Source organism: Halobacillus salinarum (assembly GCF_022919095.1).
Classification (GTDB): Bacteria; Bacillota; Bacilli; order Bacillales; family Halobacillaceae; genus Halobacillus_B; species Halobacillus_B salinarum.
In genome coordinates this window covers 978,011-1,035,324 of the sequence record NZ_CP095073.1, presented here as the reverse complement: position 1 = coordinate 1,035,324, position 57,314 = coordinate 978,011, and the positions used below count along the sequence as shown (strand labels likewise).

Below are 57,314 nucleotides of genomic sequence, written 5' to 3'. Positions count from 1 at the left end.
CCTCGATTCAGAGACGTTCACAGCGGAAGGCCGCGTGATTTGGAAGCAGGAGGAGAACGGCCGGATGACGTGCGGCATGTATGTAAGCTGTTCTCCTGAACGTCTGCGTGAGCGGCTGCGGGGTCTCTATAAGGAAAGTAAACGGAAGGGTTCAGCCGAGGTGGTTGGATAAGGAAAAGCTTGAGCGATTGGTGCTCAAGCTTTTTTAGTGGGGTAAACATCCATGAATTATTTGTAAGACTTTCTAAGGGAATTATGAACTAACACACTAAACTCTAAAGCTTATAAAACCAATAACTATCCAAATTATCCGCCAGTCCTGTACAATAGAGTGAACTATTTCCAGGAGTGACCTAATGAAGTATTCTGTTGATTATTCTATTTCAGTCTTGTTCATTTTCGCTTTAACCATTTTTCCTAACCACAGTTATGTAGTAGCACAGCCAAATTTTCTACCATTTGCAGAGATATGGGAATTACTAACACAAAAACCCTTCGGTGATTTTTTGTACAACTTTTTTGGCAATATCATTCTATTTGTCCCTTTTGGATTTTTCTATCCTCTACGTTTTCCAAAGAGGAACCGAATGGCTCAGGTAGTGACTGCCGGGCTGCTATTATCAGTTACAGTAGAGTGCATTCAAACCATGCAGCCTGCAAGAATGACTGATATTGATGATGTGATATTGAATACAGCGGGAACGTGGGCTGGTTACAAGTTATCCTACTTTTACTCTACAATAATTAAAGGAAGGAACTGAAGAACTATTCCTTCCTTTTTATAATGCTGAATAGATTAAAGCAATTAGTGCTCAAGCTTTTTTGTGAAAGTTACTACTGACGACGTCTGTTACCCGTTCTTGCTTTTCCACACCTTACACATCTTTCAGTATAGTAATCAAATTTGTGATAACCTTTCACCCAACAAATCATCCTTTTTAATATCATTAGTAACACCACTCCGGAGTAATTAGAATTTCTTCAGATTAAAGAGAAGGTTATAGAGCAACTATAATCGCTTTCTTTAGTTAGAAGCTAACTACTTTACCTTTCCATTTCTTTTTTCTGCTGAAACAACCAATTTAAGGTAACTAATTTGTTATTTGGCTCATGTTTTCCATGAGCCTTTTTTATTTTGTATATGATTAATCAATCTTTATTTACTTCAACTTGAACATTACTTCTAGTAGGTTCATTAAATTTTACCCCTTGCGAAACTTGCGGTCTACCACTTCCACTTTTCAACAACTTTCTCCCCCTCCTATGCTACACTCCATTCACAAGGAGGGAGATTATATGAACTTTGAGCGCTTTCTCGACCTGACTCTCGGTCCACGCTACGTGCTTCATGTCATCGAATGCAGCGTCTGCAGCTTCGATGAAGTCTATTATTCTCATCCTGTTACCCACAAGACGATCGGCAGAGCCTGTTCCAACTGCCAATTTCTACAAGTCTTTGAGCCTAGTAATCCTGCTAAATTCCACGTGCCCCAGGCGTTTTCAATTCATAAACAAAACTCTGAGACCTGGGACGTAGTTTGATTCTCCCTTGAGAAAATCGAATATACCCGTTACACTATCGAAAAGTCTGGATCCACGCTGATCTAGGCTTTTTTCATTGGATTGCTATAGGAGTGGCTGCGATGGATTCGACAAAACGACAGGATTGGCTCGATATTGCCAAAGGGATCCTGATCATCTGTGTCATGATGGGACATTACGGTACGGTGGATGATCCGCCTGCTATTGATCAATATTTATACTGGTTTCATATGCCTGCTTTTTTTATTATCAGCGGGTACTTGCTGAAGAAGCCGGAGAATTGGGAGTCGTTTCTTCAATTTACGAAAAAACGTGCCTACCGCCTGCTCGTTCCCTATTTTTCCTTTTTGTTTGTGATTACAGGCGTGCGGTATATCATAGAAGCAGGGGAACACTCGCTTTTCTTTATGGCGAAGGATCTAGCGAAACTGCTGTACGGCGGCCAGTTGTTAAGTGGGCTGTATGCCCCGTTCTGGTTCATTACGTGCTTATTTTTTGCCCAGGTGTTTTTTGCGTTTTTAGTGATGAAAGTGAAAAAAGACCGCTACGTGATCGGTCTGCTGGCGATTTTTTACATCTTCTCTTTTGCAGAATCGGCGTGGTTTGGAAAGTCAGGTGTACCGATGCCGTTCAATGTCGATGTGAGCCTGATTGCGATGGCTTACGTCGGATTTGGCTACTACGGCCGCTCCTTCATTAATAAACTGCAGGCGAAGCACAGCATCGTTCTCGGCCTGATTTGCCTGGCGATGGTGCTGGATAACATTCACGGCAGGTTTAATTATGAGCTTGATTTAAAATACAACATCTATCATACGTTTGGCGCCGATTTAATCGTTCCGATCGTGTTTTCGCTGTTTGTCCTCACGCTAAGCAAAGCCATCAGCAAGCTCGATGACCACGGCATTCTCGTCACGCTCGGATCCGCTTCGCTGACGATAATGTACTTGCACGTGCCGCTCAATATAATCGCATATCACTACGTCCATTACGGCCTGCTGACGTTTGTCGTCATCGGTCTCGCCGCTTCCCTCCTCGTATCCAAAGGGCTGCTTAAGCCGTTTACGGTGACGGAGCGTGTGTTTATGGGCGTAAGAAAATAAGCACCTCTGGGCTTTTGCCGTTAGAGGTGCTCTTCATTATACGTAGAGGATTTATATTCCTTAATTTTGTAGGCTTCATAGGAAATCGCACTGAGAACCCAAATATTGACGACAAGAGTGAACAGCAGGAGAACCAGATGACTGGACTCCGGCCACCTAAAATAATCCCACACGGCTCCGAACAAGAAAGCTCCAATGATATTGATGACTCGGTTTGTCATTTCATTCTTAAAGATATTCTTATACATAGAACTCTCCTTTTCGTAAGGGGATACACTAATTTTAACATTCATTTCCATGATGAAAAGAGAACCTTCCACTGCTCAGGGAAGGTTCTCTTCATTTATTTCGCACTCACTTTTTTTGAAGGGTCTGATTCGCTGCCGTCTTGATCGACAGAGGTGACGTAATAGGTGTATTCCGATGCGTGGGGATCGGTGTAATTCTTGCGCTCGTAAGAAGAGACGCTGGCGACTTTTTCAAAATTCTCGCCGTCCTTGCTGCGGTAGACGCGGTAGCCGATGACCTGCTTGTCGCGAACCGCGTGCCAGGTGACGAACGTGCCGCTCACTTCTACGTGATCTGGTGCCTTCAGTTTCTCCGGCTGGTTTTGTTCATCTTTAATTTCGGCCTGCTGCTTGTCCTCTTTCGGTTCTTTGAGCTCCGTGAACACGACGAGGCGTTCGAGGTGGTTGTCGGTGTCATGGTCAAAGGTGCCGGTACAGGTAATCAAGTTCAGGCGTTTTTTATCGGTGTGGCCGAAGATGTCCTTGATGGGAGCGTTGTCGTACGGGTAGCTTTCCAGTGCCTTGACGACATACGTGAGCTTTTTGCCTTCTTTCCCGGTAACGTGGACTTCGTCGCCTTTTTTCAAGTTTTTCAAGTAAAAGAAGACGGCGGGCCCTTCGTAGCTGTCGACGTGGCCGGCAATGACCGCGTTGCCGGTGCTGCCAGGCTTCGTGCCCGGCTCGAACCATCCTACGTTAACGGTATCGTCCGGAACCCCCATCTGCCCGTTATCGAGGATGCCTACTTTATGAACATTCGTATCGACGTCGATCGCCGGGATCTTTATATGGGCAGGCACGATGCCGGTGTCCTTCTTCTGCTTCTCGACGTTGTCCGAGTTCATGTCTTCAGATTTATTAATGACCGTGAACTCTTTATCCAGCTTTTCTTCTTTCGTCTGCTTCTTTCTCGTTGCTTTAGAAGCATTTAAATAGCTGGACTGCTCCTTGCTCTCCAGGTGCTCCACTTCCGTGTCGCCCTGGGTGAGCTTCGCCCAGATGTCGGTTTGGTAGCCGATGAGCAGGAGCGCTACGATCCCCACGACCGTAAAATAAATTTTCCATTTCATCCCCTATCACCTTTTCCAGCGAAATTTTCCGTTTGTTCAGTGAGTGGTAGCTTTGTTCTCTTCTTATTCATGCAGCGGGTTTGCCGAGAATTCGAGCAGAAAGGCGTTTGATCCAGCGGGTTCTGGCGCGAATCCGGCGGTAATTTTGGTTCATTCAGCGACTTTTTCATTATTTCATCGAAATCGAGATTATTCCGGCGATTTCTGAGATAATTGAGCGAAATTGAGATTTTTTCAGCGATTTCTGCAATAATTCGGCGGAAACGCGGATAATTCAGCGATCTCAGCTAATTCAGCGGAAACGCAATTCATTCAGCGACTTTTGTGATAATTCAGCGAAAATGAGATTATATCAGCGATTCCTGCGATTATTCAGCGGAAATCAGATTATATCAGCGATTCCCATGATAATTCAGCGAAAGCTCAATAAATTCGGCGAGCCTGGCAAATCGGCGCACCGCAGCGTTACTGCTGTTTTCTTGTCGCCAGAGCTCCGCCGGACAATACGACTAGGGATCCGAAGACTACCCAGATCCAGGTGGACAGCTGGTGATCGGTGCCGCCGAGACCGGTATCGGGCATTTCGGAAGGCATCATTTCGAATTCGTTCGGCATTTGGTGGATGATCGCGTCGCTGAGCATCATGCCGACGCCGTACATATAAGCGAAGCCTTTGTCGAACGATTCATATGTGGCCTGGTAGTCGCCGTCTTTGTAATTGTCGAAGGTTTCGAGCACACTTGCTTCGTGTTTCCAGATGGCATTTTGCGCGCCACCTTCATCCAGTTTACCATCGGTTGCTTTCGATAAAAACATGCCCATTTCTTTGGAAAAGTCCTTCAGACGCATCTCGGCTTTGTCGCGGGCGTCCATGTTATCTTCAAGCCCGGCGATAAACACTTTGGACTGGGCATCGAGGTGGTCCTGCTGCCACAGTTTTTCAAATTGGTCGGCGGCTTTCTGGCCATAAAGGCTGTTGATCGCCGCTTTAAAGTCGGCAGTGTGCTGGTCTTCGGCCCACGTGACAAAGTCATAGTCGACGGCCTGGTCGAAGCCTTTTTGCATTTCTAGCGTTGCGAGCGCAAAGTGTTCAGAAAGAAGGCTGTTTAAGTTCGCACGCAGGTCGGCAGCTTTTGTATCAGCTTTCGTGTGATCAAATTTTTCCGGCATTTGCGTGACAATCGCGCTGGACAGGGCTTTGCTGATGTCTGACATGCGGTGGAAGCCTTCGCGGAACGATTGATACGCTTTTTTAAAGTCGCCGTTGGCATAGTTGTAAAATACATCCTGTACGTCCTGCTCATGCTGTCGGAGCACGGCTTCGGCTTTATCGGCTGGCATTTTTCCATCGGTTGCTTTACTTAAGAACGTGCCCAGCTCCTTAGGAAATTCCTGCAGCAGCTGCTGTTTCATTTTTTTCTCGGCCTGCTTGTCCCCGCTTTTTACGGCTTCCGCAAGACCCGGGCTTTCTTCATACTGGGAATTGAAGATTTTCTCAAACTGAGCGGCCCCTTCTTTTCCGTAGATCGATTCGATGGCTTTCGAGATGTCGTTGGCGTTACGCTCCAGGGCTTCGTTGACAGCGTCTGCGTCTTTCGCGCCGTCATACGTTTTGGTCATCGATAACACCTGGTAGACGAAGTGGTTGGAGAGCAGCTGGTTCAAGTTCGCTCTCAAGTCTGCGGCTGGCGTTTTACTCGTCGGGGCTCCTTCGTGGGCCATCGCCATCGACGGCACGAGCAGCATAAGGGTCATCAGTAAGGCAAATGCTTTTTTAATCATGGATCGGTTCCTCTCCTCTTTCGTGAATTTTTATTGTACGACTTGTATTCACTAAGCTATCGGGAGAAGAACGCGTTTGGATCACTTTTTTCTGGAAAAAATAAAGCGGGTGCCAGGAATGGGAAACCTGACGCCCGCTTCATTTCAACTTCTACCGATCGTTCGTATCGAAGCGAATGATCGACAGCGTGGAATTCGGATCCACTTTTTTCACGACTGGAGGGCCGTTCACATCGTCGTCGATCACGTGATCGCCGTTGAAGTTAAACGTAAGCACGTAATCATTGTAGTAATAAATGTATAAGACCCCTTTCCACAAGTCGTTGTTCTCGACTTTGTCCGGCTGACCGAGAGCCTGGGTAACATCGCCGGGATGCACGTCAACGCCGTTCGTATTTCTCCACTCGGCACCGGCAAACTTGCCGCCAGCCGGATTTGACTTCGAAGAATCAAGGAACATTTGGCCGTAGCGCTCGACCGGTCCTTCGATCCACGTCGACTCATCAGGCTCACCGTACTCCGCCGTTACTTCAGACCACGGCATGCCGATGGTCAGGTCAGTGGAATACAGCTTGCCTTGTCCGGCTTGCAGGGCGATCTGCTGACCGCCCTGCAGAAAGGCAGATGGCGTGAACTGCTGCAAGTCGTCGGACGTCTGCAGCTTCGGTTCTTCCTTCTTGACCGGCTTCTCTGTCTCCTCTTTTTTCACATCAGTCTTCGGCTTGTCAGACTTCGCTGGAACACCTTTTTTCTGCTGCACGGCATTTTCTTTTTTGTCGGCCGCTTCACTGGATTTCTTTAATTGTTCGCTGGACTGCTTATTTTTTGTTTTTGTTGCAGCCGGCTCTGCATTGGCATCGGCTTCTTTGTTATAGCTCATCGCTTCCACATCGATGTCGTCCGTCTTGAGTTCGATGTCTGCCGCTTTTTCCGCCTTGTCGCCAAGCTTCGTTTCCTGAGCCTTCACAGCCTGCTCCCCGTTCTGCATACTCGTGCCGCATGCAGAAAGAAGCAGGACGGAAGCTGAGAAAACGCCGAACAATAATCCTTTTTTGTTCATATAATTGACCCCCATTTTTAAAATTTTCTTACTACACTCATTAGACGTTATAGTTTTAAATAGGTTTCACATTTTTCCAATTTCTTACCACTCTTTTCTATTAATAAAATACCCGCTGCAGGTAGAGGCGAAACGGCGGGGTGCTCTGTGCGTCGGAACGTGGAAGAAGCTTGGGGATTGGTGGAACTTTTAGCGGGAATGGAGAGTATTCGTCGATAATGAGATTATTTCCTCGGAAATATAGATGATTCAGCGACAATCTGATTTTTTCACCGAAACGGAAATTAATTCAGCGAGAATCCGGAAAATTCAGCGATGATATAGCGAAGTGTAAGATGATCTATCGGGAATAAAATTTTTTCAGCGAAACGAGAAATAATTCAGCGGAAATGAGATTTTTTCAGCTAAAAATGAAATTTATCAGCGAGAATAAGATTAATTCAGCGGAACTGGAAATGTATCAGCGAAAAGCAGAATTATTCAGCGATCGCTGAATCCCCTCCGATTAGTTTTTGCCTAGAAACGAGTAATTATTTTTTTCAAATGAAAAAAGCCCTCACCAGCACGGGTGAGGGCTCATTTTAATCAACTCTTTTTCTAAAAAAAGAAGTAATCTTATTAGACAGGTCATCGAAATACGTGTAGACGACTGGAATTAAAAGCAGCGTGAAAAAGCTGGATACTGATAAGCCGAAGATGATCGTGATCGCGAGTGGCTGCTGGGCTTCTGCGCCGCGGCCGATGCCGATCGCAAGCGGCACCATGCCGAGTACGGTCGTGAGCGTTGTCATCAATATCGGCCGCAGGCGGCTCGGTCCCGCATCAAGGATCGCTTCGTAGCGGTCGTAGCCTTTGCGCCGCAGAATATTAATGTAATCAACGAGCACGATGGCGTTGTTGACGACAATACCCGCAAGCATAATAATCCCGACAAACGCGGGCAGGCTGAACGGCAGCCTAGTTACAAATAGGCCGCCGGTAATACCGACTACGGTCGCAGGGAGCGAGAACATAATAATGAATGGAAACAGAAAGTTCTCAAACTGGATCGCCATCACGGCATAGACAAGAAAGATCGAAAAAACGAGCGCAAGCGATAAATCGCTGAACGCATCGCGCATATCCTCGGCCTGGCCGCCGATATCATACGTATAGCCATCAGGAAAATTCAAGTGGTCGAGCTCGGCCTTCACGTCATCGGTGACGCTGCCGAGGTCACGCCCGACGACTTCCGCTTCAACGTTTACTTGCGGCTGCTGGTCTTCCCGGAGCAGCGTCTGCGGTCCCTGCACTTGATTGAGATCAGCGATCGTTGCGAGCGGGATCAGATTGCCAGTCGGCGTCTGTACCGACATGCCTTCGAGATCGGATATCGTCTGGCGATCTTCCTCGGGCAGGATCAGCCGGACGTCGATTTCGTCGCCGCCCTGCTTGTATCGGGTAGCGATTTGTCCGTTAAACGCGAGCTGCACCTGGCTGATCACCTGCTGGTAGCTGAGCCCGTACTGCGCTGCCTTTTCGCGGTTAACGTTGATGTTCATCTCCGGGCGTCCTTCATCGGTAGACGACGAAGGGTTGCTGATGCCGTCGACGTCTTTAATCATATACGATACTTGGCTTGACAGCTGCTCGAGCACTTCGTAATCCGGCCCGTTCAGCTTCACTTGAATCGGCGCCCCGGTTCCGAGCCCGGCGTCAAGCTCACTCACCTGGATATCGGCACCCGGTACGTCGCTCAGCGTATCGTCCAGTTTTTCGACGGCTTCCTGAGTCGATACGTCACGGTCGCCGGGATCGACGAGCTGAATCGTATAAGAGGCAAAATCAGACGAGCCGCTGCCGATATCAAACTGGCCGCCGCCTACCTTTAAATTGGTCACTTTAATGATCTTTTTGTATTCTTCGATTTTCTTCGTCACGCGGTTCGTGAATTCCTGTGTTTTTTCAATCGCCGTTCCTTCGGGCATATTGACGCTCACTTGAATCTGCCCTTGATCCGACGGCGGGATGAATTCCGTGCCGATCGTCGGAATCAGTGCACAGCTGCCAGCGATACAGGCGAGCGTCGCCGCTATCGCTGTTTTTCTAAATTTGAGCACCCAGCGTAGCGCCCGGCGATACGCATCATTCACCTTATCCATAAAGCGGTCAAACCAGTAGCGGCGGCCGCTGTTTGTAAATGCTTTTGTTAAGAGCTTTGAGGACAGCATCGGAATCAGCGTCACCGATACAGCAAGCGATGCGATCAGCGCAAACGATATGGTGAGCGCGAGCGGCGTGAACAGCTGTGAGGCGATCCCGTTTGTAAAAATGATTGGCAAAAATACAACGAGCGTCGTCGTCGCAGATGCAATCACGGCTGGCGCGAGTTCACTGGCACCGATTTTGGCCGATTCGACCATCGAGTAGCCCTGCTCGCGGTAGAGCACGATATTTTCTAAAATAACGATCGAGCTGTCGACCATCATCCCGATTCCGAGCGCAAGTCCGCCCATCGTCAGAACGTTCAGCGTTTCGCCGGTAAAATACATGAGCGTAAACGTAGAAATGATCGCAATCGGAATCGACAGTCCGATGACAAGCGTCGCGCGCACACTTCGTAAAAACAGCATAAGCACAAGAATGGAAAACACACCGCCGAGAATGATGTTCCAGAATACACTGCGGATCGAGATTTTAATAAACTCCGACGTATCGAGCACGGTTTCCATACTGACGCCGTTCGGCAGCTCATCAAAATCCTTCATCGCGCTGGAAATATTGTTAGCGGTCTGTACGGTGTTCGCATCGGTTTTTTTCAAAAATGACAGAACGACAGCCGGTTTCCCGTCAACTTCTGCAATCGAATTCGTCGTCCGGTACGTTTCTTTTACATTGGCGATTTGGTCAAGCGTAATCCGCGCGCCGTTTTCCGACTGCAGGATCGTCTTTTTAACGTCATCGACCGATTTGTACTCGCCGGTGACGCGGATTTGCAAATCCTTCTGGCCTTTGTTGATCTGGCCGGCGGAGGCGGACTGATTGGAGGAGCTTAACGCCTGGATGACGCTCTGTGAATTGAGGCCGTATTCCGCCATTTTTGCCCGGTTAACCTCGACCTGCACCTCACGCTTCTTGCCGCCTTCAATGCTGACGGATGCGACGCCTTCCTGCCGTTCAAAATAAGGCACGAGCCGGTTTTCAGCGATCTTCTGAAGCTCTTCCGGAGAATCGCCGGACAACCCTACCGTCATGATCGGCAGCTGCTGCGGATCAAAGCGCAGTACGCTCGGGTCCCCCGCCCCTTCCGGCAGAGCATCGCCGATCTGGTCGATGTTTTCCCGAACCTGCAGGAGCGTGCTATCGAGATCGACACCATTTTGAAACTGCATAAGTACGAGCGAAGAACCTGACTGGGACTGCGACTGCAGCACCTTCAGATTCTCGATTGTTGAAACGGACGATTCAATCGGCCGGCTGACGAGCTTTTCGACTTCCTGAGGAGCCGCTCCTTCATAGCTCGTCGACACAACCGCAATCGGCAGATCTATGTCTGGATACAAATCAAGCGTTAAGTTTTTCAGCGACACGAACCCGAGGGCAAGAATGGCGGCGACGACCATAATGACGCCGACGGGACGTTTCACTGATAAGTTGACGAGCTTCAATTATGCTTCCTCTTTCATAATGCTGACTTTCCCGCCATCGGTTAACGTCAGCTGCCCACTCGTAATGACTTGATCCTTCGTCGTAATATCGCCCGTCACAGCCGTCCGGTCCGTCTGTGATTCCTGCACGTCGACCGTCACCTTCACCGCTTTATCATCGACGACTTTATACACGTAAGGCTTCGCCCCGTCTTGAATGACGGCATCAGTTGGAACGATGAGCGTATCCTTCACGACTGTTTCCGGCAGCAAAAACTTCGCCATCATGCCCGGCTTAATTTTTTCCTTATCATTATTGACCGTTGCTTCCACGGGATAAAGGCCGGTATCGTTCGGCACGGATGATACATAGGTCACCTTCGACTTCCGGTTGTCCTTCAACGTATCGATATCGACGTCCATTTCTTTTCCTTTTGAAAACAAATGCAGTTGATCCGGCGTCAGCATCGCGGTAATCGTCATCGGATTTAAGCCGACAATCGTCGCAAACGGCTGCTGGTTCGTCACCATATCGCCTTCACCGGCTTCAAGTGTCGACACTTCTCCTGATGAAGGTGCGGTTACCGTTTGGTTCGCCGATTGGTCTTTGGCGGAATTAAGCTGCACTTGTGCCTGCTCGACCTGGATCTCGGCTTGGTCGACCCCGACCTCTGCCTGCTCCAGCTGCTGCTGGGCGGCGTCCACCTGAGCTTCAGCCTGTGCGACCGTTGAGGAGGGCGGGCTTTCCTGGCCTTTCAGCTTTTTATACTGGGCATAAGCTTGATCCGCGCGGCTTTGCGCCTGCTCGTACAACACTTTTGGCACCGTGCCTTCATCGACGAGTTTTTTCGTCTGCTCTGCAAGGTCCTTGGCCTGCTTGTACTGATCGTAAGCGGCTTTAGCGGCTGCTTCCGTCTGGCTCGCCTGCGCCTGGACGCCCTGCTCGGCTACTTCGACCTGCTTTTTGGCGTTATCGATGCCTTCCTGGGCCTGCTGTTTTGCAAGCTTCGCATTTTCCAGCTGCTTCTGGGCTTGTTCCAGCGAGAGCTGCTGCATCTCGACCTGGCTGTTTGTATCCCCCGGGTCGACGACAGCGATGACATCGCCTTTTTCCACACGGTCCCCTTTAGACACCTTCATCGATACAACCTCCCCAGGGACTTTGGAAACGACCGGGGACGAATCAGCAGTGGACGCGCGGCCGACAATTTCTCTATTCACAACAAAATCCCCTTTCGTGATCGGCGCGGTCTCGACAGGGGTAATGCGTTCCTCCGGCTCCTCTGCATTGTTACTGCTCGAGCAGGCGGCCAACATAGCTAGCAGGAAGACAAAGGTGACAACTCGTTTCATGCGGGACTTCCTCTCCTTATCCGTAAACGTTTTCTTTTTATTTTGTGATCAGAGCTTCAAAGCTACTCCTCTGGAATTTCCGACCAGTCATAATTATGAATAATGTTACTAAATCGCGGGAGGATTGCAATGTGCGGAAAGCTGTAAATGTGTGACGAAACGATGAATTTTCTGCCACAAAAAACCACCGTATCGTGTACGACCGGTGGCTATGTACGTTCCTGTTATAAGAGTAAGTGGCCCAGCTGGCAGACCATCAAATCGAGCTTCTTTATCTTAGGAAGATCGTAATCGAGGAAGCGTTCGTCGAAATGATTGAAAAGAGGTTCCAGCGCTTCATCGTCCAGAAGCTCGCTATACGTGTTGAAAAGATGCCGGTATTGCCCGATGTAACGTCGCATTTTTTTCTCAAAGCCGTTAAGATGATAGGTGGAGGAAAAATCAAACGCTTTTGCCACGTCACTATCATAGGTTGGAAATTCCGGGTTGATCGTGTGCAGCATAGCCGCAGCCAGCGGAAACTGCATCGTTGGATTCCCTTTGTGGTTTTTAATGTCGTACAAATGTTTTGTCACAAGCACAATGTTCGGCCGCTCCTGCGTACGAAGTTCCTCCAGCAATTTAAAATATTCCTCTTCAAACTCCTGAGTCAGGCTCGGATTGTCCAGTCGGAAAAAGTAGCGATAAATGAATTTGTAAAGTGTATCATCTGGTACGTAAGTATCCTTGAAAGCGTCGTGCAGATAAATGAACACATCTACTTTTTCGCGTGGGATCTGGTTGACTACTCTTTCCTGGTCTTCAAGTAATAGTTGTTTTAAGTCAGTTGCAGTACGGTATTTCATCAGTTATCACCCCTGTATCCCTATTCCACAACGCATAATCCTGAAACCTAAATATCCTGAATATTTAATATTTTTCGGAAAAATGGTTTGTGTCCCTTATTTTATCGAAGCAAAACGGGTTGTACAATGATTTAATCTGTTTGTAATAGGAAAGTCTTTCCTTCAAGGACGGGCTTGTTGTGCCGATATAGGAAGAAATGGAAGGAAGGAGGGATCCCTTTTGGATATCGCTGCCCTATCCATGGCAATGAGCACGACTCAGCTTAAGCAGCAGTCAAGTCTTGCCATTATGGATAAAGCTATGACGAATGCCGAAGACCGCGGAAACCAGATGGTGGAAATGCTCGAAAAATCCATTCCCCATCCAAATCTCGGCAACCAGATCGATCTCCACGGCTAACTGAAAGCAGGGATGCATGTGAAATCGAGTAAACTCGCAAAAAGGCTCTCTCTCATCGGATTTGGAGCCTTTTTCGTTGGAATTGGGATCATGCTTCTAGACTACTTAGAGCCCCTGCACTTTCTCGTGCCTGTGTTAACGACCGGGGGCGTATGCCTGATGATTATCGCAACGATTCTGTCTTATGAAAAAAGCCGCTGAGGCGGCTTTTTCATGTTTGACAGGCAACGGTCAATAACGCCTGTTCCCGAACATTTTCCTGTCTGCGCAAATCGCAATAGCGCAGTCCATGCCGTTCTTTTGAATCTGCGAAGCTGCGCTCCACTTTCTCTATTCCTCATTCTATAAATCCACATTTCATTTTGGCGTGCTTTTCTTGTTTGAAACAAAAAACAGCCTAAAACCATAGGCTGTTTCCTCACTTTATGGATTGTTGCTGTCCCGGTCACGATCGTTGTTCATCGTGTCTTCGTTCGTCATATCATTTTTGGATCCGTCAGAGTCCTGCATATTGTCGTCGTTCTGATCGCCTTTTTTGACTCTGTTTTCATCGTAGGTGTTATTGTCCATGTCATTCATGTCGTTATTGTTCATGTCATTTTCGTACATGTCATCGTTGCGGTTGAGGTCATTGTTGTTCATGTTCTCATCGTTGTAGTTCATGTTTTCTGTATCGTTGTTTGTGCCGTTATTCTTTTCCTTTTCAGTGGCACATGCCTGCAATACAGAAAAAGTTAAAAGTACGACGATTAATTTGACTAAGATGCCTTTCATGTTGAATCTCTCCTTTAGTTGGTGATTACGGAAGGTAGTATGCCCCCGATTTTGGAGATTTATGACATGAATAGCAGAAAAAAAGCTGGCGCAGAGACTGCGGCAGCTTTTCTTTTCCTTTTATTTCAGAGCAAACATGATCTCGGCTTCGCAGGCGACTTCGCCGTCAACGCTTGCGACGGCTTTGCCTTTGCCCATTGGGCCTTTGACGCGGACGATTTCGACTTCGAGCTTGAGACGGTCGCCGGGCTTCACCTGGCGCTTAAAGCGGCATTTGTCGATGCCGGTGAAAAAGGCGAGTTTGCCTTGATTTTCTTCCTTTTTCAGCATGGCGACAGCGCCCATCTGTGCGAGCGCTTCGGTGATCAACACGCCCGGCATCACCGGATAATCCGGGAAGTGGCCTTGGAAGAAGGGTTCATTGGCAGTGACGTTTTTATAGCCGACGGCTTTTTCACCTTCAATGATTTCTTCGACCTGGTCGATCAGTAAAAATGGGTAGCGGTGTGGAATAATTTCTTTGATTTGCTGGATGTCTAACATAATTTGGCTCCCTTCGTACATACTAACCTTATTATAAGATACTCATGAGCATCAGCCAAAAAATATTTCTGTTTTGGTTTGAAGTTCACTTATTTGAGGAATTTGTAGAATGTGCTTATTTTTCTACTATAAAAAACAAAAGGAGGAGACGGGCATGCTTTGGACTATTATCATAATCTTAATAGTGCTCTGGCTGCTAGGACTGATCGGCGGCATCGCAGGTAATTTAATTCACATACTTCTTGTCATTGCCTTAATTGTCCTAATTATACGCCTTGTAACAGGGCGCGGACCCAGGTAGCTATAAATAAGGAAGAAACCCGCTGCACACAGCAGCGGGTTTCTTATATTGGTAAAGTTAATCCGTTTTGTTGACGATGTCCCATATGTGCTGCCAGGTTGACCAGTCGAGGGCATCTGTGGGATTTCCGTTGCCGATGACGCCATAACCGACCATTAACCCGACGAGCAGGGCAACCGCGCTGAGCAGAACGACAATAATGATGCGCAGCCAAATCGGAAGAATCCGTCGGCGGGGCTTTTTGCCCTCTTTGCGGGTTTCTTTTTTGGCTTTTTGCTTCGCCTCTGCTTTATGCTCGCTCCGTCTCTGCTTGTTTTCGTTCTCTTTTGGTTGTGTCGGCATGGTTTCTAACTCCTTATCCTTATGTTCGCAGCTGATTGACCAGCCCCATCATCTGGTCGCTCGTTGAGATCGAGCGGGCATTGAATTGATAGGCGCGCTGAGCCATCAGCAGATCCGTCATTTGTTGAGAGATATCTACATTAGAATCTTCGAGTGTCCGGCTCTTTATTTGGGTGTCATTCTGGTTAACCGCTTCGAGAATTCCAGCAGCTGGTGTGCCTTCAGGAAGACGGAAGCGGTTCGCTCCATCTGCTTCAAGCATCCGCGGACGAATGGCCTGCACGATGCCAAGACGGCCTTCTACCGTCTGCTGTCTGCCACGGGTCACAAGAACGGCCCCGTCTTCCCGAATCGTGATTCCGTCCATATCACCGTCAAAGACGATCGGCTCTCCGTCCGCTCCAAGCACCCTGAAGCCGTCTGCATTCGTCAGCTCCATCTGACCGTTTTCCGCGGGGTTCAAATAAAAATTGCCCGCTCGGGTGTACTGCGTCTGTCCGTCGACCTCCAGTTGAAACAGGTCGTTGTCACGCATGAGAGCAACGTCCAGCTCACGTCCGGTTTGCTTCAGGCTCCCATGGGATAAATCGAGATTGGTGTGGGCGAGCTTCGCGCCTGTCCCAACCCGAATACCGTCCGGCGTCAGGCGGCCTGTCTCTGCCTTTTCATCATCAAGGTTGTCCATCTGCTGAACGAGCAGGGAAGCAAAGTTCGCTTGTCTGCTTTTATAGCCGGTTGTATTCGTATTGGCCAGGTTATTACCTATTAAGTCGAGCTTGTTTTGCAGCTGCCCCATCGTGACTGAGGCTTGAATCATCGAACGATTAATCATACGGCTTCCCCCCTCTTAGCGGACTCTCGCTATTTCTGTCACCGCTTTTTCCAGGCTCTGGTCATACGCTTTTAAAACGCGCTGGTTCATTTCAAACGAGCGGTATGTATTCATCATTTCAGTCATCGTTTTCGCAGGATCGACATTCGAGCCTTCCAGGGCTCCCTGCTGCACTTTAACATTTGTAGTTGTGCGGGCATTCACTAAAGCATCCGCGTCTTCACCCGGCTCAAACAATCCGCTGCCATTCTTGATCAGCTGATTGGCATTTGCGGTGTAGGAAAGCCCTAGAGGAATGGCCCGGCCGGCAACGGTTAACGTACCGTCTTCCGCGACGTTGAAATCCATGCCACCGGTCTGCACAGGATTTCCATTGGCGTCAAGAACATAATACCCTTGGTTCGTCGTCAAAAAACCTTCCCCGTCAACGGTGAAGTTGCCATTTCGCGTATAGCGGAGCTCGCCGTTTTCATTCTGAACGTTAAAAAAGACCGCTCCATTTTCATCCGGCAACGGACCGTTAATGAGAGCAAGATCGGTTCCTATTCCTGTTTCCCTGACATCGCCCTGGGAAAAGTCAGGAACCGTTTCCTGCATGTAGACACCGGTGTTAAGGGATCCTACCGTCTTGTTAATCGGCAGGTTGAGACCGTTTGCGGTCGGGATCTGTTTGGACCCGATTTCCTTCAAAAGCATTTCCGGAAAAGCCCTCATCGTACCCTGATCCGCTTTATAGCCTGGAGTATAAGCATTGGACATATTGTTCGACAACGTTTCCTGTCTGCGCTGATTGGCCATCATACCTGACGCAGCGGTATAGAACCCTCTTAACAATGGTATCGCTCCTTTATACGATCTTGTTCTTTGCGACTTTATCGATATTTTCAAGCATGATGCCGGTTCCGGCAGCGACGCAGTCCATCGGCGATTCCGCTTTGAAAACGGGAACCTTTAATTCTTCCGCTAACAGCTGATCAATGCCGTGCAGCAAAGCTCCTCCGCCGGTCATGATGATGCCGCGGTCAATAATATCTGCGGACAATTCAGGAGGCGTGCGCTCAAGCACAGACTTCGCTGCCTGAACGATGACCTGTACGGACTCCCGCAGCGCTTTTTGAATTTCATCAGAATTGACAGCAATCGTACGCGGAAGGCCGGATACCATGTCACGGCCGCGGATTTCAATTTCTTCTTTTCGTGACCCAGGGAACACGGTCGCGATCGAAATTTTTATTTCCTCCGCTGTCCGCTCACCGATCAATAATTTGTACTGCTTTTTAATATATTGCAGAATTTCATGGTCAAACTTGTCACCAGCCATTTTAATAGAGGAAGCCGTGACGATGTCTCCCATGGACAATACGGCAACGTCCGTCGTTCCGCCGCCGATATCGACAACCATATTACCGCTCGGCTGGAAAATATCCATGCCTGCGCCAATCGCTGCCACCTTCGGCTCTTCTTCTAAATAAATTCTCTTGCCGCCGGACTTCTCAGCCGCTTCACGGATTGCTTTCTGCTCAACCTTCGTAATATTCGTCGGGCAGCAGATCAGCATACGCGGTTTAGAAAGAAAGCCACGGACGTTCGTCTTTTGAATAAAGTGTCGAAGCATCGCTTCCGTTACGTCAAAATCCGCAATCACGCCGTCTTTTAGTGGACGGATCGCTTCGATGTTTCCAGGCGTACGGCCGACCATACGGCGGGCTTCTTCTCCTACCTCAAGCACTTTGCCTGTATTGCGGTCCATCGCTACAACAGACGGTTCATTTAACACGATTCCTTTACCTTTTACATGAATCAGAACGTTCGCTGTTCCGAGGTCAATTCCAATATCTCTTGCAAACATGTCCAGTTGATCCTCCCTAATAGTAGAAAAGCTAAGTGCGCCCATATTGAAGGATGTTTCATGTGGGCACATCAGCCTGCACAAAACGACGACCATCAGCCCCAAGCCAATCGACCTTGCAGAGAGTAACATTCTCTGCAAAAGCGATTGGCTCAGGAGTAGGCGCTGAAGCTTGAAGCTCCATTTTATTCTTTTCTTCCTCAATAAGTATTATGGCGTGTTTATCCGAAAACATAGCGCATCTAATTCTATATTCTATCACAAGATCACGACATTCGTCGCATTTAGAAAGAAAAAATTTACCATAGTTCGAGGAATTGTGACAAAGGGAGGATACAGGAACCATTAATGCAGGGGCTGAACCGGTTTTTCCTTAACGAGCTGCGTTTGATATTTCAGGCGTGTCGCTTCCCCGCCCCGCAGATGCCTGATTTCTTTGTGGTAATCCAAAATCTTTTTGACTTGTTTCGCAAGCTCTGGATTGATTTCTGGCAGTCGTTCCGTTAGGTCCTTGTGCACCGTACTTTTAGATACGCCAAATTCCTTGGCGATAACTCTCACCGTTTTTTTCGTTTCGATAATGTGCTCACCGATCTTGATAGTCCTCTCTTTGATGTAATCATGCACTCCCACTCGCCTCCTGTGATTGACTATCCTAGGGGTCTCTTGAGACAAGTCCTGTAAAATTTACTGGGTGGTTATCTTATGATGGTATTCATGCTGGATCACCCTGGATGTTACCGAGTGCTCGGTTATCCTCATTGTATTAATAAAAGGCGCGAGATATGCCACAGGATGCAGGATGGGGCAGATTAGTCCTCAAACCACACTTAGTATTTGTAGCTTTACTGAAATTACAAAAAATTCGAGGGATTTTCCCAGCGGTGTAAAAATGGCTGCATCACCGAAGATTAGCTTCCTGATTTTTACTCCTCCTTTTCCTTCGTATTCTTTTTTTCATCTTCCCGTTTTTCGCATCTCCATTTATAGAACAATAATCCAGCGGCCGCGGCAAAGGATACGATCCATCCCGTTAATGAAAATGGGTCAAGAGGCTGCTGGGAAATCCAGTGCATCCATCTAAATTGCCACGTTGAAAAAAGAAAGATGCCGGCGAAGGATAGATAAACAGCGGTCCACCACCACTTTTTCATATCATTCCTCCTATTGCATGGTAATTTAATCCAATTGTAACAGGAGACAGCTGACGGGTCAGGCCCCCCCTTATGATTTTTTGAAGTGGATTCATTCGCTTGTCCCTGTTTCTTTGTCCCGCTTGCCAGGGTTATGTGACAGGGACAAAATAAAAAAGCACAAAAAAATGGAGGTACGAGACCTCCATTTTTTAAGCTTGTGTGGAAGGCAGTGATGAAGCACTGTCTTCACTAGGTGCTTGCTGTTCGTCATCAGGAGCAAGTTCATCGTCAGTGGACTGGCCATCTTCCTCGCCAGGCTCTGATTCATTCCCTGCATCTGCATCTTCATCAGCACTGTTTGTACCTTGAGCTGGATCGTCAGTAATCTGTTGATCCTGGGTTGGCTGTTCTTCGGTCGTCGCATTAGGAGCTGCTTCTTCTTTCACAGCTTCATCCTGTTTAGCTGCTTCTTCTTTGATTTTGCTGATAGGCTGACCAAAGAATTTCTCAGGGTTGACAGGTTTTCCTTCATTGCGGACTTCGAAGTGTACGTGAACGCCGCTCGCTTGTCCAAAAGAGTTCGTGCCGGCTTTTCCTAGTACATCGCCTTGAATAACTTCAGAACCTGCTTCAACAGAAACTTCGTCCAGACTTGCGTAAACCGTCGTTACATCATCATCGTGAGTGATTTCTACTACATTTCCATAAAGTGGATCCTCTTTCACTTCTGTGACCGTTCCGGATAGAGCAGCCGCGACATCAAATGTGCTTCCGTCTTCCTTCGTGTAATCGACGCCTTCACTTTGGTAGTACTTATTGTTGTATAGGACCAGTGCACTTTCTTGATCTTCTTTGGATGCGCCGTAATCATAGAACTTGGTAACAATCGATGCAGCTTGTTCATCTGCTACAGGCAAGTCCAAGTTTTCATTTTGGTTCATAACGACCTGTGAATCGTGATCTTGAGTAACTACATCATCTTGTACATCTGATTGTGGCTGTTCAGCAATTTTATTTCCAACGTCATTGGAGCTTTGCTGATACCAGAACACCCCTACAAGAACTAAAGCAGCAACTGTCAAATACAAAGCAGGATACAACCATTTCTTTCGCATTAAGCGTTTAAATTTTAATTTAGTCACGCTTTTCTTACCTTCCTCTCTCATTGTACATCACCTCAAAAATCAGTCTGATCAGATTCTGAGAAATATATACATGAAGAGGAAAATTTTTCTTTTACTAGAGAAATAAGAGAGCCGTGAACAGCTCTCTATTTTCGATCGGCAAGTGCTGTCTGCTTGCTGAGTGGTGAGATTTTCGTTTCCTGATAATAATGGTGAATAATTTCTTTATAATCCTTGCCGGCTTTCGCCATGCCGTTTGCCCCGTATTGGCTCATGCCGACTCCGTGACCGTAGCCCTTTGTCGTGAATATAATATGGTTGCCTTTTTGCTGCAGGGTGAAGTCGCTTGAGCGCAGGTTGAACGTTTCACGGATTTCTCTCCCGGAAAAGCTTTTGCCGCCGATCGTCACGTGATCGACGCGTTTTCCAGCAGTCTTTGTAATTTTGGCACCTTGTATGGTAGCAGTAGGAGCTACACCAAGCGCTTCATCGAGGGCGTCTGTCGTTATAATTTTTTGATCCTTAAATTTAGGTGACTCGAGATCCCAGGGACTTGCGACACTCTTTAAATAAGGAATGTCATCGCTCCAGTAGTCTTCTGAGTTTTCTGTGTAGCCGTTACTTGTTGAGAAAAAAGCTGAATAAATCGGCTGGCCGTCATAGGTGATGATTTCACCGGAGGTTTCATGTACGGCTTTGTTAATCTTAGCCATGTTGGCGGCATAGGCATCCTTCCACTGACTTCTGAGCTCCTGGTCGTTTTTGTACACTTGATCTCCCGTCGTATCCGTCACGTCTGCGTGGTTGGACACGGGTTTTCCTTCAATCATATCGCGGGTAATGTACGTTCTTGCAGCGAGCGCCTGTGCCTTTAAGGCTTCGAGCTCGAAGTTGACCGGCATCTCGGAAGCCACAACACGAGCGACGTACGTCTCCAGAGGAACTTCCTCCACCTTATTCGTCTTGCTTCTTAACACTTTTACGGAGAAGGGTGAAATCTTAGAGGGAAGCTCAGCTTTCTTCTCCACAGCTTGCGTCTCTGTCGCCTGGTTGACTTCGTTCGATCCTGTAAATGGTACCACGATGAGTGTTGGAATCATGAGTATGAGCAGTAATAGACCGCCCGCTGTGATCAGTCCTAACCATCTTTGTCTTAACATTCGCCATCCTCCCGACACATATAGTAGATCCCTCTACTAAAATGTATCCATAAACAGGAAATGCTAGAACTAAAAATGCTTGCCCATTTCAACAATTTTGAAATGAGCAAGCAGTTAAGATGGTATATTATAAGGTCGAAACGGATTCGTTCGGTTCTACTTCTTCCATATAAACAGCTTCGTCTTCTGTGACCCGTTCGATGTCCGCGCCCAGCTCGGCAAGCTTTTCCGCAAAGTCTACGTAACCGCGGTCCAGATGCTTAAGCTCTGTCACACGTGTGTAACCGTCAGCAACAAGGCCAGCCAGGATCAGTGCTGCTCCGGCACGCAGGTCTGTTGCGGCCACTTCTGCTCCCTGTAAGGAGGAAGGTCCTTCTACAATGACGCTGCGTCCTTCAATTTTCAAGTTCGCGTTCATGCGGCGGAATTCTTCCACATGCATGAAGCGGTTTTCAAAAACGGTTTCTGTAATTACGCTGGTGCCGCGGGCATTCAGCATCAACGCCATCATTTGCGACTGCATATCTGTCGGGAAGCCGGGATGCGGCATCGTCTTGATGTCTGTCGCTTTTAAGAAATCAGGACCAATGACTCGAAGTCCGTCGTCTTCTTCTTCAATGATGACACCCATCTCTTCCATTTTTGCGACTAAAGAGCGTAAGTGCTCATGCATCGCTCCTTGTATGAGAACGTTCCCTCCCGTGATCGCAGCAGCTACCATAAAGGTTCCTGCTTCAATCCGGTCCGGAATGATGGTATGTGTTGCGCCAGTGAGTTTATCCACTCCTTCAATACGAATGGTTTCTGTACCAGCACCGACTACGTTTGCACCCATTTTATTTAAGTAATTCGCTAGATCGACGATTTCCGGCTCTTTTGCACAGTTCTCAAGGATGGTTTTTCCTTCCGCAAGCGCTGCAGCCATCATAACGTTCTCGGTAGCCCCTACACTAGGGACATCAAAATAAATCTTCGCGCCTGTAAGACGTCCTTTTACTTCAGCTTCTATATAGCCATTTCCAACGGTAACCTCGGCACCCATGGCTTCAAAGCCTTTGAGATGCTGGTCAATGGGACGTGAACCAATCGCACATCCGCCTGGAAGGGCAACCTTCGCGTGTCCATACCGGGCCAAAAGTGGTCCCAGCACGAGAACAGAGGCTCTCATTTTTCTAACATATTCTATTGGTGCTTCTGTAGTTAATTCGCCTGAAGCGTCGATCGATACCGTATTTCCTTCTACATCTACTACGGCATTCATATGTCGAATCACTTCATTAATTGTAGAAACATCAGCTAAAGCAGGGACATCGTGTAGTACGCTTTTTCCTTCACTTGCAATAATACTTGCTGCGATGACAGGCAGTACGGCATTCTTGGCGCCTTCCGCTTTCACGGTGCCATTCAGCTGCCTCCCACCACGGACGATGATTTTTTCCAAGGTTCATTCTCCTCCGCGTCCATATTCATTATTATTAATATTCAGCAGAGATAATGGGTGTGCCAATAGTGATGTTTGTCTTACCGCCCAAAGTTCGGGTGGCAAACTGCACATTCATCTGATCCTTCGCTAATGGCAACGCATTTCCCCACTGCTCCGTGTAGCCGGACCTGCTCGTCCAGCTATTCTCAATCACTTCTTCGATCGTTGCTATGTTGAATGCATTTTTGAATTTTTGATAGACTAAAACATCATTTATCATATCACTAGCATTTGCCTTAAGACAAGAGAAAATGGTGACATTTTTCGTAAAATAACGACGTTTCATCAAATTGACATATTTGTCGAGATTGATCGCCGTTAAAGAAGCTGTTCCCTCAGAACTGAGCGTGTAAACCATTTCAGGCAGATCATTAGAATTTCTTGGAAGGATCAATACAAAGGATTCGTCGAAATTCCCGGATTTATGACGGTTCAGTATCCATTTTCTCGCCTTCAATCCGTTCTGTTCTGTAAGTGTTCCCTGTGGCAAATCCGCGCGCAGCTGCTGCTGTAAGTGTGCGGCTCTCTCTTTGCTCACATTTTCCTTCATCGTTACCGACCAGCTGGTGATCTTCAGATGTTCACCCTCAGCAAACGACACAAATTCATCAAGTGGAAGACCTGATGGATCCTTTCCCGCCGTTTCCTGCGGATCAACACCTGCACCGACAATCAATAGTGACAAAACGCTCAAAATAATGCTTTTCATCTTCATGCCTCCCCAAGCACGTTTCTTACTTTCAGTTTGGCCTGGGAAGACCTCTTTCATACGATACAAATCCTTACAAAATTCTTGCCCGTCTCAAGGAGTTGACAACAGGGTACACTTCATTAGACGACACAAGGTGCTGCAGGGTTTCTGAAATGTCCAAAATGGGTCTTTTGCCATTATTGAAACAAATACACTAAACTGTTGGACCAGGAAATCAGATCTAGAAAAAAGTTACTGACCGTGGTCGCAATGGCGATCGTTAAAAAGATCATCAGCACTCGTGCTTCAAATACACGATGCTTTCTAAACAATCCGTCAAAGTTCAAGGATTGCAGCACGCGCCACGTAATGATGATAAAAATAATATGAGAGATCATGCTTAACACTGCGTCTTGAGCAAAATATTGATCCATGGTAACACCTCTTCCATTTCAAAACACTTTACCAAACGTGCCACGTTCAGCCCCATTTGTCAAATTCGTTATTTCTCTATACCTTCTTCTTGAGAGGTTGAAACTAATGGCCGTAAACTGACATTTCCTGCCTGCTATTTCCCGGGCAATATTGACAAATCACACTCGTTTTGACGGCAAGTAACATCATCTGCTGTATTTTCCGGGAAATAATTGCCGGAAAAGTCGATGGAACGTACGGTTCTCATGTCTCTCACGTCGAATTATTGGTTGATAGAGCTCTCATCTTCCGATTGCTGGAAGCTTACATAAAAAAACTGCTCTCAAAATGAAAGCAGTTTAAAATTTATTCTCGAAAACCTCCAAACGGTTGATTGCCCGTTTAAGAGCCATTTCAGCCCGTTTGAAATCAATGTTGTCTTGTTTATTCTGCATGCGTCTTTCTGCTCTTTCTTTTGCCATGCGAGCACGGTCGACGTCTATGTCGGAAGGCCGCTCAGCTGTTTGGGCAAGAATCGTCACTTTCTTTGGACGAACTTCAAGAAATCCTCCGCTTACCGCCACGCGATTGGAGTCTCCTTCGCCTTTCAGACGAATCGCGCTGATCGTAAGAGGGGCCACCATTGGAATGTGGCCGGGAAGAATCCCAAGCTCCCCCGCTTCAGCTTTACAGCTTACCATCTCATAGTCGCCTTCTAGGACCGGGCCATCAGGAGTGACAACACTCACCGTTAGTGTGCTCATACAATTTCCTCCTTAGGCTGTAAGTCAAACAGGAAGGCGTTCAACGTGGAACGCCTGCTGTTTCCTTAGCTGCTTATTGCATTTGCTTTGATTTTTCAACGACTTCTTCAATGCGTCCTACTAGACGGAAAGCATCTTCAGGTACATCGTCATATTTTCCATCAAGGATTTCTTTGAAGCCTTTCACGGTTTCAGAAACTGGCACGTAAGAACCAGGCTGGCCGGTAAACTGCTCCGCTACGTGGAAGTTTTGGGACAGGAAGAACTGTACGCGGCGGGCACGGGCAACTGTAAGCTTATCTTCATCAGACAGCTCGTCCATACCAAGGATCGCGATGATATCCTGCAATTCTTTGTAGCGCTGCAGCGTCCGCTGAACTTCACGAGCCACTTCATAATGTTCTTTCCCAACGATATCCGGGTCAAGCGCACGGGAAGTTGATGCCAGCGGATCCACCGCTGGGTAAATCCCTTGCTCAGACAGCTTACGCTCAAGGTTCGTTGTCGCATCCAAGTGGGCGAAGGTTGTCGCTGGCGCCGGATCCGTATAGTCATCGGCAGGTACGTAAATCGCCTGGATGGAAGTTACGGAACCTTTGTCAGTGGACGTAATCCGCTCCTGAAGCTGACCCATTTCAGTTGCAAGCGTCGGCTGGTAACCAACGGCAGATGGCATACGGCCAAGCAGGGCAGATACTTCAAGTCCACCTTGGGTAAAGCGGAAGATGTTGTCGATGAAGAACAATACGTCCTGGCCTTCTTCGTCACGGAAGTATTCCGCCATCGTCAAACCTGTTAAAGCTACACGCATACGTGCTCCAGGCGGCTCGTTCATCTGACCGAACACCATCGCTGTTTTAGAAATAACGCCGGAATCCTTCATTTCGTAATAAAGGTCATTTCCTTCACGAGTACGCTCTCCAACACCGGCAAACACGGAAATCCCGCCGTGCTCCTGGGCGATGTTGTTAATGAGCTCCTGAATCAATACGGTTTTCCCTACACCGGCTCCACCGAAGAGGCCGATTTTCCCACCTTTTACATAAGGGGCGAGCAGGTCAACAACTTTGATCCCTGTCTCAAGAATTTCGGTTTCTGTCGCCAGGTTTTCAAAGGATGGCGCCTGTCTGTGAATCGGGTCACGGCGGACGTCGGTGCTCAGTGGTTCATCCAGGTCGATCTTTTCACCTAATACGTTAAATACGCGTCCCAGCGTAACGTCACCTACGGGAACGGAAATAGGTCCTCCGAGGTCGGTCACCTCTGTACCGCGCATGACTCCATCGGTGGAGGCCATGGCTACTGTACGGACGGAGTTGTCACCCAGGTGAAGGGCCACTTCTAGTGTAAGATCGACGCTTTTTTCATTTTCAGTTTTCGCGTCATATTTGACGTGCAAGGCGTTGTTAATCTCTGGGAGGTGTCCGTCGTCAAACGCAACGTCGACAACCGGTCCCATGATTTGAGTTACGCGTCCTTTACTCATCGATTTCCCTCCTCTTACTGATAAAAAATCAAGACGTGACTACTCGAGGGCAGCGGCGCCGCCGACAATCTCGGTAATCTCTTGGGTAATGGCTGCTTGACGGGCACGGTTGTAGGAAAGTGTAAGATCTCCGATCAAATCTTCAGCGTTATCCGTAGCACTCTTCATCGCTGTCATTCGAGCGGCGTGCTCACTCGCTTTCCCGTCCAGTAAAGCTCCATAAATCAAACTCTCCGCATATTGCGGCAGCAGTACTTCCAGAATCTCGTCTTCTCCTGGTTCATACTCATAGGAGCTTGAGGAAACTTTTTTCGAATCACTAAAATCGGTTAGTGGCAGCACTTTTCTCTCGGTTACTTCTTGAGTCATCGCACTTACATAGTGGTTGTAATAGAGATAGAGCTCATCGATCTCTTCGTCGATAAACAACTGCACAGTATCTTGAGCAATATCCTTAATATCGGCAAAATTCGGCTGGTCGGCAAGACCGGTAATGTCCATATCCACAGGCATGTTGCGTTTGCGGAAGAAATCACGGCCGATCCGTCCTAGCGTGATGATTTTGTATTCTTCGGCTGATGTGTGGTGATTATGAATCTGGCTGTACACCTTACGAAGAATACTGCTGTTGTACGCTCCTGCAAGCCCGCGGTCCGAAGTGATGACCAAGTACCCCGTCCGTTTGACTTCACGGTTTTGGAGCATTGGGTGCCGGCTTGATGTACCAGAAGCGATATTTGCCACAACCTCTTGGATTTTGTCGCTATATGGAACAAAAGACTTCGCATTCTGCTCCGCACGATTCAGCTTGGACGCAGATACCATTTCCATGGCTTTTGTAATCTGCTTCGTCTTTTTTGTAGAATTAATCCGTCCTTTAATGTCTCTAAGGGATGCCACGCTGTTTCACCACCCTTTCTCGCAGCAAATTCGATTATTCGGAAATAACAAAGGTCTTCTTGAACGCTTGTACAGCTCCGCCCATTTCATCGTCATCAGCGAGCTTCCCTGTTTCACGGATTTTCTCAAGCATTTCAGAGCGGTTGTTATCAAGCCAAGTATGGAATTCAGATTCAAAGCGAGTGATATCCTCGACAGGAATTTCATCCAAATATCCTTTTGTCAGGGCATAAATAATCATAACCTGCTTTTCAACGGCAAGTGGCTGGTGAAGCCCCTGCTTCAGTACTTCTACTGTGCGGGCACCACGGTTCAGCTTCGCCTGAGTTGATTTATCAAGGTCGGAACCAAACTGGGCGAAGGCTTCCAATTCACGGTAGGATGCAAGATCCAGACGCAGCGTACCGGCAACTTTCTTCATTGCTTTAATCTGCGCGGAGCCCCCTACACGGGATACAGAAAGACCGGCGTTGATCGCAGGGCGGACCCCTGAGAAGAACAAGTCAGACTGCAGGAAGATCTGTCCATCGGTGATCGAGATCACGTTGGTTGGAATGTAGGCGGAAATATCTCCAGCCTGGGTTTCTACGAATGGAAGCGCAGTAAGCGATCCTCCACCTTTAGCGTCACTCAATTTCGCAGCACGCTCGAGTAGACGGGAGTGTAAGTAGAATACATCCCCGGGAAGGCTTCACGGCCTGGCGGACGACGTAACAGCAGGGAAAGCTCACGATAAGCAGCTGCCTGCTTGGAAAGGTCATCATACACGACGAGCACGTGCTTGCCGTTGTACATGAAGTCTTCCCCAAGTGATACACCGGCATATGGAGCCAGGTAAAGCAATGGAGCCGGCTGGGATGCACTTGCTGTTACGACGATGGTGTAGTCAAGAGCTCCGTGGCGGCGCAGCGTTTCAACTGTTCCGCGAACGGTAGATTCCTTCTGGCCGATCGCCACATAAATACAAATCATATCCTGGTCGTGCTGGTTTAAGATCGAATCGATCGCTACAGACGTTTTCCCTGTCTGGCGGTCCCCGATGATCAATTCACGCTGTCCGCGTCCAATTGGTACTAAAGCATCGATCGCTTTAATCCCTGTTTGAAGCGGCTCATCTACAGATTTACGATCCATAACCCCAGGTGCAGGGGATTCAATCGGACGGGTTCTTGACGTTTCGATCGGGCCAAGACCATCAACCGGCTGTCCAAGCGGGTTGACAACGCGTCCCAGCATGTTTTCCCCTACAGGTACTTGCATGATTCGTCCAGTACGGCGGACTTCATCGCCTTCTTTAATGTCCGTAAAAGGTCCAAGGATTACGAGACCCACGTTACTTTCTTCCAAGTTCTGTGCCAATCCCATGACACCATTTGAGAATTCAACTAGCTCTCCGGCCATGACATTATCAAGACCATGAGCACGTGCGATCCCGTCACCAACTTCAATAACAGTACCCACATCATTGACTTCTATATCTGATTCATAGTTTTCAATTTGCTGCTTAATCAGCGCACTGATTTCTTCAGCTTTGATGCTCATGCCATTTCACCCCTATCCTCAATATTTCGATACTAGTTCACGTTCGATGCGGTTAAGCTTGCCGCGGACAGAACCATCGAAAATACGGTTCCCGATTCTTACGCGGAGTCCTCCGAGCAAGTTCGGTTCAGTAATATTAGTTATGTTCAATGACTGCTTGCCGACTTTAGCCGCAAACGTCTGGGAAATCTTCTGTTTTTCATCGTCAGACAAAGCGCGGACGGAATAAACCGTTGCATCGGCAATGCCTTTTTTCTCATTCATTAAAGCGATAAACTGACCGGCCATCTCAGGGATAATCCCTTCGCGGTGGCGCTCCAGTAACAGCTTCGACGTGTTGACGAGTTCACTGGAAAAAGCGCCGAACGATTCGTCGATCACTTTTTTCTTCTGATCCAATGAAACCTTCGGATGCTTTAGAAAAGTGAAAAGCTTGTCGTTGCTGCTTAAAACTTCGCGCATCGTTCTTAATTCTGTTTCAAACTGTTCGAGCTTGGAACGTTCCTGAGCGAGTTGAAAAAGAGCTTGCGCATACCGTTTCGCTAAAATAGGTACACTCATCGATCTTCGCCTGCTTCTGTGATATATTCATCAATCAGCTTCTGCTGATCCTGTTCAGACAATTCTTTCTCGATCACCTTCGAAGCGATCATCACGGACATCGTTGCCACTTGGTCCTTCAGCTGCTGAACAGCCTTGTCGCGCTCCTGCTCGATCTCCTGACGAGCCGCTTCTTTCATGCGGTCCGACTCTTTACGAGCGGTTTCAATGATCGATTTTTCCTGCTGTGCTGCCGTGTTACGGGCTTCTTCAATAATGCTCTGCGCATCCTGTCTTGTCTTCTTCAACTCTTCTGTAGCTTCACGCTGTAAGCGCTGGGCTTCTTCGCGGCTCTTTTCAGCCGTATCTATTTCGTTAGAGATGTAGTCTTCTCTTTCTTTCATCATGTTCATGAAAGGTCCCCAGGCAAACTTTCCTAATAAAGCCAGTAATACTAGGAAAATAATCAGCTGAACGAGCATATCGCCGATGTTCAGGCCGCCAGCCTCGGCACCGAGAATCAAAAATCCTGTCAAACTTTGCACTGTTGCACACTCCTTTCAACACAGTCCTGTCATGGGCTTTACATGAGAAAAACCCGGCTTAAAAGATTAAGTCGAAGTTTTTCCATTAAACACAAAGGGTATAACTGTTTTGTTCCGTCTAAAGGAATGGCGAAGCCTGTCCTGCAACCTTCGCCATCCCTCTTCATTATCTGCCCAATACGATAAATGCGATTACGACACCGATGATTGGAAGTGCCTCAACTAGTGCAACACCAATGAACATAGTTGTTTGAAGGACACCGCGCAATTCAGGCTGACGGGCAATCCCTTCTACTGTTCTTCCTACGATCAAACCGTTACCAATCCCTGCACCTACTGCTGCAAGACCTACTGCAATTGCCGCTGCAATTAGACCCATGTTAAATTCCTCCTCATTTATTGTAAAATTGATTTTTTATTAATGGTCAGAACTCACTTTGTGAGACATGTACACCATTGTTAACATAGTGAAAATAAAGGCTTGGATAAACCCTACAAATGTACTGAATGCCTGCCATGCAAGCAATGGGATTACTCCTCCAAAGAAGCCAAGGACACTACTGGTGGCTAGACCTGCCAACAGGCCAAGCAAAATTTCCCCGGCATAAATGTTACCGTACAGACGAAGACCAAGCGTCAATGTGTTCGAAAACTCCTCGATGATTTTGAAAGGAGCCAAGAACGGCAGTGGACGAACAAAGTCCTTTCCATATTCGGATGTGCCTCTTAACTTAATGCCGTAATAGTGAGTTAACACTACGACCATAACAGCTAATGTTAAGGTGATGCCCGGGTCTGACGTTGGTGATTTCCACCAAAGAGTGTGGTGCGGTGCCCAAAGCGTTACTACCCCTAACATGTTGGAGACAAAAATGTATGTGAATAAGGTCAGCCCTAAGGGTAAGAATTTTCTACCGACTTGCCAGTCCATGTTGGAGCCGACGATGCCTTTGATAAAATCAATGAGCCATTCCATGAAGTTCTGGAAGCCTCTCGGTCTGCGCTGCAAACCTCTTGTTGCTGCCACACATACGATGAACACTATTATGGAAGAAACCAGCATCATTAGCACGTTTGCTAAATTAAAGTCTAGCCAGGCTATTCCAAATGCGTCGTTCCACATCGGTGCTTCGTGATTCAATCTGTTCACCTCTCTTCCATCATGCTATTGTGTTGATTTGTTGAACAGGTAATCTATAAAAATGACAAAATAGGCTGTCATTAGGCCCAATACTACAGAAATTAAATGGAAATATTCTTCAAATTGAAGGGCTACAACGGCGGCCAATGCGCCTGTAGCTAATCGCGAAAGTGTGCCTAGTGCAGGCTTTCGCTCTTTGGTATTCGGTTTTTTTGCGGAATGTTTACCTAATTTGTGGATTTTTCTTTGCATCGTCCAAAGATTGTAGAAACTTAAGACACTCCCTAACAGAAGGCCGAGGAAAATCGTTTTCCAGGGTGTAAAACCCCACCCAAGAACGAATAATGCTAGAAGGTAGAACATCCATTTGCGTTGACGGGCCATCATTCGGTTGTAAGATTGCATAAAATTACTCTTCTCCCATGTTGCTCGCGTACTAAATGAATGATTCCAGGACGTGCGTTTTCAGGCTGGAGGGGGCGGTTTTCAGGTATGTATACGATTCATATAACAAGACATTCTATACCATTTCCCCAAAATTATACCAATTAACGGCACAACCTATGAATGCAGGGAGCTTGCGCAGAGGCGCTGAGCCGGACCTGGCATCCTATGACGAAGGACAGATAAAAAAGGTAATGAAATCCAGCGATATCACTGATGTAAACCTTATCATTCTATCCTCTGTAAGAATACAATAGGGGTACTTCTATGTCAATGAGTTTGTGATATAAAATACAAATGAATGACACACTTCGATCACAATTTTGTCACAATTGGTCTAAACAATTTTGATTATCCTTAATCATGGAGGAAATGTAAATAAAAAAGCATTAATTTGTATATATTGAACTACAAAAAAATGGAGAATTATCTAAAGATGCAGGATCGTTCGATGCCGGCAAAAAGATGTGTCAGCATCGAACTGATCTTACCTGTAAGCGAGCCGCTTTCAGCATAATCAAATCCTGCTAGATGTTCTTCTCTTTTCCTATACTCTTACTCAGGGTTCAGATTTAAATCGAACCGGAAAAGGATAGCTCGTTTTCTTATGGTCTTTTTCAACCGTTACGACGACGACGTATGGACCGGCAAGTTCAGGGAGTCGGATGTCTGCTTCTCCTTTGACCATGCCTGCTTTAGGATTTTCGAGCGTGAATAACCGACCTTGATTCAGCATCGTTCCTGAGCGGTAAAGCTCCACGGTGACCCGGTCAACATCTTCGGCTAAATAGAAGCGGTAGGCTAAATCCTTCGTTGTCTCCCAGTCCTGATAGAGCTCGAAACCGGAAATCTTTGCGTAATCGTCGTCCTTTTTCATAAACAAATATGGAACATGATAGGTTTTTCCGTCACTTACAAGCGTCAGATACCCCTGGTGAATGCCGTCTTTTAAAAAGGCTTTTGAAAGGTCGGCTTCAAATGGGAGTGCTTTCGACTGACCCGGGCTAAGCGTGACCGAGCGCGGCAGATTCCAGGACAGACCGTTGACTTTTTTAGGCGTATCGATCGTCACGCGCTGCGAATGATTGGCCGTATTAGTTATCGTAATGTTCGTCTTTTTATGAAGGAAGCTGTCTTTTTCCATCCGGCCAAACTGCAATCCGCCTGGCTCTATAATGAGAGAAGGCTCTATCGCTTCCTCGGGATCAATATATCCAGCCCCTGCTCAGTCGGAATAGCCTTCCCTTGACTGTTGTGAATCAAGTCAGCGCTCGACATGAGGGCTGCTTTTATTTTTTCCGGCGTCCAATTTGGATGTGCTTCCAGCATCAAAGCCGCTAAAGCCGCTACATGGGGGGAAGCCATGCTCGTGCCGTTCAAAGCTTTGTATCCGCCTGGCACTGTACTTAAAATATCTACGCCTGGTGCGACGATGTCCGGCTTAATAGCCCAGCTCGTTGTTACCGGGCCTCTTGAGCTGAAGGAAGCCAGCGTCTCATCAGCTGTCTGCCGGTTGGTTTCAACCCACTGCCGGGATTCGACCGCATACTTCTTCAACCACTCCCCTGCTTCTTTCGTAATCGCTGCGACAGGGATCGGCAGTTCTGTTCCTTTAATAGAACCTTGGAAGCTTCCGTCCTGATTGTTATAAATAATGACGGCTTCCGCTCCTCCTCGGTAGGCATTCAACGCCTTAGCGGCAAATGAAATTCTATCGCCGCGCTGCATTAAGACAATTTTTCCGGAGACGCCGTGGAGAGTGCTTCTTCCTGTGCCTCCTTCAACAATCGGATACGATTTCGTGATGTCCCATTTGACCGAGCCTTGAAGTGGAAGAAGCGGAATTTTTGCTTTTTCACCACGGACTGTTAAAAAAGGAATTTGTGAGGAAAGTGAAGCGGCCCCTACCGTAATCGCTTCGGGAGAAGTCGCCGGGGAACCGACCGTCCATTTGTCTGGACCTGAGTTTCCCGCTGCTACAATCACGGTCGTTCCGAGTTCAATGGCTTTATTCACAGCTTTCGTCGTCGGCCAGTCCGGTCCGTTCACGTCATTTCCAAGCGACAGGTTAATGACGTCCATCCCGTCCTCCACTGCTTCTTCGATGGCAGCAATGACTTGGACAGAGCTTCCTGCACCGCCAGGGCCGAGGGCACGGTAAGCATAGAGCTCGGCATCCGGAGCAATGCCTTTCATTTTTCCATTGGCAGCAATGATGCCGGCCACATGTGTCCCATGCTCGGTAGCGCCCTTGTCCTCTGTTTCCATGGGGTCGTCGTCAAAATCAACGACGTCAAAGCCGCCTTTATAATTTTTCTTTAAATCGGGATGCTTATAATCGATCCCTGTATCAATGACCCCTACTTTTACTCCTTTGCCTGTGTAGGGAAGGTCCATTCTTTGTCTGATTGCATCGGTCGAATACGAAGGAGCTGATTCAGCTAAGGCGCGGTACGTATGGACAGGATAGCTGTTGATGACCGTATCAAGACGAGAGATTTTATCCAATTCCTTAGGGGTACCTTTAATCGCGACACCTTGAAAAATCGTGTTGTATTCGGCAACAACTTCAAGTCTTGGAAGCCGGAGTTCTGCAGCTTCGATGAATTTGTCCGGATTTTCGTCGAGTTCAATGATAATTGTTTTCTCGTCGGCCTGATCGAAACCGCATACTAAGAGGAATAAAGCTGTGAGTAGAATGAGGAAGTGCAGTCGCCGCATTTCAGAAGCTCCTTTTTGCTATAGTGTGTTTCTTTTAAGGCTTCCTATGCAAAAAAGGGCGGCTGCTTGCAAGCACAAATGGTTGTAAAATTTTTCTATCGATTTCAGGGAGTTTTGCAAAATGTCCAAGAGTTGTTCGTTTATGGTAAAATTAAGATCACTACATGTTCTGCTATTGGAGGCATCGTGATGTGGATAATGATTATCATAACAGTGTGTACATTGTTATTGGCATTACAATTGGTTAATAGCAACCCCAAAACAGCCTTATTAGTTTCAGCACTTGTTCCTTGTACCCTCTTTTATTATTTGGGCAAAGAGGGATATAAGGAAGCCTTTCTATTTACATTCATTCTGTATTTTGCAGCTGTAAATATCATGTTCATCAGACAAAATATAAACAATGGTTAGAGAATCTCGTGTTTAGGCGGAGATTCTTTTTTTGTGCTGATTTCTCACATCAACATACAATGTGAACAGAGCAAAAAAAGCCTGCAGAACATGGAGCTTTCTCTGCAGACTTACTTGAGCTTTATTTAGTTCCGAATAAACGGTCGCCAGCGTCCCCTAGACCAGGAACGATGTAGCCTTTTTCATTTAACTTCTCATCCAGAGCCGCGAGGTAAATATCCACTTCCGGGTGCTGTTTTTGGACTGCTTCCACCCCTTCAGGTGCAGCCACTAAACACATTAAGCGGATTTGACGTGCTCCGCGTTTTTTCAGCGATTCAATGGCTTCATTGGCAGAGCCGCCTGTGGCGAGCATCGGATCAATGACAATGAGCTCACGTTCTTCGATATCGCTTGGAAGCTTCACGTAGTATTCCACGGGCTTAAGCGTCTCGGGATCACGATAGAGGCCGACATGTCCGACTTTCGCAGCTGGGATCAGCTGGATAATGCCGTCGACCATACCGAGGCCTGCGCGCAGGATCGGCACCAGCCCAATTTTCTTTCCGGTTAATACCTTTGCTTTAGCATTAGAAACTACAGGAGTATTTATTTCTACTTCCTCCAGCGGTAAATCACGGGTAATTTCGAATGCCATCAAAGTGGCTACTTCGTCTACTAGCTCACGGAAGTCCTTTGTGCCTGTTTCATTTCTACGTATGTAAGTCAATTTGTGTTGAATTAACGGATGATCCAATACGTACACTTTTCCCATTGCCGATCACTCCTCCTCGTAAGTTTACATCCTTTAAATTGTACTGAAAAATAGACTTCGGCACAACCCTATTTTCTTACCATTAACTGGTTGGTCCATAGTTAATGAAAGAATACAGACCTTTGGGCACGGAAATAGCGAAGGGTGTGGAGAAAGCAGCTTCTCCCTGTATCCTTAAAACGAAAATCCGAACCACTATCAGGAAGTGGCCGGATTTTCGTTTTGATTATAGATTCTTTAGTTGATTACAACGTAAATGTTGGTGACTGGTAGAGCGGGAAGCGGGATGTGAGTTTCTGCACGCGTTCTTTCGCTTCCTTGAATTTTTCTTCATCTTCATGATGCTTTAAGGTGAAGGCGATGAGTTCACCGATTTCGTCCATTTCCGCTTCTTTAAAGCCGCGGGACGTTACAGCTGCTGTACCAATACGGATGCCGCTTGTTGTGAATGGTCCTTCCGGATCGAATGGAATCGTGTTTTTATTCGTAGTCAGACCGATGGAATCCAGGGCTTTTTCGGCTACTTTACCGGTTAAGCCGGATTCTCTTAAATCTAATAGAAGCAGGTGATTGTCTGTACCGCCGGATACGACACGGACGCCGTTTTTCACAAGAGCTTCGCCAAGGCGTTTCGCATTCGTGATGATCTGACGGGAATACTGCTTGAATTCAGGCTGCAGTGCTTCTTTAAAGGAAACAGCTTTTGCTGCGATGATGTGCATTAACGGACCGCCCTGCATGCCAGGGAATACAGATTTGTCAATTTTCTTCGCGAATTGTTCCTCGCAGAGAATCATGCCGCCACGCGGACCACGCAATGTTTTGTGAGTCGTTGTTGTTACAAACTGCGCGTGCGGGACAGGATTTGGATGCAGTCCAGTAGCTACTAATCCAGCAATATGAGCCATATCCACCATCAAGTAAGCTCCGACTTCGTCTGCGATTTCACGGAAGCGGGCAAAATCGATTTCACGCGGATAAGCACTCGCACCAGCAACAATCAGCTTCGGCTTTACTTCTTTTGCTTTTTCTAAAATCGCATCATAATCGATCGTTTCAGTCTTTTCATCGACTCCGTATTCTTCAAAATCATAAAGGGTACCGCTGAAGTTGACCGGGCTGCCATGAGTTAAGTGGCCGCCGTGGTTCAAGTTCATGCCCAGCACCTTGTCGCCAGGCTCAAGGACGGTAAAATAAACGGCCATGTTCGCCTGGGCGCCGGAGTGCGGCTGGACATTGACGTGCTCTGCCCCGAACAATTCTTTCGCACGGTCGCGGGCAAGATTTTCAACAACATCGACATGCTCACAGCCTCCGTAATAACGGCGGCCTGGATAGCCTTCTGCATATTTATTCGTCAACACAGAACCCATCGCTTCCATGACTGCTTCGGAAACGAAGTTTTCTGAGGCAATCAGCTCAATATTGTTTTGCTGGCGTTTTCTTTCATCTTGAATCGCTGCATAAATTTCCTGGTCTGAATTTTTCACATGCTCCATGTTCAGTTCCCCTTTCGATTCCTAATCACAAGACTCTTCCAATTTACTATTTTCATACACAGCCCGCACCCCGCCAATCAGCGGAGGACGTGTGGTGGCGCAAGTGACGTGAGCTTTACCAATCGACTTCTGTGCAACGCGGAGCGGGACGGCTACACGTTTTAAATGCATCCCGATAAACGTGTCTCCGATGTCGATGCCTGCATCCGCCTCAACGGATTCCACGAGCACAGGATCCTTAAATTGCTTGTATACATAGGAAGCCATCGATCCGCCTGCTTTCGGGACGGGAATGGCTGAAACCTCGGTGAATCCAAACTTTTGCTGCACAGTACGTTCCACCACAAGGGAACGGTTTAAATGTTCACAGCATTGAAATGCGATATCCGCTTTCAAGTGATTTTTCAGTTTTCCAATCGCTTCATAAAGGACTTCTGCGATTGATTCACTGCCTGATGTGCCGATTTTCTCCCCTGCGACTTCACTCGTTGAACAGCCGATGACGAGCAGTCCGCTCTTCATCGAACCGTTCTCTATGAGCTGCTCCACAATAGCTTCCACATCGGCCTGTACGGCCTCGATATTTGCTGCCATTGTAACACCTCTTTGGACTATATTTTTTTAAAAAAAGAGAAGCTGGTGACCAAAGCTTCTCTTTTTCATTTCTTAACGCCTAAAATCCGAACATTCAAAACAAATAATCTCTTGTACGTTCGATTCTAACCTCTTCTTATTCATTTGTCTAGTTCTAAATCAGGTTAAATGGCTTTCCTTTATTGTTGTTCATATTCGGTAACTTTATTAACCCGGCGCGCGTGACGGCCGCCCTCAAATTCAGTCTGAACCCATGTTTTTGCGATTTCGCGGGCAAGCCCAGGGCCGATGACCCGTTCGCCCATGCATAACACATTGGAATCATTGTGTTCACGGGTTACTTTGGCCGTAAAAAGATCATGCACAAGCGCAGCACGGATTCCTTTAACCTTGTTGGCTGAAATCGACATGCCGATGCCTGTGCCGCAAATGAAAATGCCTTTATCAAATTCGCCGCTGGCCACGCGCTCAGCAGCCGGGATAGCGTAATCGGAATAATCCACAGATCCTTCACAATCACAGCCGGTATCTTCAAATTCCACATTTAATTCCGTCAAAACTTCCATTACTTCCTTACGAAGGTTCACACCGCCGTGATCTGAAGCCAGTATTACTTTCATTAGTTTCACACCTTCTTTGTCATCACTTTTATTCATAATAGTGACACCTCGTGTGAACCCTGTCAAACATTATGTAAGAGAAGCTGAACTCAGCCTTTCAAATCGGCTTCCAGCTTTTTTATTAATAGATCGAGCAGCTCGTTCAATTCATCTCTTGTTCTTCTGTATACTTCGATATCCATGCCGTATGGGTCAAGAATGTTCATATTCGGCATTTGTTCTTCCAGCTTTTGAATGGCTTGAATGTCCTCTTTCAATTCTTCCTGCAGCTTTTCCTCTAACTCCTCGTCACTCACGTCTTCCGGTGTGTTCGTTAAAATCGCAAGTCGTTTTTCTTCCAAATTCGAGTAGAGGAACTTCAACTGTTTCCAGTCCTCGTCTTTAATGAGGACAAATTCCTTTAACGTGAACACTTTGTCTTCATAGTGAGGGTACTGCATCGCCAGGGCTTCTTTGTGCCTGTCGGTCATCGTAAACACGAGATCCGCCCATTGCAGAAGTTCTTCATTTAATGCCACCGACGAGTGATCACAGGTTAAATCCATTTCTTTTAATACGGCTGCGGAATTTTTTGACAACGGCTGGCCGTCTCCAGCAAAAATACCTGCCGATTTTACATTGAATTCATCATTTTTGGCTTTCAACAGGGCTTCTGCCATCGGACTGCGACAGGTATTCCCCGTGCAAATAAATAGTATATTCATTCCAAATCCCCCCTTGCAGCAACCTTTTCCCATATCATACCACAGGTGGTTTATCTATCGAAATCATTGTCAAAAGATGGCGTATAATCCGAGACCGCAGAGAATGCTGCCTCCGAGGATTTCACTATAGGTACCGAGCAGGCTGCTTGTCCTCCTTCCAACAATAAAGCCGGCCCAGGTGAGTACCATGCTCATTATTCCGAAAGCCATAATTGAAATCAGCATGGCCGAGTGACGCAGTCCGAGGGTAAAGCCTACCGGAAAACTGTCGATGCTGACACTGAGAGCAAACAACCACAATCCGGCACCCGAAAGTGTATAGGCGGTGGAATGCTTTTCTGCCAGGCAGGCAAAAATGGTGTAGCTGCCTAAACAAAACAGCAGGAATCCCCCGGCGAATGAAGCCCACTGGCTGACATTATTGGAAAGCCATTGGCCGAGGGCAATCCCGAGGCCTGGCATAATCATATGAAAAACACCGACCGTAATCCCTGCATAAAAAGCATATTTTAAACGTACCGCCTGCATTCCCATGCCCAGCGCTACAGAAAAAGCATCCATACCTAAGGCAAAAGATAAGAGAATGATTGGAGTAATCTCTTCTAATAACAGATGTGCCAATGTTACGTTCCCTCCCTGGACATGCTCTATATAGGTATGCCTGGAGGGGAAATTGTATGCTACTGCTCGCTTACTTTTTGAGAGGCGGCCTTCGTCAGCCGGTTCATAATGGCAGCCCCGACTCCTGCTTCCGGAAACGATTCACAAAGAATGATGTCCACATCGGCTTTTTTAAATTCGCGCAGCGTACTGTAGAGCCGGCTGGCTACCTCTGTTAAATGTGTCCGTGAACCGCAGGAAATCATCGGTTCATACTCAAGCTTTGCCGCAAGCTCTTCACTCGCGATGACGCCGACGCGCTGACGGGCGTCTGTCAGCTCACGCAAGGTCGCTTGGAAAAAGGTATCACTCCCCTCAACTAACCAGAGAGGGGCTTCCGGCGCGTAGTGGGTATATTTCATACCCGGTGATTTCGGCTTGTCCTCTGCCCCTGCGAGCGCGGGGTCCACCATTACACGCGGGATGACTTGTTCAAGGTCTTCCTTTGCTATTCCTCCGGGTCTTAAAATGACAGGAATCTCGGTTGTACAGTCAAGCACCGTCGATTCCACTCCCACCCCTGTTGCTCCTCCGTCGAGGATGGCCGCAATTCTACCTGTTAGATCCTGGGCTACATGCGCAGCTGATGTCGGGCTCGGCCGCCCGGAACGGTTGGCGCTCGGAGCTGCCAGCGGTCTATCGGCAGCTTTTATTAATGCAAGGGCAAGTGGATGATCCGGCATGCGGATACCGATCGTTGACAGTCCTGCAGTTACCGGCTCAGCAGCTCTTCCGCTGCTCTCCATGACGAGCGTAAGCGGCCCCGGCCAAAAGGCATCCATCAGTTTCTCTGCGACCGGCGGAATCGTGGTGACGAGCTCGCGGACTTGTTCACGCGTTGCCACATGGACAATCAGCGGGTTGTCAGACGGACGGCCTTTCGCCTGGAATATCCGCTTCACGGCTGTTTCATTAGTCGCATCTGCTCCAAGACCGTACACCGTTTCAGTAGGAAATGCGACTACTTGCTGTTCCGTTAACAGCCGGGCAGCTTGTTCAATCAGGGGATCTTGTTCGTTGATAGGAAGCTCCGGCTTCCAAACATCCGTTTCGTGCTTCATAACTACGTACTCCTTTGCTCTCTACGAGTCTGAATTCCTTCTTAATTATCTTAAATTCTACAATATCTAGCAAATTCCGACATTATTCACAGCTTATCCTCAAGTTACACACAACTTTATACACATATCCATAGGGTTATCCGCGATTTTTCCGTTGTCGAAAATAAAATACCCACATCCTATCCACAAAAATCCTGTTTTTTGTGAATAAGTATGTGGGTTATAAACAATCACCTGTGAGTAACTTTATATATCCACAGCCTCCGCTCCGAGTCGTGGAGCTGAAACCGCTGATGCTTCAGAAGATGATCCAAGGTGGACGAATGGCTTTCCACATGAAGTTCATTAAATTTCTCGGTTTGGGCATACGTCTGGATCAGTTCAAATATCCGTAGTATATCGCCGGGCGATATGCCGTTTACAACCTCGAGCTGCTTGATTTTGCCGATGCCGTGCCCCACCTGCATGATTTTAAAGGTTCCGACTTGTCGATCTTCGCTCTGTAACTCGTATTTTTCCTTGCCTGCTTTTTTTATGAACATCCGCATCACACCTTTCTTCTATCACTCTATGAAAAAAGGTAGGCGGTTTATGCTAAGAAAATAGTTTGTCCCACAGCTTCACGACGAAAAATTCTACTTCTTTTTCTTCTTCTTGCTCATCGGCCTGCTGTTCTTGTTCAGGCTGATCCTCTTCAGCTTTCGCTACGCTCGTCCCATTGGAAAAATCAAGGAAGCAAAGCGGCGGAAACAACACGCACCACCAGTTATCACCTTCGCCTTTGCCAATCGTAATCAGGATCGCTTCATACTCACCGGCCGGATAAATATAATTGCCGTACAGCTTTGTTGGAAAATCTACGCGCTTATTGTATTCCACTGTGTAGTCTTGCTCTATGCCCTGCTCCTTCATCGTATCACCGACGATATGGTCGATCTCGCCTATCCGGCTTTTGATTAACGTGCGGGCCTCTTCAATGGAAGTTAAGTCTTCGACCCAAGTGGTAATTTCCTGATTGACTTCATCACGGACTTCGCGTTTTAACTGCTGGGCCTCATCTGCATTGCTGTCTGCTAAAATGCGCAATCGGATCGCTTCATCGGGAATGACTTGATACGATTGTTGTCCTGGTGTAGAAAAAGCAGCACTTCTCTGTCCCCAAGGTAAAACACTTACGACGATCATTAAAGCGGCTAATAGCAGCCACGTGTTTTTTATCGGTCTCATTTCATTTCCCCCGTGTCTCTCTCGTAGTTGCTAGTATGGACAGGGGGAAAATGTTTTAAACGTCCAATCTATTAATCTTTTACCGCCAGCACCATGCGGTCTTTTTGATTGATATCCTGGCGTATCGCCGCCCGATATCCGATTTCCTTCTCAATTAGCTCTTTCACAGCCTGTCCCTGCTGGAATCCGATTTCAAATGCCACTATGGACGGTGTAAGCTCATATCGCTTCATCTGTTTCAGAATGATTTTGTATGCCGCCAGACCCTCATCTTCAGCAAACAGTGCCAGCTCTGGATCAAAGTTTTTAACGGTATCAGAAAGACTGTCTGCCTCGCTCCTTGCGATATAAGGAGGATTCGATACGATACAGTCAAGCTTTTGATTGCGCAGCGGTTCGAGAAAATGGCCTTGAAAAAATCCCACATCCGCTTCAAGTGCCCGGCTGTTCTTTTCTGCAACGTGAAGGGCAGCCGCTGAAATATCGGAGGCAAACACCTCAGCACCCGGAAGCTCAAGGGCGAGCGTAATGGCAATGACTCCGCTTCCGGTGCCGAGATCTGCCATATGCGGCGCTTGAAGTTCGAGTCGCCTGCACTCTTCTATCACCCCGGCGACGAGCTCTTCGGTTTCCGGACGCGGGATTAAAACGTCCCTACTGACCGAAAAGTCGCGCCCGTAAAACGAAGCGCTCCCGGTTAAGTGCTGAACAGGCGTCCCGTAATACGCATGCGCCTCGATCTGCTCGATGAAACGCCGCTTCTTATCTATGGGGAATTCCTCGTGCTCATAAGCGAGGAGCATCGCAAACGACCGGTTAAGCTCATGCTCAAGTAAAAGATCTGCGACGCGGGGTTCGCGATGATGCTGTTGTAAAAAAAGAGAAGCCCACCTGCGGGCTTCCTGAATTGTCGTCCATGTCGGCTGCATGTTATTCACCAATCTGCTCAAGCTTTTTCGTTTGTTCTTCGATCAACAGCGCATCGATGATTTCGCCCAGATTCCCTTGAAGAATTTGGTCCAGCTTTTGCAGCGTCAAGCCGATCCGGTGATCGGTTACGCGGGTTTGCGGAAAATTGTAAGTACGAATTCGTTCTGAGCGGTCGCCGGTCCCGACGGCTGATTTACGACTTTCATCATATTCAGCCTGGGCTTCCTGCTGGTATTTATCATAGATACGGGCCCGAAGAACCTTCATGGCTTTTTCCTTGTTCTTAATCTGGGACTTTTCATCCTGACAGGATACAACGATTCCGGTAGGCTCGTGCGTTAACCGCACAGCAGACATCGTCGTATTCACGCTCTGTCCTCCTGGTCCGCTGGACGCGAACGTATCGACGCGGATATCCTTGTCGTGAACTTCCACTTCCACTTCTTCTGCTTCCGGCATTACAACAACCGTAGCAGTTGAAGTATGGATCCGTCCGCCAGATTCGGTTTCGGGTACACGCTGCACGCGGTGGGCGCCGTTTTCAAACTTCAGCTTGGAGTAAGCACGGTCGCCGCTGACGATGAAAATAATCTCCTTGTATCCACCCACATCATTGGCATTTGCTTCAATCACTTCGGTTTTCCAGCCTTGTGATTCTGCATAACGGGCATACATCCGGTACAAATCACCGGCGAATAAAGCAGCTTCGTCGCCTCCGGCTGCGCCTCTGACTTCCATGATGACGTTCTTATCATCGTTCGGATCCTTCGGCAGCATCAATACTTTAAGGCGCTCTTCAAGCTCCTTTTTTCTTTCACTGAGCTCCTGAATTTCTTCCTTAACCATGTCTTCCATTTCATCATCGTCCAAGCCATCGTCAAGCATGGCCTTGGCATCATCCAATTCGCTCGTCACTTCTTTATATTCGCGATAAGCGGTTACCGTTTCCTGAAGCCCTGACTGCTCCTTCGAATACTCCCGCAATTTATTCGTATCAGAAATGACCTCAGGGTCGCTGAGCAGTTCGTTCAGCTTTTCATATCGGTCTTCAAGTGTTTGCAAACGTTCAATCATTGGTATACACCTCTTTCTCCATAACATTCTAATTATATTATAGTGGTGGGGATGATACAACCAAATGTCGTGCAACGGAGCCGCAAGCTTCGTTATAATGAAAGGATAGGACAGGAAAGGAGAGGATCGGACATGAATAGATGGGTAAGGCGCTCTTTCATTGGCACAATCGCAGGCATCGTTACGCTCTGCTTAGCCGCTTGGCTTTATTTAAAGCCGTACGAACCGAACGATAAGGCGCGGGCTTCCCTGCATGATACAGCAAAAGTAGAAGTAACCCGCGGCAAGGAGTGGACATCCTTTGAGCCCCAGTACAGGACGAGAGAAAGTATTATCTTCTATCCAGGCGGGTTAGTGGAAGCAAACAGCTATGCTCCGCTTGCCAAAATGCTTGCTCATCGCGGGTCGCCTGTCTACATCGTCGATATGCCGCTCGATCTTGCTGTGTTCTCCCGAAACCGGGCTGAAAAGATCATTCAAAAGTATCCGAGTCGTTCCTTTGTCATCGGCGGCCATTCGCTTGGCGGTGCCATGGCAGCCCGTTTTGCTAATGAACATCCAGAACAGATAGAAGGAGTTTTTTTACTGGGGGCCTATGCAGATAAAAAGGGGCGTCTTGATGAGGAGAAGATCGAAACGCTTTTGATCACCGGATCAAAGGATCGTGTATTAAACCGGGAGGCTTTTCAAAAAGGGAAAGCTTATGTACCTGAAGACGCGGTTTATCACGTCCTTCAGGGGGGAAATCACGCTCAGTTCGGAAGCTACGGTTCTCAGAAAGGCGATGGCAGCCCTTCTATCCCTGCTGAAGAGCAGTGGGATGAGACGACCAAATGGATCATTGATTGGTTGAAAACCCTTAATTAGTCGTTTACTTTCACGTGTATATCATAACGAGGAACAGCGTTGTACACCTTTTTCTGTACTTCTTTTCTCACTTGCTGCACTTCATTGTCTGAAAGATTCTTTCCTGCTGAAACGGTCACCCAAGCCGTACCTGATTCAATAATGACCCGTTTTACGGAGACACCTTTCACCTCTTCAGCAGCTTCCTTCATCATATTCCGGTCCTGCTTCAGTCCCCACGTATACCCTACATTATCAATCATCCGCGGGTTTTCAGTTTGGGAGGTAATCTTGTGGTTGGCTCCCATGTCCTCCACGTCCTGACGGTTGGTCATGCCCTGGTATTTGTCAACATCACGATTATACCCACAGGCGGCGAGCACGGTAACAGCAAGCATTCCTGCCCCGATTATTCGCAGCATCCTATTCACCTCTTCTCTTTTTACGTTATTGTTTCCGAGAAGGATATGAATATGTACGAATGAGGGCAATTGTTGGACGGTTTACGTTTCCGCAGCAAACGGCGGCGGATTATTAGGATCTTCCTCAGCTTCAACTTCCAGGACTTCTTGAATTTTCAGCTGATATTTTTCAGGGATTACGTTTTCCTGTTGGATCCTCTGTAAATACTCTTCTGCTTCTTCATAGCTGTGAAAAAGGATTTCTGCATTGTTTTTTCTAAATTCGATCACGATATGGTGATGATCGACACCTATGATTCGATAAATCATAAAAACTCCTTCCTTATTGTCCAGCTGTCAGGCTTTTCCAACCAAAAAAGTCGAAAAGGTCCCGTGTAAACCTTTTCGACTTGATGTCCAGCTCTATTGTCTAGTTCATTTTGTCGGAATTACCTGTCATCATTTTTTATAAAAGTTCATTGGAATGAGCAGCGAATCAGGATAAATCTTCGATGGACTTATCCCCGTTCACTCATTATAGTACAATAATGAACAATGATAAAGGGGTGGCGCTTAATCTTGTCTGTTAAGCGGCAGCGTGCAGCACCGGAAGGAGCCTCCGGACTTAATAATTTCCGATAAGTCCGCTTCAATCACATGAAATCCATTTTCCATAAGCTTTTCGTTTATTTCCTTGTTCTGCGGCAGGCTGATCACCTTACGATTGCCAATCGACAGCACGTTTGTCCCCATCGTAAACTGCTCTTCTGTGCTTACAGGAATCAGGGAAAATTCCTTGGAAAGTCGTTCTACGTCTTGTTTGTTAAAGGCTTCTGGATAAATAACCGCCTCCGTGCTGCTCAAAATGTTGAAGGCACAGTCCAGATGAAGAATGTCGTCTTTCAAAGGCAGGGGGATGATTTCATAATCAGGGAGCATTTTGTTCAAATAAGAAATGGCCCGTTCTTCCGTCCGATTGCTTAAACCGACCCAGAGCCTGTGGCCATCCACAAGGACATCTCCCCCTTCAATGTGGGGATCGTACAGTCTCGTATAAGGAATTTCCTCGTCTTTCAAGTATTCCACAAGCGGCTGGACTTCTTCCCGGCGAATCGGGCTCGCTAAAGAGGAAACATACACCCGTTCTCCGATGCAAAACCCGATATCCCGGGTAAAAACCTGTTCGTTCAGACGCGGCAGAGCCTCAATATGAACAACTTCCACCCCATTGTCTTCCAGCACAGCAACGAATTGTTCATGCTGCTGGATGGCTTTTGGAATGTCGATATTTTCATCTGCAAAATGCTTCTGGGTTTCATTAATGATTTCAGTAATCTTCATATGCTGCGGCGAACTGACAATCACCTTTTGCAACGTAGAATATTCGTCCTCACAGCCACATGAATGGTTTTTTTCATTGGCAAGCTTCATTTGATCAGCCTCCATCTCATCATTCAGCTTGATTCTTTTAAAGGGGGCAAAGGCATTTTTTTTTGAAAAGCGATTATCCCCTCGCATAGCTTAGCGTAGTCCAAACACATCAGATACAACGGATCTTGAAATTCATCGTTCTCGATTTGCAGGCATTCATCTGCACAGTCTTTGCACAATTCGGCACACGATTTACATATGGATTCTGCGTCCCCCGCATTCTTTTGCACCATTTCTACAGCATATTGAAATGCTTCCTGGCATTGGTGCAGAAGCTGAGTGCGTTTCAGCAGGGAATTCATAAAATTATCAGGCATCAAGAGCCCTCCTCATCAGTTGAACGGGACATAGAATAAAAAAGCCGAATCAGGGTCCGCATCCCTCTTCGGCTGACATGGTTTGCGTCACTTTCCGCTTGCTTTTGGCTTGAGAATAAACAAAATATAGCTGATATCCTTTTGAAAATCCCAATCAACAAAATAATCTTCGATTGATGTGTTTAAAATATCTTCAAAGGATGACTGATTGATCAGATTTCTTTCTAAATTCCGCTTCGTAAGCTTCAAAACTTCACTATGGCCGGCTTCGATCAGCGCCTTTTCAATAGGGACAAGAATCCCATCTCTTACGACGATTAACGTCCGGTTGTTGAGCATAAACGACTCGAGATTTTCCGGAGGCTTTTCTGCTTTTTTGCTCAATTGAATCACTTCATGATGAATGTTTATTTTATGCTCATAGTCTTCCAGATGTTCATCCATCCGGCTTTGTGTGTTCAAAATTCCGATAAACACGCCTGAACGGTTGGAAAGTGACCAGTCATAATACATTTCTTTAATTTCAATGCCCGTTGTGGCTTTCCAGGTGGCTTTGATGTCGGGAATCAGTTCTTCCATCAATAAGTCCCGCGTCTCTTCTACTCTTCTCGTATGATCCTTTCCTACGAGTACACGCTCCATCGGGGCGAGGAAATCCTTCAAATAAATAGTCACATAAGGTTCGACGAGAGACACATAGACAGAAGCGGGACCTTTTCCAAAATTGTCCCTTAACAACCGGCCGACATAACTTGATATTTCTGATTGTATTGATCTTGTATCCATGGCTATCCTTCCCGGTTCCAGTATTTTATATGATTAAGGATTTCCACAAACCCCCTGGTTTTAAACATGGAACGGGCGGCTGCCAGCTATAAAACGGCCCTGAAGCAGTCGATAAGCTTCAGGGTACATCAAACTTCTATAAACGTTCTGCGTATGCCTCTACTTCCCGTTGCCTGGGTTTATTAGGCACTTCGTGGTGGTGCCTGCAGCGAGGCTCGTACGACTCGGAAGCCCCTACTAAAATAATCGGATCATCGTAAGAAGCGGGCTTGCCATCAATTAAACGCTGCGTACGGCTGGCTGGTGACCCGCACACAGGACAGATCGCATTCAGCTTTGTCACGCTCTCGCTGAGCGCCATCAGATCAGGCACTTTGCCAAAAGGCTCGCCGCGGAAATCAGTATCCAGACCTGCCACAATGACCCGGATTCCCCGGTCCGCGAGGCATTCGACGACCTCGAGAATGTGTTCATCAAAAAATTGGACTTCATCAATGCCTACGACGTCGATGGAGTCATCGACATGCTGAAGAATGTCAATGGAATTGTCCACCGGTCTCGCCAGGACAGACGTTCCATTATGAGAGACAATAGAATCCTCTTTGTACCGGTTATCGATGGCCGGCTTAAATACCCGTACCGTTAACTGACCATATGTAGCACGACGAACTCTCCGGATCAGCTCTTCTGATTTGCCGCTGAACATACTCCCGCAAATAACCTCGACCCATCCACTCTGCTTCATCACATACACGTTGACTTTCGCTCCTTCCATTCTCAAGTTTATCCATTATCGGAATAAACATGTAAAAGGCTCTCCTCAGCTGACTTTTGAACGATCGACCTCGTCCCCCGTCAACCAAGGACAGCCTGTACCTGCGATTCTAAAAACCGGCAGTGCCGTTTTACTCTTACTGTTCATCTCGTCGGGTGACTCTATTCCTTTTTTCTCCGTGTGTTCAACAGCTTTTTCTTTGGTTCGACACGGATCACCGGCAGTTTTTTCATTATTGGCTACAAAAAAACAGGCAAACGATAGAGACAATTTGCCTGTTTCTGTTCAAAATTATGAAGCCTTCACCAAAACTGGTGTCCGCTCATTATTATGAAAGGTTATATTTTTTCTTGAAGCGATCCACACGGCCGCCAGCTTTATCAGCTTTCTGCTTGCCTGTGTAGAACGGATGAGACGCAGAACTAATCTCAACACGGATCAATGGATACGTGTTTCCATCTTCCCATTCAATGGTTTCTTCGGAATACTGAGTAGATCCGGATAGAAACTTGAAATTAGAACTTGTGTCGAGGAATACAACTTTACGGTATTCTGGATGAATTCCTGCTTTCATGTTCTTCCACTCCTTTTTGCCCTGAATCCTTTGGAAACAGAGTTATTGTAAGAGCCGTCGAAGGTTTAACTTAAAGACCTTTTACTGAAACTCACATAGAAAGATTATAACAGGGAACCGTGCCCAATGCAAGGTAACTTTTTCTCATGAAACCATGGCTTTCGTCAGCGTTTTGCCGCTGCTTTTCCCTTCATATCCTTATCCATCAAATCAAAAAATTCGGCGTTGTCTTTTGAAGATTTCAAACGGCGGAGGAAGCGTTCCATGAAGTCCGGGGAATCGGTCATCGTCTGCCTGATCGCCCAGATTTTATCGAGAGCCGGCTTATTCAACAGCAGCTCTTCCTTCCGCGTGCCGGAACGGCGGATATCGATCGCAGGGAAAATTCTCCGCTCCGCTAAGCTGCGGTCAAGGTGCAGCTCCATGTTGCCGGTCCCTTTAAACTCTTCGTAGATGACATCATCCATACGTGAGCCTGTATCCACAAGTGCCGTCGCAAGAATGGTGAGACTTCCACCTTCTTCAATATTCCTGGCTGCCCCGAAGAAGCGCTTCGGACGGTGGAATGCCGCCGGATCGATCCCGCCAGATAACGTTCTTCCACTTGGCGGGATTACGAGATTGTAAGCACGTGCAAGACGAGTAATGCTGTCCATGAGTACAATAACATCGCGCTTGTGCTCGACTAACCGCATCGCACGCTCAAGGACGAGCTCGGCCACTTTAATATGGTTCTCAGGCACTTCATCAAAGGTCGAGCTGACTACATCTACATCAGGGGCAACGGAGCGCTCAATATCCGTGACTTCCTCAGGACGTTCGTCTACGAGTAGAATAATCAGTTTGGCATCCGGATGGTTCGTTGAAATGCTGTTTGCCATCTGCTTGAGCAAAACCGTTTTACCTGCTTTAGGCGGAGCCACAATCAAACCTCGCTGACCGTAGCCGACAGGTGCCATTAAATCCATAATTCGGGTGGAGAGCTGTTTGCTTTCTGTTTCCAGTTTCATTTGCCGGTCGGGATAAAGAGGAGTCAACGCTGGGAAGTGGACACGTTCCTTAGCTGAATCCGGGTCTTCCCCATTGACGGCATCCACGTGCAACAAACCGTAATAGCGCTCATTTTCTTTCGGAGGACGTACTTTTCCGGAGACTTTATCCCCGTTTCTTAAATCAAAACGGCGGATCTGTGAGGCTGAAATGTAAATATCCTCAGCACTTGGAGAATAGTTAATCGGGCGGAGAAAACCGAAGCCTTCAGACGGAATAATTTCCAGAATCCCATCCATAAATAGAAAGCCGTCCTTCTCTGCCTGCGCTTTTAAAATCGCAAAGATCAGCTCGCGCTTTGTCAGCTTCGCATAATAGGAAACCTTATATTGCCTTGCTTTTGCATATAAATTTTTTAACGTCATCGTCTCTAAATTAGAGATTGTTAATTCTGCCACAAAATCACCACTTTATATATATTTTCTGTAAGGCCTCTCATTTTAGGCGGGTGTATTCCAAGGTAAGCTATAAATTCAGGAAATAGTTTCGTAGTTTGGACTTCTCAAATTGGATGCGCCCGTGAAGATACAGGAGAAGTATTAGGAAGTTAAATAAGCAGCTTACGGAGGTTTACTCATCGTCATTGTTTCCGTTTTCTCTATGAAACATTCTTTATTGTACAACTAATAGACATGTGGATTCAATGATTTTTTGAATTTTTTAAAGGATGGTCAATATAGAATGACAGGAAGCCGGAATACCCGGCTTCCTGTATAATCACTTAAGGTTTTATGACTAAGTTTGGCTTTTTCTTCAAACTGTGATCGCCATCAATGAAACGTACTGTGCCCGACTTTGCACGCATGACCAAGGTTTGAGTGGTCGCTTTCTGGCCTTTAAACTGTACACCTTGCAGGAGTTCGCCGTCGGTAACACCGGTAGCTGCGAAAATCGCATCGTCGCCGCCGCAGAAGTCTTCCATATGGAGCACTTTGTTAATATCTTCTATGCCCATCGTCTTGCAGCGTTCTAATTCTTCGTCGTTGGAAGGAATCAGTTTGCCCTGAATCTCTCCGCCGAGACATTTAAGAGCAACAGCCGCAAGCACCCCTTCAGGTGCACCACCAGAGCCGAACAGAATATCTACGCCGGTATGGTCAAATGCCGTATTAATCGCAGCTGCCACATCGCCGTCAGGAATCAGTTTAATGCGGGCGCCTGCTTCACGGATCTCCTCAATAACCCGCTCGTGACGCTTCCGATTTAACACGATCGCAACGACATCTTCGACTTCTTTATTCTTCGCCTTGGCAACAGCCTGCAGATTGTCAGCAATGGAAGCATTGATATCAACTTTTCCTACAGCTTCCGGACCTACGGCGATTTTGTCCATATACATATCCGGAGCATGCAGAAGCTGGTGATGGTCGGCAATTGCAATAACCGCGAGCGCGTTCCACGTTCCCTGAGCTACAATGTTCGTGCCCTCAAGTGGATCTACAGCAACATCCACGCGCGGACCGTATCCATTTCCAAGCTTTTCCCCTATGTACAGCATAGGAGCTTCATCCATTTCTCCTTCACCAATCACGACGGTGCCTTTCATCGGAATCGTGTCAAATACATCACGCATCGCAGAAGTAGCGGCATCATCCGCTTCTTCTTTCTTTCCGCGCCCCATCCAGCGGGCTGATGATAAAGCAGCTGCCTCTGTCACTCGTACTAATTCCATTGATAAACTTCTTTCCATGGTTCATTCTCCCCTATCAGTTAGATTTCTCCTCATCTCCCCATGGAAATGGGCAATCACCCATTTGTTATGAGTTCTGGAATTGCTCAATCTCTTCGTCTGACATCTCCTCATACCAGACTTTCGCACCAAGCTCCACTAACTTATTGGTAATGTTCTCATATCCGCGCTCAATGTGCTCAACGCCAGTAATTTCTGTAATGCCGTCGGCCATTAAGCCGGCGATGACTAACGCAGCGCCTGCTCGTAAATCCGTTGCCTTCACCTTAGCCCCCTCAAGCTTCGATGGGCCGGATACAATCGCTGCGCCTCCTTCAACTTTGATGGAAGCATTCATCCGTCTAAGTTCGTCAATATGCTTAAAACGCGCCTGGTAGATCGTATCTGTAACGACGCCTGTCCCGTATGCCTTCGTTAATAACGACGTAAACGGCTGCTGCAGGTCAGTCGGAAAACCTGGATACACCAGTGTTTTAATATCTACACTGCGCATTTTCTCACTAGGACGAACGTAAAGCTGTTCATCATTTTCTTCGATGGTTACACCCATTTCACGAAGCTTTGCAAGCAAAGATTCGAGGTGCTGTGGAATCACATTGTCAATAATCATTTCCTCGCCTTGCGCAGCAGCCATAATGGTATAGGTGCCGGCTTCGATGCGGTCAGGAATAATGGTGTGCAGACAGCCGTCCAGCTGGTCTACCCCCTCAATCCGGATGACGTCGGTCCCGGCTCCTTTGATCCTTGCCCCCATACTCGTGAGCAAAGTGGCCACATCAATAATTTCAGGCTCTTTTGCAGCATTCTCGATGACCGTTTTTCCTTTGGCCCGTACAGCTGCGAGCATGATGTTAATGGTAGCCCCGACACTGACAACATCCAAATAAATCCTCGCCCCGCGAAGCTCTTTGGCACGAAGATAGATCGCTCCCTGCTCGTTCGATACCTCTGCCCCGAGTGCTTCAAAGCCTTTGATATGCTGGTCGATTGGACGTGGACCAAGATGGCACCCGCCCGGCAGGCCGATGACGGCTTTTTTAAACTTGCCCAGCATTGCTCCCATAAAGTAATAGGATGCACGAAGCTTTTTCACTCTTCCATTCGGAAGCGGCATCGATATCATATTGGAAGGATCGATTTCTATCGTTCTTCCATCCTGTTCCACTTTTCCTCCAATTTCCCTTAGAAGCTCTGATAAAATCCCAACATCGGAAATGTTGGGCAGACCTTCGATCGTTACTGGAGAATCCGCTAATATGGCAGCAGGCAAAAGAGCAACGGCGCTGTTCTTCGCCCCGCTGACTCTCACCTGGCCGCGCAGTCGAGTTCCGCCTTCTATTAATAGTTTTCGCATGAGAAACTCCTCACTTTAAAAGGTAAAGATTACGACATTAGCATGTGCAATTTTTGCCAATTCACTCGTATTATTTTTGGTTATTCCAATCGTTTAAGAATTTCTCAATTCCCTGGTCTGTCAGTGGATGTTTCACGAGCTGGCCAAAAATTTTGAATGGAAGGGTTGCGATATGAGCGCCGCTGATCGCTGCTTCCGTTACGTGAATCGGATGGCGCACGGATGCAGCAATGATTTCTGTTTCAATTCCGTGGCGGTCAAAAATTTCCGCAATCTCAGAAATAAGCGGCACTCCATTTTGACCAATATCATCAAGACGGCCAAGGAATGGAGAAACGTAGGACGCTCCTGCGCGAGCAGCAAGCAGCGCCTGGTTAGCAGAAAAAACAAGCGTCACATTGGTTTTGATATTCAGATCGCTGAACGCTTTAACCGCTTTTAAGCCTTCAAGCGTCATCGGTACTTTAACGGTAATGTTTGGAGCAATGGCCGCAAGTTCCTTCCCTTCTTTAATCATACCCTCTGCGTCTTCAGAAATAACTTCTGCACTGACAGAACCGTCCACTTCATCCGTAATTTCTTTCAAACGATCGTGGAAAGAAACGCCTTCCTTCGCGACTAAACTCGGGTTTGTCGTTACACCTGCAAGAATCCCTAACGCATTCGCTTCACGAATTTCCTCAATGTTCGCTGTGTCTACAAAAAATTTCATGGTACTACTCCTCTCCCTTTTTGTATTTATTTATTGAAAAACGAGCAATGATTACGTTTTCAATCACGTGGAAAAGGAAACCGCTACATCGTAACGGCTTCCTTACTCATTCAATTATTAAGCTTTATTGGAAGAACCAAATTCACGCATCTTGCCAATAACTGTTTCTTTAATGGCATCGCGTCCTGGTCCTAAATACTTACGCGGGTCATACAATTCAGGCTTCTCAGCCAGTACGGCACGTACAGCTTTGGCCTGGGAGAATTGATTTTCTGTGTTGACATTGATCTTAGCGGTTCCGAAAGAAATAGCTTTCTTAATGTCCGCTGTCGGGATGCCTGTCCCGCCGTGAAGCACAAGCGGCTTATCGACAATTCCCATGATTTCTTCCATGCGGTCAAAGCCAAGGTTCGGTTCGCCTTTGTAAGGACCATGTACAGAACCTAGCGCCGGCGCGAAAACGTCAACGTTTGTTTCATCGACAAGCTTTTTACATTCTGCAGGAATCGCATAGGCTGCTTCTGCATCCTCTACAATAATGTCGTCTTCCTGACCACCTACACGGCCCAATTCTGCTTCAACAGAAACACCGTGGATGTGCGCAAGTTCAACGACTTTTTTCGTTAACGCAATGTTTTCCTCAAGCGGGTCGTGGGAAGCATCGATCATTACGGAAGTAAATCCGGCATGAATCGCTTCTGCACATTTTTCAAAGCTGGATCCATGATCCAGGTGAATCGCAACAGGCACAGTCGTCCCGTATGATTTCATCAGAGCTTTAACCATATCAACAACTACGTTAAAGCCACCCATATAACGCCCGGCACCTTCAGAAACTCCTAAGATTACCGGAGACTGCTCTTCTTCTGCAGCCTGCAGGATCGCCTGAGCGTATTCTAAATTGTTAAGGTTGAACTGGCCAACGCCGTAACGTTCTTCCTTAGCTTTTTCTAGCATTTCTTTCATAGACACTAGCGGCATGAAAGATCCTCCTTTAAATAAAATCGTACTCCTATAAACTAGCACGTATCCAGTGATACGATACCGGTAATGTTAAGCTACAGTATTAGAATACCAATACCGTTGCAATGGCGCAACACACACATCTATAGTTAACGCTTTCATTTAAAAAAAGATTTTTTAATGGAGTGGATTAGCTGCGGACCAGCGTGTTTGTTACCACTTCTTTCATCTTATGGATATCGAAGGGTTTAGCGATGATTTCCTGCACAAAAGAAAACTGCGTATGTTCCTTAATCGAATCCTCAGAAGATCCGGTAATGATAATGACAGGATTATGAGCACTCATTTCATCAAAAGTCTTCAACACTTCGTGACCGTTCATCACAGGCAGATTATAATCCATAATTGTCAGGTCAGGTTTCTCCGCCTCCATCATCTCACATGCTTGCTTCCCGGTTTTTGCAGTTACTATTTCGTATCCTTCGCTTTTAAGAATTTCTTCCAGCAGCATACGGATTCCTGGTTGGTCGTCTACAATTAAAATCTTGTTCGTCACGTGGCTTCCCTGCCTTTCTTTGGTTCTGAATCTCCTATACCTGTATTTATAATCTATATTTTTCTTAACTTTGTATTTCGAGGTTCTCTGTCAGAATTCCTGCCTTTATTTGGCTATAGTTTGGAACTTTTGCTAGGCAGGATCTTATGCTAAGCTATGGTTTACAAGGATATGAGAAAAGAGGGGAACCGTATGCTGAAGATGCTGCAAACACAGTTAACCGGCCAATTCCAGCAAATTGCAAAAACCGAAGAATTTCACATAGAAGATGCGGCAAGAAGTCTCTCCCAAGCGCTTGTAGGTGAAGGAATTATTTATGTGAAGGGCTTCGAGGAAATGGAATCCATTGAGGCTGAAGCCTTGCAAGGTCCGGAACCGATGCCGAAAGCAAAGATTTACATAGCGGAAGACACTCTTACGGAGATTGACCGTGTACTCATAGCTGCTCGCACGGCTGACCATCCCGAGGCGGTTAAGCTTGCTAAGGAAGCAAAGGAAGCAGGTGCTGACGTCATTGCCCTGGCTGCTGTACAAAAAGATAAAGAAAACCGTCTGAAGCAGGAAGCAGACTTTCTGATTGATACTAAAATCACACGACCGCTCCTCCCCTTTGATATGAGACGGGTCGGTTTTCCATCCGTGATGACGATGTTTTATGCTTATTTCGTCTTAAGGCTTACGATAGAAGAAATCATGGATGATTATCAAGAGTAATTTTATTAAAAGCGCGGTGGCTGAAGCAGCCACTGCGCTTTTTACATGGCAGAGAAACTCTTTCGTTTTCAGCAGTCTATTTAAGATGGGACATGGTAACCTGAAATACTGAATCCTGTATTAACTGTTTTCAGCAGGAATAGTTTCTCTTTATTCAGGGCTGGGAAAAGAACTCTTATACACTCTGTGTTCGTTAAACAGGGTTTACTCGATGAGGATAAAGATTCTAAATTCATCACTCCTCTGGGTTTTAATGCCCAGGAAATAAGGAATAATTCCAATTTCATAAAGGAGGCAGGGAAATGCAGGACTCCTATGGGAACAAAAGACAGGGCAGGACCCCGGAAGCCGCAGGCTGAGGAAACCTGACGTCGCCCATGGAAAGCGAGTATTTCCCTGCCTCCTTTTCTCATAACAGTAATCTGGTAGATCTATTCTACTGCCTGAAAAGCGCGGTAGCTGAGAAGTCAGCCACCGCGCTATTTTTATTGATATCCTTATTGCTTCTGTTTCATCGCTGCGCCGATAAAGCCGTAGAACAATTCCTGCGGTCTTGTCGGTCGTGATTTGAATTCCGGATGGAACTGGCTCGCTACAAACCAAGGATGATCCTCCACCTCAATAATTTCAATCAGACGTCCGTCCGGACTCGTGCCGGAGAACTTAAACCCTTTCGCTTCCATCTGTTCCCGGTAGTGGTTGTTAAATTCAAACCGGTGGCGGTGACGCTCATAAATAACCTCTTCTCCATATGCTTCGATCGCCTTAGTTCCCGGCTGAAGCCTGGATGGATAAATTCCTAGTCTTAAAGTACCGCCCAAATCAGAAATTTCTTTCTGCTCAGGAAGAAGATCGATAATTGGATGCGGCGTCGCCGGATTGATTTCTGCTGAATGGGCACCTTCAAGACCAAGCTCATTTCTAGCAAATTCCACAGTAGCAAGCTGCATACCGAGGCAGATACCGAGAAACGGTACACGGTTTTCCCGTGCATAGCGGATCGCATCGATTTTTCCTTCAATCCCGCGGTCACCAAAGCCTCCTGGGACGAGGATCCCGTCGGCTCCTGCCAAATGATCGCCGACATTTGCCTTCGTTACATTTTCAGAGTTGACCCATTTCACTTCAATATCCGCATTGTAGCTGTAGCCTGCATGCTTCAACGCTTCTACGACTGAAATATAGGCATCTGGCAGCTCAACGTATTTACCGACAAGAGCGATCGTGACTTTTTCCTGCAGGTTCTGCACCTGTTCGAGGAGCTGATTCCATTCCGTCATATCTGCTTCAGGACACGTTAGGCCGAAATGCTTACACGTCAGCTCATCCAGTTTTTGTTCCTGAAGCGTGAGCGGCACTTTGTAAAGCGTGTCGGAATCACGCGCTTCAATGACCGCATGCTTAGCAATATCACAGAAGAGAGCGATTTTTTCTTTCATCTCTTCCGAAATCGCCTGTTCAGTCCGGAGCACAATTGCATCCGGCTGAATACCCAGGGAACGGAGCTCTTTCACGCTGTGCTGTGTCGGCTTTGTTTTCATTTCTCCTGCCGCTTTTAAATAAGGCACGAGCGTACAGTGCAGATACATTACATGCTCACGGCCGATATCGCTTTTGATCTGTCTGATCGCCTCAAGGAATGGCAGCGATTCGATGTCCCCTACCGTTCCCCCGATTTCCGTAATGACAACATCGGCGTTTGTTTCATGGGCGGCACGGAAGACACGATCCTTGATTTCATTCGTAATGTGCGGAATGACCTGGACCGTTCCGCCGAGATAATCACCGCGGCGTTCTTTCTTAATCACATT

General features: G+C 47.1%; 66 protein-coding genes and 1 pseudogene (2 of these 67 running past the window's edge). 10 read left to right on the top strand and 57 right to left on the bottom strand.

Going from position 1 to position 57,314, the window contains the following annotated elements; translation table 11 throughout:
• From MUN89_RS05415 to MUN89_RS05400, 4 genes are all read left to right on the top strand, one after another.
• A protein-coding gene (locus MUN89_RS05415; RefSeq protein WP_244712071.1) for a PilZ domain-containing protein crosses the window boundary here: on the top strand, positions 1–172 show its final stretch. 194 nt of this gene lie to the left of the window's left edge; the window shows 172 of its 366 coding nt (coding positions 195–366); its start codon lies beyond the left edge, outside the window; its stop codon occupies positions 170–172.
• Positions 173–356: 184 nt separating this feature from the next.
• On the top strand, positions 357–761 hold the full coding sequence (locus MUN89_RS05410) for a VanZ family protein (protein ID WP_244712069.1): 405 nt from the start codon (positions 357–359) through the stop codon (positions 759–761).
• Positions 762–1,296: 535 nt separating this feature from the next.
• Positions 1,297–1,542: an acyltransferase gene (locus MUN89_RS05405; RefSeq protein ID WP_244712067.1), complete on the top strand. Its 246-nt coding sequence runs from the start codon at positions 1,297–1,299 to the stop codon at positions 1,540–1,542.
• Between the two features lie 101 nt (positions 1,543–1,643).
• The gene (locus MUN89_RS05400; RefSeq protein WP_244712065.1) at positions 1,644–2,645 is read left to right on the top strand and encodes an acyltransferase family protein; all 1,002 of its coding nucleotides are present in this window, start codon (positions 1,644–1,646) and stop codon (positions 2,643–2,645) included.
• A 20-nt stretch (positions 2,646–2,665) separates the two neighbouring features.
• On the opposite strand, the gene MUN89_RS05395 is transcribed toward MUN89_RS05400, so the two are convergent.
• The 7 genes from MUN89_RS05395 to MUN89_RS05365 all read right to left on the bottom strand — a co-directional run bounded on the left by MUN89_RS05395 (position 2,666) and on the right by MUN89_RS05365 (position 12,668).
• Entirely contained in the window at positions 2,666–2,893 is a 228-nt protein-coding gene (locus tag MUN89_RS05395; protein WP_244712063.1) for a hypothetical protein, read from the bottom strand.
• A gap of 95 nt (positions 2,894–2,988) precedes the next feature.
• Complete coding sequence (locus MUN89_RS05390) at positions 2,989–4,002, bottom strand: class F sortase (protein ID WP_244712061.1); 1,014 nt, start codon at positions 4,000–4,002, stop codon at positions 2,989–2,991.
• Positions 4,003–4,467: 465 nt separating this feature from the next.
• A complete protein-coding gene (locus MUN89_RS05385; protein WP_244712059.1) occupies positions 4,468–5,784 on the bottom strand; it encodes a copper amine oxidase in 1,317 nt (438 codons plus the stop codon).
• Positions 5,785–5,935: 151 nt separating this feature from the next.
• Positions 5,936–6,844, bottom strand: coding sequence for a DUF4309 domain-containing protein (locus MUN89_RS05380; protein WP_244712057.1), 909 nt, complete (start codon positions 6,842–6,844; stop codon positions 5,936–5,938).
• A 581-nt stretch (positions 6,845–7,425) separates the two neighbouring features.
• Positions 7,426–10,491, bottom strand: coding sequence for an efflux RND transporter permease subunit (locus MUN89_RS05375; protein WP_244712055.1), 3,066 nt, complete (start codon positions 10,489–10,491; stop codon positions 7,426–7,428).
• The gene (locus MUN89_RS05370; protein WP_244712053.1) at positions 10,492–11,823 is read right to left on the bottom strand and encodes an efflux RND transporter periplasmic adaptor subunit; all 1,332 of its coding nucleotides are present in this window, start codon (positions 11,821–11,823) and stop codon (positions 10,492–10,494) included. It abuts the gene before it with no gap.
• Between the two features lie 224 nt (positions 11,824–12,047).
• Complete coding sequence (locus MUN89_RS05365; protein WP_244712051.1) at positions 12,048–12,668, bottom strand: hypothetical protein; 621 nt, start codon at positions 12,666–12,668, stop codon at positions 12,048–12,050.
• Positions 12,669–12,888: 220 nt separating this feature from the next.
• Between MUN89_RS05365 and MUN89_RS05360 the strand changes: the two genes are divergently transcribed.
• Positions 12,889–13,068: a YjfB family protein gene (locus MUN89_RS05360; protein WP_244712049.1), complete on the top strand. Its 180-nt coding sequence runs from the start codon at positions 12,889–12,891 to the stop codon at positions 13,066–13,068.
• An 18-nt stretch (positions 13,069–13,086) separates the two neighbouring features.
• Entirely contained in the window at positions 13,087–13,269 is a 183-nt protein-coding gene (locus MUN89_RS05355; RefSeq protein ID WP_244712048.1) for a hypothetical protein, read from the top strand.
• Between the two features lie 222 nt (positions 13,270–13,491).
• Here the strand turns inward: MUN89_RS05355 and MUN89_RS05345 are convergent, their stop codons facing one another.
• The gene (locus MUN89_RS05345; protein WP_244712046.1) at positions 13,492–13,842 is read right to left on the bottom strand and encodes a hypothetical protein; all 351 of its coding nucleotides are present in this window, start codon (positions 13,840–13,842) and stop codon (positions 13,492–13,494) included.
• A 120-nt stretch (positions 13,843–13,962) separates the two neighbouring features.
• Positions 13,963–14,385, bottom strand: coding sequence for a 3-hydroxyacyl-ACP dehydratase FabZ (gene fabZ / locus MUN89_RS05340; protein ID WP_244712044.1), 423 nt, complete (start codon positions 14,383–14,385; stop codon positions 13,963–13,965).
• Between the two features lie 154 nt (positions 14,386–14,539).
• On the opposite strand from fabZ, the gene MUN89_RS05335 reads away from it, so the two are divergent.
• Entirely contained in the window at positions 14,540–14,686 is a 147-nt protein-coding gene (locus tag MUN89_RS05335) for a lmo0937 family membrane protein (RefSeq protein WP_244712042.1), read from the top strand.
• A gap of 57 nt (positions 14,687–14,743) precedes the next feature.
• Here the strand turns inward: MUN89_RS05335 and MUN89_RS05330 are convergent, their stop codons facing one another.
• The 22 genes and pseudogenes from MUN89_RS05330 to MUN89_RS05225 all read right to left on the bottom strand — a co-directional run bounded on the left by MUN89_RS05330 (position 14,744) and on the right by MUN89_RS05225 (position 33,800).
• A complete protein-coding gene (locus MUN89_RS05330; RefSeq protein ID WP_244712040.1) occupies positions 14,744–15,028 on the bottom strand; it encodes a DNA-directed RNA polymerase subunit beta in 285 nt (94 codons plus the stop codon).
• Positions 15,029–15,047: 19 nt separating this feature from the next.
• Complete coding sequence (locus MUN89_RS05325; RefSeq protein ID WP_396266096.1) at positions 15,048–15,857, bottom strand: flagellar hook-basal body protein; 810 nt, start codon at positions 15,855–15,857, stop codon at positions 15,048–15,050.
• An 18-nt stretch (positions 15,858–15,875) separates the two neighbouring features.
• On the bottom strand, positions 15,876–16,694 hold the full coding sequence (locus tag MUN89_RS05320) for a flagellar hook-basal body protein (protein ID WP_244712036.1): 819 nt from the start codon (positions 16,692–16,694) through the stop codon (positions 15,876–15,878).
• Between the two features lie 13 nt (positions 16,695–16,707).
• On the bottom strand, positions 16,708–17,709 hold the full coding sequence (gene mreB, locus MUN89_RS05315; RefSeq protein ID WP_244712034.1) for a rod shape-determining protein: 1,002 nt from the start codon (positions 17,707–17,709) through the stop codon (positions 16,708–16,710).
• Between the two features lie 345 nt (positions 17,710–18,054).
• Entirely contained in the window at positions 18,055–18,336 is a 282-nt protein-coding gene (spoIIID, locus tag MUN89_RS05310) for a sporulation transcriptional regulator SpoIIID (protein WP_244712033.1), read from the bottom strand.
• 299 nt (positions 18,337–18,635) lie between these two features.
• Positions 18,636–18,863, bottom strand: a complete 228-nt coding sequence (locus MUN89_RS05305) for a hypothetical protein (RefSeq protein ID WP_244712031.1) — start codon at positions 18,861–18,863, stop codon at positions 18,636–18,638.
• Positions 18,864–19,054: 191 nt separating this feature from the next.
• Positions 19,055–19,987, bottom strand: a complete 933-nt coding sequence (locus MUN89_RS05300) for a stage II sporulation protein SpoIIQ (RefSeq protein ID WP_244712029.1) — start codon at positions 19,985–19,987, stop codon at positions 19,055–19,057.
• Between the two features lie 128 nt (positions 19,988–20,115).
• Positions 20,116–21,129, bottom strand: a complete 1,014-nt coding sequence (gene spoIID, locus MUN89_RS05295) for a stage II sporulation protein D (protein ID WP_244712027.1) — start codon at positions 21,127–21,129, stop codon at positions 20,116–20,118.
• 127 nt (positions 21,130–21,256) lie between these two features.
• Positions 21,257–22,570, bottom strand: coding sequence for a UDP-N-acetylglucosamine 1-carboxyvinyltransferase (gene murA / locus MUN89_RS05290; RefSeq protein WP_244712026.1), 1,314 nt, complete (start codon positions 22,568–22,570; stop codon positions 21,257–21,259).
• 34 nt (positions 22,571–22,604) lie between these two features.
• The gene (locus tag MUN89_RS05285) at positions 22,605–23,381 is read right to left on the bottom strand and encodes a YwmB family TATA-box binding protein (RefSeq protein ID WP_244712024.1); all 777 of its coding nucleotides are present in this window, start codon (positions 23,379–23,381) and stop codon (positions 22,605–22,607) included.
• Positions 23,382–23,500: 119 nt separating this feature from the next.
• Positions 23,501–23,737: a DUF1146 family protein gene (locus tag MUN89_RS05280; protein ID WP_244712022.1), complete on the bottom strand. Its 237-nt coding sequence runs from the start codon at positions 23,735–23,737 to the stop codon at positions 23,501–23,503.
• 339 nt (positions 23,738–24,076) lie between these two features.
• Positions 24,077–24,481: a F0F1 ATP synthase subunit epsilon gene (locus tag MUN89_RS05275; RefSeq protein ID WP_244712020.1), complete on the bottom strand. Its 405-nt coding sequence runs from the start codon at positions 24,479–24,481 to the stop codon at positions 24,077–24,079.
• Between the two features lie 73 nt (positions 24,482–24,554).
• Positions 24,555–25,967 (bottom strand): F0F1 ATP synthase subunit beta, encoded by a 1,413-nt coding sequence (gene atpD, locus MUN89_RS05270; protein ID WP_244712018.1) that lies wholly within the window; start codon positions 25,965–25,967, stop codon positions 24,555–24,557.
• Between the two features lie 39 nt (positions 25,968–26,006).
• The gene (locus MUN89_RS05265; protein WP_244712016.1) at positions 26,007–26,867 is read right to left on the bottom strand and encodes a F0F1 ATP synthase subunit gamma; all 861 of its coding nucleotides are present in this window, start codon (positions 26,865–26,867) and stop codon (positions 26,007–26,009) included.
• 34 nt (positions 26,868–26,901) lie between these two features.
• A pseudogene (gene atpA / locus MUN89_RS05260) lies at positions 26,902–28,409 on the bottom strand (F0F1 ATP synthase subunit alpha).
• 18 nt (positions 28,410–28,427) lie between these two features.
• The gene (locus MUN89_RS05255) at positions 28,428–28,970 is read right to left on the bottom strand and encodes a F0F1 ATP synthase subunit delta (protein ID WP_244712014.1); all 543 of its coding nucleotides are present in this window, start codon (positions 28,968–28,970) and stop codon (positions 28,428–28,430) included.
• Positions 28,967–29,494: a F0F1 ATP synthase subunit B gene (locus MUN89_RS05250; protein ID WP_244712012.1), complete on the bottom strand. Its 528-nt coding sequence runs from the start codon at positions 29,492–29,494 to the stop codon at positions 28,967–28,969. The genes MUN89_RS05255 and MUN89_RS05250 overlap by 4 nt, the downstream gene beginning before the upstream one ends.
• A gap of 166 nt (positions 29,495–29,660) precedes the next feature.
• Positions 29,661–29,873 carry a F0F1 ATP synthase subunit C gene (atpE, locus tag MUN89_RS05245; protein ID WP_244712010.1) on the bottom strand — a complete coding sequence of 71 codons (213 nt, stop codon included), beginning with the start codon at positions 29,871–29,873 and terminating at the stop codon, positions 29,661–29,663.
• 39 nt (positions 29,874–29,912) lie between these two features.
• Positions 29,913–30,635, bottom strand: a complete 723-nt coding sequence (gene atpB, locus MUN89_RS05240) for a F0F1 ATP synthase subunit A (RefSeq protein ID WP_244712009.1) — start codon at positions 30,633–30,635, stop codon at positions 29,913–29,915.
• 24 nt (positions 30,636–30,659) lie between these two features.
• Positions 30,660–31,040 (bottom strand): ATP synthase subunit I, encoded by a 381-nt coding sequence (locus MUN89_RS05235; protein ID WP_244712007.1) that lies wholly within the window; start codon positions 31,038–31,040, stop codon positions 30,660–30,662.
• 598 nt (positions 31,041–31,638) lie between these two features.
• A complete protein-coding gene (locus MUN89_RS05230; RefSeq protein ID WP_244712005.1) occupies positions 31,639–32,223 on the bottom strand; it encodes a hypothetical protein in 585 nt (194 codons plus the stop codon).
• A 44-nt stretch (positions 32,224–32,267) separates the two neighbouring features.
• Complete coding sequence (locus MUN89_RS05225) at positions 32,268–33,800, bottom strand: S8 family serine peptidase (protein WP_244712004.1); 1,533 nt, start codon at positions 33,798–33,800, stop codon at positions 32,268–32,270.
• A 78-nt stretch (positions 33,801–33,878) separates the two neighbouring features.
• On the opposite strand from MUN89_RS05225, the gene MUN89_RS05220 reads away from it, so the two are divergent.
• Complete coding sequence (locus tag MUN89_RS05220; protein WP_244712002.1) at positions 33,879–34,211, top strand: hypothetical protein; 333 nt, start codon at positions 33,879–33,881, stop codon at positions 34,209–34,211.
• Positions 34,212–34,332: 121 nt separating this feature from the next.
• Here the strand turns inward: MUN89_RS05220 and upp are convergent, their stop codons facing one another.
• From upp to prfA, 11 genes are all read right to left on the bottom strand, one after another.
• A complete protein-coding gene (gene upp, locus MUN89_RS05215) occupies positions 34,333–34,965 on the bottom strand; it encodes a uracil phosphoribosyltransferase (protein WP_244712000.1) in 633 nt (210 codons plus the stop codon).
• Positions 34,966–35,210: 245 nt separating this feature from the next.
• Entirely contained in the window at positions 35,211–36,464 is a 1,254-nt protein-coding gene (locus tag MUN89_RS05210; RefSeq protein ID WP_244711998.1) for a serine hydroxymethyltransferase, read from the bottom strand.
• A gap of 21 nt (positions 36,465–36,485) precedes the next feature.
• Positions 36,486–37,058, bottom strand: a complete 573-nt coding sequence (locus MUN89_RS05205; RefSeq protein WP_244711996.1) for a TIGR01440 family protein — start codon at positions 37,056–37,058, stop codon at positions 36,486–36,488.
• 179 nt (positions 37,059–37,237) lie between these two features.
• A complete protein-coding gene (gene rpiB / locus MUN89_RS05200) occupies positions 37,238–37,678 on the bottom strand; it encodes a ribose 5-phosphate isomerase B (RefSeq protein WP_244713583.1) in 441 nt (146 codons plus the stop codon).
• A gap of 89 nt (positions 37,679–37,767) precedes the next feature.
• Positions 37,768–38,382 carry a low molecular weight protein arginine phosphatase gene (locus MUN89_RS05195; RefSeq protein WP_244711994.1) on the bottom strand — a complete coding sequence of 205 codons (615 nt, stop codon included), beginning with the start codon at positions 38,380–38,382 and terminating at the stop codon, positions 37,768–37,770.
• A 69-nt stretch (positions 38,383–38,451) separates the two neighbouring features.
• Positions 38,452–39,003 carry a manganese efflux pump MntP gene (locus tag MUN89_RS05190; protein WP_244711993.1) on the bottom strand — a complete coding sequence of 184 codons (552 nt, stop codon included), beginning with the start codon at positions 39,001–39,003 and terminating at the stop codon, positions 38,452–38,454.
• A gap of 59 nt (positions 39,004–39,062) precedes the next feature.
• Complete coding sequence (locus MUN89_RS05185) at positions 39,063–40,103, bottom strand: L-threonylcarbamoyladenylate synthase (RefSeq protein ID WP_244711991.1); 1,041 nt, start codon at positions 40,101–40,103, stop codon at positions 39,063–39,065.
• A 230-nt stretch (positions 40,104–40,333) separates the two neighbouring features.
• The gene (locus MUN89_RS05180) at positions 40,334–40,645 is read right to left on the bottom strand and encodes a hypothetical protein (protein ID WP_244711989.1); all 312 of its coding nucleotides are present in this window, start codon (positions 40,643–40,645) and stop codon (positions 40,334–40,336) included.
• Positions 40,646–40,697: 52 nt separating this feature from the next.
• Positions 40,698–41,321, bottom strand: coding sequence for a stage II sporulation protein R (gene spoIIR / locus MUN89_RS05175; RefSeq protein ID WP_244713581.1), 624 nt, complete (start codon positions 41,319–41,321; stop codon positions 40,698–40,700).
• Between the two features lie 80 nt (positions 41,322–41,401).
• Positions 41,402–42,280: a peptide chain release factor N(5)-glutamine methyltransferase gene (gene prmC / locus MUN89_RS05170; RefSeq protein ID WP_244711987.1), complete on the bottom strand. Its 879-nt coding sequence runs from the start codon at positions 42,278–42,280 to the stop codon at positions 41,402–41,404.
• Entirely contained in the window at positions 42,261–43,334 is a 1,074-nt protein-coding gene (gene prfA / locus MUN89_RS05165; protein WP_244711985.1) for a peptide chain release factor 1, read from the bottom strand. The genes prmC and prfA overlap by 20 nt, the downstream gene beginning before the upstream one ends.
• A gap of 132 nt (positions 43,335–43,466) precedes the next feature.
• On the opposite strand from prfA, the gene MUN89_RS05160 reads away from it, so the two are divergent.
• A complete protein-coding gene (locus MUN89_RS05160; protein WP_244711984.1) occupies positions 43,467–44,201 on the top strand; it encodes an alpha/beta fold hydrolase in 735 nt (244 codons plus the stop codon).
• Here MUN89_RS05160 and MUN89_RS05155 read toward each other — a convergent pair.
• The 14 genes from MUN89_RS05155 to MUN89_RS05090 form a co-directional block, all read right to left on the bottom strand.
• Complete coding sequence (locus MUN89_RS05155; protein ID WP_244711982.1) at positions 44,198–44,602, bottom strand: hypothetical protein; 405 nt, start codon at positions 44,600–44,602, stop codon at positions 44,198–44,200. The genes MUN89_RS05160 and MUN89_RS05155 overlap by 4 nt on opposite strands.
• A gap of 81 nt (positions 44,603–44,683) precedes the next feature.
• On the bottom strand, positions 44,684–44,911 hold the full coding sequence (locus MUN89_RS05150) for a hypothetical protein (RefSeq protein ID WP_244711981.1): 228 nt from the start codon (positions 44,909–44,911) through the stop codon (positions 44,684–44,686).
• Between the two features lie 243 nt (positions 44,912–45,154).
• Positions 45,155–46,012 carry a dimethylarginine dimethylaminohydrolase family protein gene (locus MUN89_RS05145; RefSeq protein WP_244711979.1) on the bottom strand — a complete coding sequence of 286 codons (858 nt, stop codon included), beginning with the start codon at positions 46,010–46,012 and terminating at the stop codon, positions 45,155–45,157.
• Between the two features lie 23 nt (positions 46,013–46,035).
• Positions 46,036–46,329, bottom strand: a complete 294-nt coding sequence (locus tag MUN89_RS05140; RefSeq protein ID WP_244711977.1) for a four-helix bundle copper-binding protein — start codon at positions 46,327–46,329, stop codon at positions 46,036–46,038.
• Between the two features lie 87 nt (positions 46,330–46,416).
• The gene (locus tag MUN89_RS05135; RefSeq protein WP_244711976.1) at positions 46,417–47,115 is read right to left on the bottom strand and encodes a Na-translocating system protein MpsC family protein; all 699 of its coding nucleotides are present in this window, start codon (positions 47,113–47,115) and stop codon (positions 46,417–46,419) included.
• Positions 47,116–47,251: 136 nt separating this feature from the next.
• On the bottom strand, positions 47,252–47,869 hold the full coding sequence (locus tag MUN89_RS05130) for a thymidine kinase (RefSeq protein ID WP_244713579.1): 618 nt from the start codon (positions 47,867–47,869) through the stop codon (positions 47,252–47,254).
• Positions 47,870–47,935: 66 nt separating this feature from the next.
• Complete coding sequence (locus MUN89_RS05125) at positions 47,936–48,160, bottom strand: hypothetical protein (protein ID WP_244711975.1); 225 nt, start codon at positions 48,158–48,160, stop codon at positions 47,936–47,938.
• 58 nt (positions 48,161–48,218) lie between these two features.
• Positions 48,219–48,464, bottom strand: a complete 246-nt coding sequence (locus tag MUN89_RS05120) for a type B 50S ribosomal protein L31 (protein WP_244711974.1) — start codon at positions 48,462–48,464, stop codon at positions 48,219–48,221.
• Positions 48,465–48,628: 164 nt separating this feature from the next.
• Complete coding sequence (gene rho / locus MUN89_RS05115; protein ID WP_244711973.1) at positions 48,629–49,912, bottom strand: transcription termination factor Rho; 1,284 nt, start codon at positions 49,910–49,912, stop codon at positions 48,629–48,631.
• A gap of 323 nt (positions 49,913–50,235) precedes the next feature.
• Positions 50,236–51,204: a class II fructose-bisphosphatase gene (gene glpX / locus MUN89_RS05110; protein WP_244711971.1), complete on the bottom strand. Its 969-nt coding sequence runs from the start codon at positions 51,202–51,204 to the stop codon at positions 50,236–50,238.
• Positions 51,205–51,271: 67 nt separating this feature from the next.
• Positions 51,272–52,558, bottom strand: a complete 1,287-nt coding sequence (locus MUN89_RS05105; protein WP_244711969.1) for a UDP-N-acetylglucosamine 1-carboxyvinyltransferase — start codon at positions 52,556–52,558, stop codon at positions 51,272–51,274.
• Positions 52,559–52,628: 70 nt separating this feature from the next.
• Positions 52,629–53,270, bottom strand: coding sequence for a fructose-6-phosphate aldolase (fsa, locus tag MUN89_RS05100; RefSeq protein ID WP_244711967.1), 642 nt, complete (start codon positions 53,268–53,270; stop codon positions 52,629–52,631).
• A 117-nt stretch (positions 53,271–53,387) separates the two neighbouring features.
• Positions 53,388–54,251: a class II fructose-1,6-bisphosphate aldolase gene (gene fba, locus MUN89_RS05095; protein WP_244711965.1), complete on the bottom strand. Its 864-nt coding sequence runs from the start codon at positions 54,249–54,251 to the stop codon at positions 53,388–53,390.
• A gap of 172 nt (positions 54,252–54,423) precedes the next feature.
• Complete coding sequence (locus tag MUN89_RS05090; RefSeq protein ID WP_244711963.1) at positions 54,424–54,789, bottom strand: response regulator; 366 nt, start codon at positions 54,787–54,789, stop codon at positions 54,424–54,426.
• A gap of 192 nt (positions 54,790–54,981) precedes the next feature.
• On the opposite strand from MUN89_RS05090, the gene MUN89_RS05085 reads away from it, so the two are divergent.
• Positions 54,982–55,503: a DUF2529 family protein gene (locus MUN89_RS05085; protein WP_244711961.1), complete on the top strand. Its 522-nt coding sequence runs from the start codon at positions 54,982–54,984 to the stop codon at positions 55,501–55,503.
• A 497-nt stretch (positions 55,504–56,000) separates the two neighbouring features.
• On the opposite strand, the gene MUN89_RS05080 is transcribed toward MUN89_RS05085, so the two are convergent.
• Positions 56,001–57,314, bottom strand: the 3' portion of a protein-coding gene (locus MUN89_RS05080) for a CTP synthase (RefSeq protein WP_244711959.1). 291 nt of this gene lie beyond the right edge of the window; only the last 1,314 of its 1,605 coding nucleotides appear in the window; its start codon lies off the right edge, out of view — the gene reads right to left on this strand; the stop codon is at positions 56,001–56,003.

Coding starts and splice junctions, on each gene's coding strand:
- MUN89_RS05410 (WP_244712069.1), top strand. CDS start 357: ATGAAGTATTCTGTTGATTATTCTATTTCAGTCTTGTTCATTTTCGCT.
- MUN89_RS05405 (WP_244712067.1), top strand. CDS start 1,297: ATGAACTTTGAGCGCTTTCTCGACCTGACTCTCGGTCCACGCTACGTG.
- MUN89_RS05400 (WP_244712065.1), top strand. CDS start 1,644: ATGGATTCGACAAAACGACAGGATTGGCTCGATATTGCCAAAGGGATC.
- MUN89_RS05395 (WP_244712063.1), bottom strand. CDS start 2,893: ATGTATAAGAATATCTTTAAGAATGAAATGACAAACCGAGTCATCAAT.
- MUN89_RS05390 (WP_244712061.1), bottom strand. CDS start 4,002: ATGAAATGGAAAATTTATTTTACGGTCGTGGGGATCGTAGCGCTCCTG.
- MUN89_RS05385 (WP_244712059.1), bottom strand. CDS start 5,784: ATGATTAAAAAAGCATTTGCCTTACTGATGACCCTTATGCTGCTCGTG.
- MUN89_RS05380 (WP_244712057.1), bottom strand. CDS start 6,844: ATGAACAAAAAAGGATTATTGTTCGGCGTTTTCTCAGCTTCCGTCCTG.
- MUN89_RS05370 (WP_244712053.1), bottom strand. CDS start 11,823: ATGAAACGAGTTGTCACCTTTGTCTTCCTGCTAGCTATGTTGGCCGCC.
- MUN89_RS05365 (WP_244712051.1), bottom strand. CDS start 12,668: ATGAAATACCGTACTGCAACTGACTTAAAACAACTATTACTTGAAGAC.
- MUN89_RS05345 (WP_244712046.1), bottom strand. CDS start 13,842: ATGAAAGGCATCTTAGTCAAATTAATCGTCGTACTTTTAACTTTTTCT.
- fabZ (WP_244712044.1), bottom strand. CDS start 14,385: ATGTTAGACATCCAGCAAATCAAAGAAATTATTCCACACCGCTACCCA.
- MUN89_RS05335 (WP_244712042.1), top strand. CDS start 14,540: ATGCTTTGGACTATTATCATAATCTTAATAGTGCTCTGGCTGCTAGGA.
- MUN89_RS05330 (WP_244712040.1), bottom strand. CDS start 15,028: ATGCCGACACAACCAAAAGAGAACGAAAACAAGCAGAGACGGAGCGAG.
- mreB (WP_244712034.1), bottom strand. CDS start 17,709: ATGTTTGCAAGAGATATTGGAATTGACCTCGGAACAGCGAACGTTCTG.
- MUN89_RS05305 (WP_244712031.1), bottom strand. CDS start 18,863: ATGAAAAAGTGGTGGTGGACCGCTGTTTATCTATCCTTCGCCGGCATC.
- spoIID (WP_244712027.1), bottom strand. CDS start 21,129: ATGTTAAGACAAAGATGGTTAGGACTGATCACAGCGGGCGGTCTATTA.
- MUN89_RS05285 (WP_244712024.1), bottom strand. CDS start 23,381: ATGAAAGAGGTCTTCCCAGGCCAAACTGAAAGTAAGAAACGTGCTTGG.
- MUN89_RS05280 (WP_244712022.1), bottom strand. CDS start 23,737: ATGGATCAATATTTTGCTCAAGACGCAGTGTTAAGCATGATCTCTCAT.
- MUN89_RS05275 (WP_244712020.1), bottom strand. CDS start 24,481: ATGAGCACACTAACGGTGAGTGTTGTCACTCCTGATGGCCCGGTCCTA.
- atpD (WP_244712018.1), bottom strand. CDS start 25,967: ATGAGTAAAGGACGCGTAACTCAAATCATGGGACCGGTTGTCGACGTT.
- MUN89_RS05255 (WP_244712014.1), bottom strand. CDS start 28,970: ATGAGTGTACCTATTTTAGCGAAACGGTATGCGCAAGCTCTTTTTCAA.
- atpE (WP_244712010.1), bottom strand. CDS start 29,873: ATGGGTCTAATTGCAGCGGCAATTGCAGTAGGTCTTGCAGCAGTAGGT.
- MUN89_RS05235 (WP_244712007.1), bottom strand. CDS start 31,040: ATGCAATCTTACAACCGAATGATGGCCCGTCAACGCAAATGGATGTTC.
- MUN89_RS05230 (WP_244712005.1), bottom strand. CDS start 32,223: ATGGAAAAAGACAGCTTCCTTCATAAAAAGACGAACATTACGATAACT.
- MUN89_RS05225 (WP_244712004.1), bottom strand. CDS start 33,800: ATGCGGCGACTGCACTTCCTCATTCTACTCACAGCTTTATTCCTCTTA.
- MUN89_RS05220 (WP_244712002.1), top strand. CDS start 33,879: ATGGTTGTAAAATTTTTCTATCGATTTCAGGGAGTTTTGCAAAATGTC.
- upp (WP_244712000.1), bottom strand. CDS start 34,965: ATGGGAAAAGTGTACGTATTGGATCATCCGTTAATTCAACACAAATTG.
- MUN89_RS05210 (WP_244711998.1), bottom strand. CDS start 36,464: ATGGAGCATGTGAAAAATTCAGACCAGGAAATTTATGCAGCGATTCAA.
- MUN89_RS05205 (WP_244711996.1), bottom strand. CDS start 37,058: ATGGCAGCAAATATCGAGGCCGTACAGGCCGATGTGGAAGCTATTGTG.
- rpiB (WP_244713583.1), bottom strand. CDS start 37,678: ATGAAAGTAATACTGGCTTCAGATCACGGCGGTGTGAACCTTCGTAAG.
- MUN89_RS05195 (WP_244711994.1), bottom strand. CDS start 38,382: ATGAATATACTATTTATTTGCACGGGGAATACCTGTCGCAGTCCGATG.
- MUN89_RS05185 (WP_244711991.1), bottom strand. CDS start 40,103: ATGAAGCACGAAACGGATGTTTGGAAGCCGGAGCTTCCTATCAACGAA.
- MUN89_RS05180 (WP_244711989.1), bottom strand. CDS start 40,645: ATGTTCATAAAAAAAGCAGGCAAGGAAAAATACGAGTTACAGAGCGAA.
- prfA (WP_244711985.1), bottom strand. CDS start 43,334: ATGATTGAACGTTTGCAAACACTTGAAGACCGATATGAAAAGCTGAAC.
- MUN89_RS05160 (WP_244711984.1), top strand. CDS start 43,467: ATGAATAGATGGGTAAGGCGCTCTTTCATTGGCACAATCGCAGGCATC.
- MUN89_RS05155 (WP_244711982.1), bottom strand. CDS start 44,602: ATGCTGCGAATAATCGGGGCAGGAATGCTTGCTGTTACCGTGCTCGCC.
- MUN89_RS05150 (WP_244711981.1), bottom strand. CDS start 44,911: ATGATTTATCGAATCATAGGTGTCGATCATCACCATATCGTGATCGAA.
- MUN89_RS05145 (WP_244711979.1), bottom strand. CDS start 46,012: ATGAAGCTTGCCAATGAAAAAAACCATTCATGTGGCTGTGAGGACGAA.
- MUN89_RS05140 (WP_244711977.1), bottom strand. CDS start 46,329: ATGCCTGATAATTTTATGAATTCCCTGCTGAAACGCACTCAGCTTCTG.
- MUN89_RS05135 (WP_244711976.1), bottom strand. CDS start 47,115: ATGGATACAAGATCAATACAATCAGAAATATCAAGTTATGTCGGCCGG.
- MUN89_RS05120 (WP_244711974.1), bottom strand. CDS start 48,464: ATGAAAGCAGGAATTCATCCAGAATACCGTAAAGTTGTATTCCTCGAC.
- glpX (WP_244711971.1), bottom strand. CDS start 51,204: ATGGAAAGAAGTTTATCAATGGAATTAGTACGAGTGACAGAGGCAGCT.
- MUN89_RS05105 (WP_244711969.1), bottom strand. CDS start 52,558: ATGCGAAAACTATTAATAGAAGGCGGAACTCGACTGCGCGGCCAGGTG.
- fsa (WP_244711967.1), bottom strand. CDS start 53,270: ATGAAATTTTTTGTAGACACAGCGAACATTGAGGAAATTCGTGAAGCG.
- fba (WP_244711965.1), bottom strand. CDS start 54,251: ATGCCGCTAGTGTCTATGAAAGAAATGCTAGAAAAAGCTAAGGAAGAA.
- MUN89_RS05085 (WP_244711961.1), top strand. CDS start 54,982: ATGCTGAAGATGCTGCAAACACAGTTAACCGGCCAATTCCAGCAAATT.